48 protein-coding genes, 2 tRNA genes and 1 pseudogene are annotated in these 57,671 nt (G+C 62.3%); 24 read left to right on the top strand and 27 right to left on the bottom strand.

The features are described from left to right. Window positions 1-59 precede the first annotated feature (59 nt). The 4 genes from AYJ54_RS21455 (at window position 60) to AYJ54_RS21440 (ending at window position 5,215) form a co-directional block, all read left to right on the top strand. On the top strand, window positions 60-767 hold the full coding sequence (locus AYJ54_RS21455; RefSeq protein WP_063701914.1) for an ABC transporter ATP-binding protein: 708 nt from the start codon (window positions 60-62) through the stop codon (window positions 765-767). Between the two features lie 92 nt (window positions 768-859). Then, window positions 860-3,136 carry an ABC transporter permease gene (locus AYJ54_RS21450; protein WP_347337222.1) on the top strand — a complete coding sequence of 759 codons (2,277 nt, stop codon included), beginning with the start codon at window positions 860-862 and terminating at the stop codon, window positions 3,134-3,136. A gap of 3 nt (window positions 3,137-3,139) precedes the next feature. After that, window positions 3,140-4,378 (top strand): efflux RND transporter periplasmic adaptor subunit, encoded by a 1,239-nt coding sequence (locus tag AYJ54_RS21445; protein WP_063701910.1) that lies wholly within the window; start codon window positions 3,140-3,142, stop codon window positions 4,376-4,378. A gap of 30 nt (window positions 4,379-4,408) precedes the next feature. Next, window positions 4,409-5,215: a dienelactone hydrolase family protein gene (locus tag AYJ54_RS21440; RefSeq protein WP_063701908.1), complete on the top strand. Its 807-nt coding sequence runs from the start codon at window positions 4,409-4,411 to the stop codon at window positions 5,213-5,215. 698 nt (window positions 5,216-5,913) lie between these two features. On the opposite strand, the gene AYJ54_RS21435 is transcribed toward AYJ54_RS21440, so the two are convergent. The 6 genes and pseudogenes from AYJ54_RS21435 to AYJ54_RS49570 all read right to left on the bottom strand — a co-directional run. Beyond that, on the bottom strand, window positions 5,914-7,107 hold the full coding sequence (locus AYJ54_RS21435; protein WP_063701907.1) for an ABC transporter permease: 1,194 nt from the start codon (window positions 7,105-7,107) through the stop codon (window positions 5,914-5,916). Further along, window positions 7,108-8,046 (bottom strand): efflux RND transporter periplasmic adaptor subunit, encoded by a 939-nt coding sequence (locus AYJ54_RS21430; RefSeq protein WP_245329090.1) that lies wholly within the window; start codon window positions 8,044-8,046, stop codon window positions 7,108-7,110. A gap of 8 nt (window positions 8,047-8,054) precedes the next feature. Beyond that, window positions 8,055-8,765 (bottom strand): ABC transporter ATP-binding protein, encoded by a 711-nt coding sequence (locus AYJ54_RS21425; RefSeq protein WP_063702094.1) that lies wholly within the window; start codon window positions 8,763-8,765, stop codon window positions 8,055-8,057. A gap of 34 nt (window positions 8,766-8,799) precedes the next feature. Further along, complete coding sequence (locus AYJ54_RS21420; protein ID WP_063701903.1) at window positions 8,800-9,351, bottom strand: phosphatase PAP2 family protein; 552 nt, start codon at window positions 9,349-9,351, stop codon at window positions 8,800-8,802. A gap of 138 nt (window positions 9,352-9,489) precedes the next feature. Then, window positions 9,490-10,032: a Chromate resistance protein ChrB gene (locus AYJ54_RS21415; RefSeq protein ID WP_063701901.1), complete on the bottom strand. Its 543-nt coding sequence runs from the start codon at window positions 10,030-10,032 to the stop codon at window positions 9,490-9,492. Between the two features lie 1,073 nt (window positions 10,033-11,105). Beyond that, window positions 11,106-11,180, bottom strand: a pseudogene (locus AYJ54_RS49570) (TIGR00701 family protein); the annotation flags it as partial. A gap of 405 nt (window positions 11,181-11,585) precedes the next feature. On the opposite strand from AYJ54_RS49570, the gene AYJ54_RS21410 reads away from it, so the two are divergent. The 8 genes from AYJ54_RS21410 to AYJ54_RS21375 all read left to right on the top strand — a co-directional run bounded on the left by AYJ54_RS21410 (window position 11,586) and on the right by AYJ54_RS21375 (window position 18,532). Continuing rightward, the gene (locus AYJ54_RS21410) at window positions 11,586-12,239 is read left to right on the top strand and encodes a superoxide dismutase (RefSeq protein ID WP_063701899.1); all 654 of its coding nucleotides are present in this window, start codon (window positions 11,586-11,588) and stop codon (window positions 12,237-12,239) included. Further along, window positions 12,229-13,176 (top strand): DUF1259 domain-containing protein, encoded by a 948-nt coding sequence (locus tag AYJ54_RS21405; protein WP_063701897.1) that lies wholly within the window; start codon window positions 12,229-12,231, stop codon window positions 13,174-13,176. Before AYJ54_RS21410 ends, AYJ54_RS21405 begins: the two co-directional genes overlap by 11 nt. A gap of 269 nt (window positions 13,177-13,445) precedes the next feature. Beyond that, on the top strand, window positions 13,446-13,820 hold the full coding sequence (locus AYJ54_RS21400) for a hypothetical protein (protein WP_082905774.1): 375 nt from the start codon (window positions 13,446-13,448) through the stop codon (window positions 13,818-13,820). 67 nt (window positions 13,821-13,887) lie between these two features. After that, complete coding sequence (chrA, locus tag AYJ54_RS21395) at window positions 13,888-15,069, top strand: chromate efflux transporter (RefSeq protein WP_063701895.1); 1,182 nt, start codon at window positions 13,888-13,890, stop codon at window positions 15,067-15,069. 51 nt (window positions 15,070-15,120) lie between these two features. Beyond that, window positions 15,121-15,657: a hypothetical protein gene (locus AYJ54_RS21390; RefSeq protein WP_063701893.1), complete on the top strand. Its 537-nt coding sequence runs from the start codon at window positions 15,121-15,123 to the stop codon at window positions 15,655-15,657. A gap of 51 nt (window positions 15,658-15,708) precedes the next feature. Continuing rightward, window positions 15,709-16,386, top strand: coding sequence for a 3-keto-alpha-glucoside-1,2-lyase-like domain-containing protein (locus AYJ54_RS21385; protein WP_245329089.1), 678 nt, complete (start codon window positions 15,709-15,711; stop codon window positions 16,384-16,386). A 28-nt stretch (window positions 16,387-16,414) separates the two neighbouring features. After that, complete coding sequence (locus AYJ54_RS21380; RefSeq protein WP_063701891.1) at window positions 16,415-17,629, top strand: MFS transporter; 1,215 nt, start codon at window positions 16,415-16,417, stop codon at window positions 17,627-17,629. Window positions 17,630-17,758: 129 nt separating this feature from the next. Continuing rightward, a complete protein-coding gene (locus tag AYJ54_RS21375) occupies window positions 17,759-18,532 on the top strand; it encodes a hypothetical protein (RefSeq protein WP_245329088.1) in 774 nt (257 codons plus the stop codon). A gap of 281 nt (window positions 18,533-18,813) precedes the next feature. On the opposite strand, the gene AYJ54_RS47495 is transcribed toward AYJ54_RS21375, so the two are convergent. Further along, entirely contained in the window at window positions 18,814-19,605 is a 792-nt protein-coding gene (locus AYJ54_RS47495) for a DUF4279 domain-containing protein (RefSeq protein ID WP_082905773.1), read from the bottom strand. A gap of 183 nt (window positions 19,606-19,788) precedes the next feature. Next, window positions 19,789-20,343 carry a CPBP family intramembrane glutamic endopeptidase gene (locus AYJ54_RS21365; RefSeq protein ID WP_245329087.1) on the bottom strand — a complete coding sequence of 185 codons (555 nt, stop codon included), beginning with the start codon at window positions 20,341-20,343 and terminating at the stop codon, window positions 19,789-19,791. A 1,373-nt stretch (window positions 20,344-21,716) separates the two neighbouring features. Here AYJ54_RS21365 and AYJ54_RS21355 point away from each other — a divergent pair. Further along, window positions 21,717-23,351: a recombinase family protein gene (locus AYJ54_RS21355; protein ID WP_082905783.1), complete on the top strand. Its 1,635-nt coding sequence runs from the start codon at window positions 21,717-21,719 to the stop codon at window positions 23,349-23,351. On the opposite strand, the gene AYJ54_RS21350 is transcribed toward AYJ54_RS21355, so the two are convergent. The 8 genes from AYJ54_RS21350 to acs form a co-directional block, all read right to left on the bottom strand. Beyond that, a tRNA-Arg gene (locus AYJ54_RS21350) sits at window positions 23,322-23,388 on the bottom strand. The genes AYJ54_RS21355 and AYJ54_RS21350 overlap by 30 nt on opposite strands. A gap of 507 nt (window positions 23,389-23,895) precedes the next feature. Next, window positions 23,896-24,570 carry a hypothetical protein gene (locus tag AYJ54_RS21345; protein ID WP_136623836.1) on the bottom strand — a complete coding sequence of 225 codons (675 nt, stop codon included), beginning with the start codon at window positions 24,568-24,570 and terminating at the stop codon, window positions 23,896-23,898. 93 nt (window positions 24,571-24,663) lie between these two features. Beyond that, window positions 24,664-25,197: an invasion associated locus B family protein gene (locus AYJ54_RS21340; protein ID WP_063702085.1), complete on the bottom strand. Its 534-nt coding sequence runs from the start codon at window positions 25,195-25,197 to the stop codon at window positions 24,664-24,666. A 41-nt stretch (window positions 25,198-25,238) separates the two neighbouring features. Then, a complete protein-coding gene (locus AYJ54_RS21335; protein WP_063701884.1) occupies window positions 25,239-29,519 on the bottom strand; it encodes a beta strand repeat-containing protein in 4,281 nt (1,426 codons plus the stop codon). A gap of 317 nt (window positions 29,520-29,836) precedes the next feature. Then, entirely contained in the window at window positions 29,837-30,097 is a 261-nt protein-coding gene (locus AYJ54_RS52535; RefSeq protein ID WP_245329086.1) for a helix-turn-helix transcriptional regulator, read from the bottom strand. A 43-nt stretch (window positions 30,098-30,140) separates the two neighbouring features. Then, window positions 30,141-30,743, bottom strand: a complete 603-nt coding sequence (locus AYJ54_RS52530) for a hypothetical protein (protein WP_245329085.1) — start codon at window positions 30,741-30,743, stop codon at window positions 30,141-30,143. 1,416 nt (window positions 30,744-32,159) lie between these two features. Beyond that, window positions 32,160-32,417 (bottom strand): hypothetical protein, encoded by a 258-nt coding sequence (locus tag AYJ54_RS21325; protein WP_063701882.1) that lies wholly within the window; start codon window positions 32,415-32,417, stop codon window positions 32,160-32,162. A gap of 56 nt (window positions 32,418-32,473) precedes the next feature. Beyond that, window positions 32,474-34,501 (bottom strand): acetate--CoA ligase, encoded by a 2,028-nt coding sequence (gene acs, locus AYJ54_RS21320; protein WP_063701880.1) that lies wholly within the window; start codon window positions 34,499-34,501, stop codon window positions 32,474-32,476. Between the two features lie 840 nt (window positions 34,502-35,341). Between acs and AYJ54_RS21315 the strand changes: the two genes are divergently transcribed. The 4 genes from AYJ54_RS21315 (at window position 35,342) to AYJ54_RS21300 (ending at window position 37,612) form a co-directional block, all read left to right on the top strand. Then, window positions 35,342-35,974, top strand: a complete 633-nt coding sequence (locus AYJ54_RS21315) for a DUF1326 domain-containing protein (protein WP_063701879.1) — start codon at window positions 35,342-35,344, stop codon at window positions 35,972-35,974. 49 nt (window positions 35,975-36,023) lie between these two features. Further along, a complete protein-coding gene (locus AYJ54_RS21310; RefSeq protein WP_063701877.1) occupies window positions 36,024-36,800 on the top strand; it encodes a DUF2182 domain-containing protein in 777 nt (258 codons plus the stop codon). Window positions 36,801-36,950: 150 nt separating this feature from the next. Continuing rightward, complete coding sequence (locus AYJ54_RS21305) at window positions 36,951-37,349, top strand: nuclear transport factor 2 family protein (protein ID WP_063702083.1); 399 nt, start codon at window positions 36,951-36,953, stop codon at window positions 37,347-37,349. Between the two features lie 187 nt (window positions 37,350-37,536). Beyond that, window positions 37,537-37,612 (top strand) — tRNA-Phe (locus AYJ54_RS21300). Between the two features lie 100 nt (window positions 37,613-37,712). On the opposite strand, the gene AYJ54_RS21295 is transcribed toward AYJ54_RS21300, so the two are convergent. Then, on the bottom strand, window positions 37,713-38,714 hold the full coding sequence (locus AYJ54_RS21295; protein WP_245329084.1) for a helix-turn-helix domain-containing protein: 1,002 nt from the start codon (window positions 38,712-38,714) through the stop codon (window positions 37,713-37,715). Between the two features lie 290 nt (window positions 38,715-39,004). Here AYJ54_RS21295 and AYJ54_RS21290 point away from each other — a divergent pair, with 290 nt between their 5' ends. From AYJ54_RS21290 to AYJ54_RS21280, 3 genes are all read left to right on the top strand, one after another. Beyond that, window positions 39,005-39,979 carry a formylglycine-generating enzyme family protein gene (locus tag AYJ54_RS21290; RefSeq protein WP_063702080.1) on the top strand — a complete coding sequence of 325 codons (975 nt, stop codon included), beginning with the start codon at window positions 39,005-39,007 and terminating at the stop codon, window positions 39,977-39,979. Between the two features lie 29 nt (window positions 39,980-40,008). Further along, complete coding sequence (locus AYJ54_RS21285; protein ID WP_063701875.1) at window positions 40,009-41,727, top strand: arylsulfatase; 1,719 nt, start codon at window positions 40,009-40,011, stop codon at window positions 41,725-41,727. Window positions 41,728-41,830: 103 nt separating this feature from the next. Next, window positions 41,831-42,373: a transporter gene (locus tag AYJ54_RS21280; RefSeq protein ID WP_082905769.1), complete on the top strand. Its 543-nt coding sequence runs from the start codon at window positions 41,831-41,833 to the stop codon at window positions 42,371-42,373. 1,281 nt (window positions 42,374-43,654) lie between these two features. Here AYJ54_RS21280 and AYJ54_RS21275 read toward each other — a convergent pair. Then, window positions 43,655-44,530: a hypothetical protein gene (locus AYJ54_RS21275; protein WP_063701873.1), complete on the bottom strand. Its 876-nt coding sequence runs from the start codon at window positions 44,528-44,530 to the stop codon at window positions 43,655-43,657. A 253-nt stretch (window positions 44,531-44,783) separates the two neighbouring features. Further along, window positions 44,784-45,371: an ankyrin repeat domain-containing protein gene (locus tag AYJ54_RS21270; RefSeq protein ID WP_201724232.1), complete on the bottom strand. Its 588-nt coding sequence runs from the start codon at window positions 45,369-45,371 to the stop codon at window positions 44,784-44,786. A 488-nt stretch (window positions 45,372-45,859) separates the two neighbouring features. Between AYJ54_RS21270 and AYJ54_RS21265 the strand changes: the two genes are divergently transcribed. The 3 genes from AYJ54_RS21265 to AYJ54_RS21255 are packed head-to-tail and all read left to right on the top strand — an operon-like array spanning window position 45,860 to window position 48,534. Continuing rightward, complete coding sequence (locus AYJ54_RS21265; RefSeq protein WP_063701871.1) at window positions 45,860-46,522, top strand: FABP family protein; 663 nt, start codon at window positions 45,860-45,862, stop codon at window positions 46,520-46,522. 19 nt (window positions 46,523-46,541) lie between these two features. Beyond that, window positions 46,542-47,249 (top strand): RibD family protein, encoded by a 708-nt coding sequence (locus tag AYJ54_RS21260; protein ID WP_063701869.1) that lies wholly within the window; start codon window positions 46,542-46,544, stop codon window positions 47,247-47,249. Window positions 47,250-47,262: 13 nt separating this feature from the next. Then, complete coding sequence (locus AYJ54_RS21255; protein WP_063701867.1) at window positions 47,263-48,534, top strand: flavin monoamine oxidase family protein; 1,272 nt, start codon at window positions 47,263-47,265, stop codon at window positions 48,532-48,534. Between the two features lie 214 nt (window positions 48,535-48,748). Here the strand turns inward: AYJ54_RS21255 and AYJ54_RS21250 are convergent, their stop codons facing one another. From AYJ54_RS21250 to AYJ54_RS21240, 3 genes are all read right to left on the bottom strand, one after another. Continuing rightward, the gene (locus AYJ54_RS21250) at window positions 48,749-49,066 is read right to left on the bottom strand and encodes a hypothetical protein (RefSeq protein WP_063701865.1); all 318 of its coding nucleotides are present in this window, start codon (window positions 49,064-49,066) and stop codon (window positions 48,749-48,751) included. A 166-nt stretch (window positions 49,067-49,232) separates the two neighbouring features. Then, window positions 49,233-49,808, bottom strand: coding sequence for a cysteine hydrolase family protein (locus AYJ54_RS21245; protein WP_063701863.1), 576 nt, complete (start codon window positions 49,806-49,808; stop codon window positions 49,233-49,235). Window positions 49,809-50,255: 447 nt separating this feature from the next. Then, window positions 50,256-50,603: a DUF3088 domain-containing protein gene (locus tag AYJ54_RS21240; protein WP_063701861.1), complete on the bottom strand. Its 348-nt coding sequence runs from the start codon at window positions 50,601-50,603 to the stop codon at window positions 50,256-50,258. Window positions 50,604-50,714: 111 nt separating this feature from the next. Between AYJ54_RS21240 and AYJ54_RS21235 the strand changes: the two genes are divergently transcribed. Continuing rightward, window positions 50,715-52,559: an AMP-dependent synthetase/ligase gene (locus AYJ54_RS21235; protein WP_063701859.1), complete on the top strand. Its 1,845-nt coding sequence runs from the start codon at window positions 50,715-50,717 to the stop codon at window positions 52,557-52,559. Here AYJ54_RS21235 and AYJ54_RS21230 read toward each other — a convergent pair. The 5 genes from AYJ54_RS21230 to AYJ54_RS21210 form a co-directional block, all read right to left on the bottom strand. After that, on the bottom strand, window positions 52,552-53,130 hold the full coding sequence (locus AYJ54_RS21230) for a hypothetical protein (RefSeq protein WP_063702077.1): 579 nt from the start codon (window positions 53,128-53,130) through the stop codon (window positions 52,552-52,554). The two genes, AYJ54_RS21235 and AYJ54_RS21230, sit on opposite strands and share 8 nt — an antisense overlap. Window positions 53,131-53,342: 212 nt before the next feature. After that, window positions 53,343-54,086 (bottom strand): CoA-transferase, encoded by a 744-nt coding sequence (locus AYJ54_RS21225; RefSeq protein ID WP_063701857.1) that lies wholly within the window; start codon window positions 54,084-54,086, stop codon window positions 53,343-53,345. A 3-nt stretch (window positions 54,087-54,089) separates the two neighbouring features. Next, the gene (locus AYJ54_RS21220) at window positions 54,090-54,908 is read right to left on the bottom strand and encodes a CoA transferase subunit A (protein WP_063701855.1); all 819 of its coding nucleotides are present in this window, start codon (window positions 54,906-54,908) and stop codon (window positions 54,090-54,092) included. Window positions 54,909-54,941: 33 nt separating this feature from the next. Beyond that, a complete protein-coding gene (locus tag AYJ54_RS21215; RefSeq protein ID WP_063701854.1) occupies window positions 54,942-56,255 on the bottom strand; it encodes a tetratricopeptide repeat protein in 1,314 nt (437 codons plus the stop codon). Between the two features lie 15 nt (window positions 56,256-56,270). After that, the gene (locus tag AYJ54_RS21210) at window positions 56,271-57,281 is read right to left on the bottom strand and encodes an aldo/keto reductase (protein ID WP_063701852.1); all 1,011 of its coding nucleotides are present in this window, start codon (window positions 57,279-57,281) and stop codon (window positions 56,271-56,273) included. Between the last annotated feature and the right edge of the window lie 390 nt (window positions 57,282-57,671).

Raw genomic sequence — 57,671 nt, 5'->3', positions numbered from 1 at the left:
GGGATCATTAGCGTCAACCGTCGGGGCGTGCGCTTTGAGTGCGGCGTTGAGCAATCGCCATGACAAGCTCTGTCTTCACGGCAAACGCTTTGACGAAGACCTACATCTCCGGCGAGATGCAGGTGCATGCTCTGACCAACGTCGACCTCGAGATTGCTGAGAAGGAAGTCGTTGTCCTTCTCGGACCGTCGGGGAGCGGCAAGACGACCTTGCTCAATATCATGGGCGGGCTCGACCATCCGACGAGTGGCAGGCTGTTTTTCCGGGACCTCGAGCTCACCCGGCTCGACGACCGCGAACTCACAAGCTACCGACGCCAGCACGTGGGCTTCGTGTTCCAGTTCTACAATCTCGTACCCAGCCTCACCGCCTATGAGAACGTCGCGCTGGTCACCGAGATCGCCGACCGTCCGATGCGCCCTGACGAGGCGCTTTCCCTGGTCGGGCTCGAAGCACGGATGCACAATTTTCCCGCCCAGCTTTCCGGCGGCGAGCAGCAGCGGGTCGCTATTGCCCGCGCGATCGCTAAACGTCCCGCCGTGCTGCTCTGCGACGAGCCGACCGGCGCGCTGGATTCCAAGACAGGGATTCGCGTCATCGAAGCGCTGCTCGGCGTCAACCGCCAGCTCGGTACCACCACACTGATCATTACTCATAATGCCAGCATTCAGACCGTCGCCGATCGTGTGCTGTTCTTCACAGATGGTCGCATTTCGAGCGAACGCAGGAACGAGAAACGCGCTGCGACAGCCGAACTTGCCTGGTGAATGTCATGCGAGCCCTCGATCTCAAGCTGTTTCGCGATTTGACCAGGCTTTGGGCCCAGGCGCTTGCGATCTCACTCGTCATTGCGGGCGCTGTGGCAACACTGGTGCTCGCGGTCGGCTCGATTCGATCCCTGGTGGAAACGCGCGACGCCTATTACGAACGAAATCAATTTGCCGATGTCTTTGCGCAGGTCAAACGCGCGCCGAAGAAGCTCCTCGAACAGATCGAGGAAATTCCTGGCGTCGCCACTGCCGAAGCTCGCATCGTCAAGCTTGCTCTACTGGACATGCCGGATTCCCGCGAGCCGGTGACGGGACAATTCATTTCGCTTCCCGACGAGCCCGAACAGCATCTGAATCGCATCTATCTGCGTTCAGGCCGGACGCCCGAGCTTGGAAGGGCTGAAGAGGTCGTGGTCTATGACGGTTTTGCCGTGGCCCACGACTTGGGGCTCGGATCCCGCTTCTCTGCGATTCTCAATGGCCGCAAGCAAGAACTCATCGTCGTCGGCACGGCGCTGTCGCCGGAATTCATCTACACGATAGGTCCCGGCGAGACCATCACCGACAACCGCCGTTTCGGCATCATCTGGATGTCCGAAAAGGCTCTCGCCAACGTTTATAACCTGGACGGCGCATTCTCTTCGGTGACGGTCAAGCTCCTGCGCGATGCTTCGGAATCCGAGGTCATCAAGCGTCTGGATGGATTGCTAGACCCGTATGGCGGCCAAGCCGCTTACGGGCGGAAAGACCTCCCATCTCATGCATGGGGTGAACACGGGCTCGACATGCTCCGCAACATGAGCAGGACGTTGCCTGCAATATTTCTGGTCGTCGCAATCTTCCTCATCAATCAATGGCTCAACCGCATCGTCACGCTGGACCGCGAGCAGATCGGGCTCCTGAAGGCGCTGGGCTACCGGAATATCAGCATTGCCGCGCACTACCTGAAGTTCGTGCTCGTGCTGGTCGCTATTGGTACGGTGATCGGCGGCATCGCTGGCACCTGGCTGGGGGCCTACGTCACCGGGATGTATGGAAGGCTGCTCAACCTTCCGTTCCTGATCTTCATCAGAAGCCCGGATCTCTACGTGTTGGGCGGCGCTCTCAGCCTGGTTGCCGGGATCGCAGGTGCCGTTCGCGCTTTGCGCGCGGTCACGACCCTGCCACCGGCCGTTGCGATGCAACCGCCGGCGCCGCAACGGTTCCGACATGTGTTGCCGGCAGCATTGGCGATCGACAGGCTCGCCTCGCAGCGGACCATGATGATGTTGCGCAACGTCTCCCATCATCCGGTCCGGGCTGTCTTCACCATGCTGGGCATGGCGCTCGCAACCGCGATCATCATCGTGTCGCAGTTCCTGATCGACACCACCGAAGACCTGATCAACGTGACCTATTTCATTTCCGAGCGGCAGGCGGCGTCGGTCAGCTTTGCCGAGAAGCGCCCGCTCAACGTTGTCAATCAGATCGCCCGGCTTCCCGGCGTGCTGACAGCCGAACCTTACCGGGAGCTTCCCGTGCGCATCCGAAACGGCAGCGTCGAACGCCGGATTCTGATCAGCGGCCGGCCGCGCGATGCTGACCTTCGCCGAATCATCAATGCCGATTTGCATGCCGTTACGTTGCCGAAGAACGGGATTGCCATCTCGGCCTGGCTCGCCGGGATCCTGGGGGTGCATGTTGGCGATTTCGTCGAGGTGGATCTCCTGGAAGGACAGCGGCGCACGGAGTCTCTACCGGTTGCCGTGTTGATCGAGGATTTCTTTGGCATTCAGGGCATGATGGACCTCGAGAGCCTCGCACGGCTGATGCGCGAGGCGCCAACTGTGACCTCCGTCAGCGTGATGCTCGACGATGACAAGAGCGATCTCTTCTACAGGACGGTCAAGTCGATGCCGGCCGTCAGCGGCGTGGGCGTACAGCGGCTTTCGTTGGTGAACTATCGAACCTTGCTCGCCCCGATCGAGACGAGCATGGCTACGATCTATTCGGGGTTTGCCGCGCTGATCGCGTTCGGCGTGGTGTACAGCAGCTCGCGAATCTTGCTTTCGGAACGGGCACGTGAGCTCGCCAGCCTCCGTGTGCTTGGCTTCGGCCGTGGTGAAGTGCTGGTTATCCTCCTGATGGAACTCGGGCTGCTTACGCTGCTCGCGCAGCCATTTGGCTGGGGCGCCGGTTACCTGCTGGCGTGGTTCATGAGATTCAATCTTGCAGGCGAGGTCATGCGGGGGCGCCTGATCATCGAACATTCGAGCTACGCGTTTGCCAGCGGAATCGTGCTCGCCGCAGCGGTGATTTCAGCATTGGTCGTGCGTAATCGGGTCAATCAGCTCGACCTTGTTGCGGTTCTCAAGACACGAGACTGAACCATGAGCAACATTTGGATCAAGCGGGCGGCATGGAGCGGAGCGATCGGCGTTGGTCTCGCCGGCCTTGTCTGGTTTGCCTGGCCGCGACCCACCCTTGTGGATGTCGCGACCGTAGCCAGAGGACCGATGGAGGTCACGGTCGATGACGACGGCAAGACCAACGTGCGCCACGTCTACACTGTTTCGGCGCCCGTCGCCGGAAAGGTCTTGAGGATCTCGCATCCGACGGGCGAACAGGGGCCTTCCCTCCATGTTGGCGACGAAGTGGTCGCCAATCAGACGGTCATCGCCTTGATGCAGCCGGCCCTTCCCAGCTTCATTGATGTGCGCTCGCACGATCAGCTCGCGGCCGAGGTATTGGCTGCCGATGCCGCCATCCAGCAACAGGAAGCCGAAGTGAAGCGGCTCGAGGCCGCGCTCGACTTCTCCCGGACAGAATTCCAGCGCGCCGAGACGCTCTCCCGGACGCAGTCCATCTCTGTCCAGGCGTTCGACAAGGCCAAGTTCGACGTGGCGACCAATGACGCGAGTCTCGCGAGCGCGCGCGCTCAGGTCGAAGTCCGGCGCGCCTTACGCGCAAGTTTGGCCGCCCGCTTGATCGACCCCGCCGGCGTCCCGCCGTCGGCGGAGCCCACGTGCTGCGTTCGGGTGCTTGCGCCGGCAAGCGGGCGGGTGCTGAAGATCGTGCAGGATAGCGAGGCGACGGTCCTGCCCGGAGCGCCGCTGGTCGAGATCGGTAATCCCCTCGATCTTGAGATAGTCGCCGATCTGCTTTCCACCGATGCGGTGCAGATCAAGGTAGGCGCGCTGGTGCGGATTGATGGCTGGGGTGGTTCAACGATAAAGGGGAAGGTGGTCCGAGTTGATCCGGCAGGTTTCCTCAAGGTGTCCGCGCTCGGCATCGAGGAGCAGCGGGTCCGCGTCACCATCGACTTCGTCGATCCGCCGGAAGCTTGGTCGCGACTTGGCCATGACTATCGGGTCATTGTGCATATCGTGACCTGGAGCGGGGACGATGCATTGACCGTGCCGGTCAGTGCGTTGTTTCGAAAGGGCGATGACTGGGCAGTGTTTGTGATCGAGAACGGGCGCGCGCAGACGACTATCGTGAAGATCGGACATCGGAACAATCGCATAGCCGAGGGCGTAGCGGGGCTGCCGGCCGGAACCCAGGTGGTGGTGCATCCAAGCGACAGGGTTAGCGACAGGACCAGAGTGGCTCAACGTCCGACGCAATGAAGAAATGAGGAAGTTTGCAGAGGCGCCCAAGTGGCCGAGCTTCGCTCTGATATCGATGATTTCACACGGCGCGATCTTGCGCTTCTCGGCAAGACTAGGCCGGTGCTCACAACCGGGACCGTCGGGCCGGCCGTGATCGTCATCCATGAGGTCTATGGCTTCACCCCTACCTTGGCGCGGTTCTGCCGCTGGGTTCGAGACGCCGGGTTTTGCGTCTATGCGCCGGTGCTGTTCGGAAGCGTCGACGCGAGCAACCCCGAGCGGATCCTACCGAGCCGCCTGTTTGGCCTGTGCATCTCGCGGGAGTTCTATCTGTTTGCGGCCGGCAAAAGCAGTCCAGTCGTCGAATGGCTGAAGGAGCTTGCCCGGCTCGCGCATCGCGAATGCGGCGAACTTGGCGTTGGCGCCATTGGCATGTGTCTCACCGGCACTTTGGCCCTGGCCATGGCTGTTGAGCCGGACGTGTTTGCGCCCGTGGTCGCCCAGCCCGGCCTGCCGTCGCATAAACCCGCGGCGATCGACGTGTCGGCCGCCGACCTGACCATTATCCGCGGTCGCGTTGAAAGGGAGGGCCTCCTCGTGCGCGGCTACCGGTTCGAAGGCGACAAATTCTGCCGGGCCGAGCGGTTCGAGACGCTACAGCGGGAGCTGGGCAAGGGTTTCGTCGGCACCACCTTGCCGGACAGTGCGGCCAATCCAAAGGGACGGAAGCCGCCGCACAGCCTGTTCACGACCGAACTCATTGACGCGGCGGGGCAGCCGACGCGCGCGGCTGTCGACGAAGTGATTGGATTCTTTCGCGAAAGGCTGCCCTCTCCGGTGAAGGTGTATCCATAATCCCCGGGGGCGCATCTCTGTCGCGGGGCAAAAATGGCGAAAAATCTGTTGCCCCGAAAGGCTGCTCCTATCGGAGGGTCGACGCGAAGTCACGGCGCCACCGAAGCGGCACCGCGCCCTATTGGTTCAGCTCCGGCGCTCGGCTTAAAAAGCACCTGATCTTCAGTCACGGACGATACGAGTTGCCAGTCAGCCTTTCCGCTTGACAGAGACCCTCTTGACCTTTGCTTGAGCCTTGGAGCCGTCCGGCGGACAGCAGGCTTTGCTCACGTCCGCTACGACCAGATTGCAGAGCTCCGGATGGCTGTCACAGCACTCGTTGACCAGAAAACCTATCAGCGCCCGCATGCCCTCGACGTTTGACCGGTAGATGATAGTGCGTCCCTCGCGGGTGCTGCGGAGCAGCCCGGCCCGTGCGTTACCCCTCAGTTGGGAAAGTTGGGCTAGCTTGAACGAAGCAAAGCTGGAGTTTCGATCCGCGCGCGCATATCGCGCTGTAAAATAAGGAAAATCTGGCGCACCCGACACGATTCGAACGTGTGACCTTTGCTAGGGCAGCGGTCCTATGCTACCAATCGCGGAACAACTCTTTCCACCAATCGCAAGAATCGGGCGTTGCGAGCCCCCGCAACCAACACGATGTGAAGAACCCAGCAATCTCAATAGATTGCTAGGTTTTGTTTTCGAGAGCTGAATGCCTAACGGCCCGTAAAGACGATGGCGGGATCGAGCGTAAGGACAGGCCGCGCACTGATTGCTGCGGCGACCACGCTGACTATGACGACCATCACGCTGCTGACGAGCGGGGTGAACCACATCATTCGGAATGGATACTCGGCTTCCACCGCAAACTGACTGGCAATGGCGCACAGGCCGAGGCCTAGGCCCGTTCCAAGCAAAGCGCTCAGGGCAACTTGAACGAAAATCATCGCAAGGAGCATTCGCGATGACGCGCCCATTGCCTTGAACACTGCGTATTGCCTGAGGTTTTCCGTCGTGAACATGTAGAGCATGATGCCGGTCACTCCGAATCCGACCGACATTGCGAGTGTCAGCATCGCCGCGATATCGCCGACATCTTCGGAGTTTTCCAGAAACCAACTCACCGTGTCGGCCTTGAAGTCGTCCGAAGTTCGTGCCCGCAGTCCGGTTCTGGCCTCGATCAGGGCAGCGAGATCGCTTGCCGCAACGCCCGGCGCAGCGCTCACAAGCACGAAGGTCATCCGGCGGCGCTCCGGCAACAGAATGCGAGAAGCGTTGGAATAGGTCGTGTACAGCAACGGCCTCGGCGGGAAGCGCGGCAGCGCCTCGGACTTGCCGACAACCGTCACATGGTGATCGTTGACCAGGAGCTCGTCGCCGACAGTGAGCGACCGGGTCGGCACATCCAGACGCGGTCCGCCTCCCGGCCACTGGTCGGCCGGGCGAAGCGGGGTCTGCAACTTGCCGCTGGTTCCTCCAGGGTCGGCGATCACCGAATCCGGCGTACGCAACGCCGCGGGCACCACGCCGTCTTTCGGAGGCGGAACACCGGCGAGGGTGGCGTCATCGACCCCGATGACCTGGAAGGATTGAAACTGGCCGTTCGCGAAGCGCACCTCGGCAGTGCCCAAGGCCATCGGGACGGCCGAGCGTACACCTTCGATGCTGCGCACGCGGTCGAGCGCGGAAGCCGCCATGTTGGTTGTTTTCTCGACGGAGCGCACCGCCGGATCCATGACCCACACGTCGACCGTCGGGTTCTCGCTGATGAGGGCAAAACCCCGCGTCATGAAGCCGGTGAAGTAAGACGCAGCAAATGTAACCAAGAAGGACGTGAAGGCGATGCCGAACACCAGCCCGGCATATTTGGCGCGGTCGCCCATGAGCATCTTGACGGCAACCCGCAGCATCTACCGGCTTGCCTCCCGCGGTTTCGCCGCAGTCGTACGCCCGGGCGAAGCTTCAACCGCCGCGGCGGGGGCGTCGATATAGACGTTCATACGCTGGCCGATGTAGATCGGCAATTCGCCGCGCTCGAAGCTGTAGATCACTTGCAGCACGCGCGTATCGGTGCGCTCGGTGCTCTCCCCGGTCAGCGACACTTTCGGAACTGCATAAGGTTCGATCCGTTCAAACCTGAGCTGTACCTTCAGGTCCGGATTGCCTGGCACGTATGCAACTGCGGCTGCCGTAGGCTTCACCCGCCAGGCGTCGTTCTCGTTGACGTCTACACGCACGTGCAAGCGCGTATCGTCGCCCAAGAGCATGAGCGGCGGGTTCACTACGCCGCTCTGCGCGTATTCACCGGGATGGATCTTGATCTGTAGGATACGGCCGGCCAGAGGGGCGCGAATGATGCGCCGTTCGATCTCGACCTTCAGCTGTTCGACCTGAGCGTTTGCAGATGCGAGAATAGCGTCGTCGATGCCGACGTCGAACCGGCGGTTGGCCAGGTCCACAGCGCTGATCGAACTGCCCCTGGTGAGGCCTTCGCCAACTTCAAGCAGATTCCTGGCTTTCGCCAGCGTCGCTTCGCCTTCTCGGACTTTCGCTCGAGCGACCAGGAGTTGGCCTTGCACGTCGCGGTCGTCGATCTTGAACAGGACATCTCCGCTCTTGACGCGGTCACCCCATTTCACGGCGATTGCCGTGACGATCCCAGAGACGGGCGTCCCGATGGCGATGTTTTCGGAACTCGCTTCGACGATGCCCGCGCCGGCCACGGAGGTCGCAAACGGTGACACCGCAGGATTGACTACCGTGGACGCGCCCCGAGGCGTGCGCTCACCGAGCATGACCGCAGCAATGGCGAGGCCTAACCCGACGACCGCCAAGAGCGGAAGAAGCATTCGACGAGTCATAGCGCGGATGCCCCGTTGGTTACCTCGATGATTTTTCCGTCGTCCATATGCGCAATACGGTCGGCGAACTGAAAGATGCGCGGATCATGGGTGACGACGATAAGCGCACGGTCGTGCTTTTTGCCTGCACCGCGGAGCACATCCATGACTGCAACGCCGGTGTCGTGATCGAGATTGCTGGTCGGTTCGTCGCAGACGATCAGTTTCGGGTCATGAACCAGGGCACGGGCGATGGCGACGCGCTGCTGCTGGCCGCCGCTCAGCTCGCTTGGCAGCACATTCGGGCGCGAACCGAGACCGACCGCCTCGATCGCCTCGCGCGCCCTGCTCTCCGCCATTTTTTGCGGAGTTCCATTAATCAGCAATGGTATCGCTACGTTTTCGACAGCAGAGAGGCTGGGGAGGAGGTTGAACATCTGGAATACGAACCCGATCTGTCCGCCCCGGAGCGTAGCGCGTTCCGTCTCATTCATGCGCTGGAGGTCATGGCCCAGCACGATGCACTCACCGGAATCCTGGCTGAGAATAGCACCGATAATCGAAATCAGCGTCGTCTTGCCGCACCCGGAGGGGCCGACCACCATCAGAAGCTCACCCTCGCGCACATCGAGGTCGACACCGCGCAGCGCCGTTACCTTGGCGTCACCGCTGCCGTAGCTCTTGACCAGACTCCTACACCGGACGGCGAGACTATTGTTCGATCCCATCGTAGTAAGTCCCGAGGGCAGGCAGATCGCCATTTTACAAGATACTTGTGATCAACCGGTCGGCTCGCGTTCCCTCCCAGTAGACTGCGCGGACGAGGAAAGCCGCGACGATCCCGGTCAAGGCTCCGCCGAGAACATCACTCGCGTAGTGGGTTCCAATATAGACGCGGGAGGCCGTCACCAGCACGGCGGCGGCCAGGAACCAGAGGCCAGGGCGTCGCATCCCATGCAACAGGAAGGCGGCCGCAATTGCGAACGTGGCCGTCGCGTGATCGGAAGGAAAAGAGGGATCGTTGCTTGGGGCGACCAGGAGGTGAGTGACGCCGCTGTCGTATGGACGCATGCGATGCGCAAATAACAAGATGAGTTGGTTGAGTGCCAGGCCGAGGAGAAAGGAGAGTCCTGCCGCGACCAGGACGTGCCGGGTTTGCGGCCGGCCGGTTCTCCGCCACCATTGTCCGGCCACAGCAAGCACGAGGAGCGGGACGCCCATCGCCGAGACCCACACCATCAGAAAATCGATTGCGGTGCTCGCTCCAGCGAGGTTGTTGATTGCGTGTGTGGCTGCAGCGTCAAGTTCGTACATCGGAAAATCCGGATTCTGGCTTCAAAGTGCGACCCCCATGCAGCCTTCAATGAGTGGCGCCCAGATGCTGGCCGGAATGCCGTGGCGTGTCGCTGAGGTACGGTTGTCTCGGATGTCGTCGCGCCCACTCTGTGCCCTTCATCGGTTCTCGTCGTGGGCGTCGAAGACGCGCTGGGCGTAGCTGTCGAGCAGCGCCTCGCAGGCGCGTAAGCGCGCTGCGGCTTCCTCGGCCAAGGGCGCACCGTAGAAATCAAGCTTCTTTATCTTCTCAAGCCAGCCCTGGAGCTTCTTCAGGTCGGTGTCCTCCTCCTCGAGTTCCGCATAGGTGAATTTGTTGATTGCGATTTCCTTGGCGATCTCCTTCTCGAAATCCGCGCACCGCCCCAGGAACTCGCGATATTGCTCGTCACGGTCGACTTTGAAGCGCGCCACGACTTTCTCTTCCTGGGCATGATCGAGAGCGATCGTCTCCAGGATCACAGCCTCACCGCCCATCCCCGAGATGTCGTTCTCCAGCATCTTCAGTCGGCGAACATGGTCGTCGGTCTTCGGCAGGAGGCAGACGCCGTTCTGTAGATAGACCGCTCCCATCCCCTTCAGCCGGCGCCATAGCGCGATGCGCTTGGTGGTAGGCTCAGAGGGCACTTTGTACGTCAGGAGTAGCCACGATGGAGAAACCATTGCTCTATATTAATGCAACGATCGTTACAATTCAATTAGAACAGATCGTGTCCGACTACGTTAACGGAAGGTGCCTAGTTTGTACCCCTCATACTCGTACGGGCGGGGCGAGGGTGGGCCCGCTTCAAGCACCACCGCTAATTTACCAATGACGGCGCGAAAGAACCATTTCGCAGAGATGGGGTGTTGCGCCTCCAGGATGTGAAACCTACGGGGGGTTCGAACAAGCGACGGGTTCCGGCACGCCATTAGGATGCTTCCCAGCGAGCCAGGCTGCGCAGGGCTCCCGCGATTGTGGGTTTCGCGATGTAGCGAACCTCCGCCATCGTGCCAGGCGCTCACGCCACCATGCTGAGGACAAACAGCGGTTCGCCTTGTCGGTGATTGCGTATGATTCCCTCCCTGGGCACCACATAACGCTTTTCCACGCTGGAGCACGATCTCGTACGATTGCGTTCGCTAGATGATCGGCGCGAAGGGCGCTTGCGGATTTCTCTCCCTGGGGCTCGCTAAGTTCACGTACGTTCAAATCCAGCCCCCGCAACCAAGCCGCCGCGCGCCTCGCGACGCTTGCCTCCTCCTGGAGCGAAAGGGCTGACAGGTGTGCCCTTGGTCCGTCGTTTTGGGCAGGCCATCCGCTTTACGCCCGGCTCGGCTATCCAAATGGCGAGTGTCCCGGAAGCCGTTGCTCGTTCGTCGCGGAGCGTGGCGCACCATCCGGGCAGTGTGTCTGGTCAACTGTGGCCGCGCACAGCCTCTATGAAATGCGGCCAGCACCGGGCGCATCTGCCGCCGATAGCCCCAATCGTTCTCAAGCAGGTTGATCATCCTGGCGAGAAGCTCGCGCAAGATGCGCGGCTTTCGCCGGACGACGTATCAGTCTGATTGATCGACGATCGTCTCGCATTGCGGCGTCGATCTGGACGCTGCAGTCGACGGCAACATCAACTCCTCGGATTGCACCATCGCGACCAAAGAAAGGGATGACGAGAGTCAGTCCGGCTGACGTTCTCGCAACTTGATGCGAAGAGGAGAACTCCCATGGATCGAAGGTGGATTTTGGCCGGAGGCGGCCATGTCACGATCATGGCGGGGTTGATGATCGCCCGCATCAGGCGCCGCTCCGTCACCTTGAAGGTCTCGGACTCGGCCTCACGTAGCAGCCCGCGCGAGAGCGGGCGGTAGGTCACGGGCGTGACGCTTCCCACGTGCGCGATGTCTCACGCCCGCGATCCTCTGGCTTCCGGCCCAAAACGTTTCGCGGCCTTACAAAGCCAAGCTTCGGAACCGTTGACAAACCCGTCTGTCGCGCTCTTATTTGCGCGTACGGGGAAGCGATCTCCCCGTGAGGCGACATGCCCAAGAATCGCGTCCGGTTTTTCGAAAGGACGCTGCATGTCTGCCAATTCCGCGCTCTTCCCCCAAAAATTCGTCCGTCGATCGATGCCGCCTGTGCGCACAGGCGCTGGCTCCCTCCCTGGCTCGCCAATTCGAGCCGGCGCGCCGCCATTCGGCTCATTCGGCAATCGTCAGCGATCTAAGGGAGGACTGCCATGACCTATACCATGAAGCCGCTGTCCTGCGACCCGAACCGCATTCGCGGCATGTCGGAGCGGATGATCATCAGCCACTACGAAAACAACTATGGCGGCGCGGTGAAACGACTCAACCTGATCGACGAGAAGCTGGCTGAACTCGACTACGCAAGCGCGCCCGGCTTCTTGGTGAATGGGCTGAAGCGCGAACAGCTGATCGCAACAAATTCAATGGTCCTTCATGAAGTGTTCTTTGACGGGCTCGGCGGCGAGAGCGAGCCGGGACCGACTCTGAAGGATGCGATGGCGCGCGACTTTGGTTCGTATGATCGCTGGCGGGCCGAATTCATTGCGATGGGCAAGGCGCTTGGCGGCGGCTCCGGTTGGGTGCTGCTGACCTGGTCGCCACGGGATCGCAAGCTCACCAATCAGTGGGCCTCCGACCACTGCCACACGATGGCCGGCGGCACGCCCATTCTGGCGCTCGATATGTACGAGCATTCCTATCACATCGATTACGGGGCCAAGGCTGCCAACTATGTCGACGTCTTCATGGCGGCGATCAATTGGCCTGCGGTGCAGCGGCACTATGACCGGCTGTGGAGGTTAAGCCAATTCGGGCAGGACTACTGGGACAAGAGGTCTAATCAAGGAGGATCCGATGCGGACTAACCTTACGCTGGGTATTTCGATTCTCGCAGCGTCGTTGTCTGGCGTGGCCAGCTCGGCGATGGCGTCCGATTGGACGATTTTTAGCGAGCCGTTCATCTCAACTGCACATGCGCAAGCGATCGACTGGCAAAAGGTCGACGAGACGCTCGGCCGCAAGCCGGCCGTGTCCGGCGATGTACATCGATATGGATTCCCGCGGACCGATCTGACAGTGACGCTGGACGGCGTCACCATCAAGCCATCCTTGGCACTTGGCGGCTGGATCGCGTTCAAGCCTGCACGCGGCGGGGCCATGGCAATGGGTGATCTCGTGCTGCTGGAAACCGAGGTCACTCCGGTCGTCGCCAAGCTCACCGAGGGCGGTTTCGAGATCACCGCCATTCACAATCACTTGCTGCGTGCCAACCCTGCCACGTTCTATTTGCACGTCTTGGGCCATGGCGATCCGGTGAAGCTCGCCGGCGCAATCCATGACGGGCTCGCCGCCAGCAAGACGCCGCTCACGGTTACGGCCACGGCATCGCCGCCGCCGGCGATCGATCTCGACACCGCTCAGCTCGATCAGATCATCGGCGTCAAGGGCCAGAACAATGGCGGCGTCTACGCCTTTGCTGTGCCGCGACGCGATCCCGTGAGCGAAGGCGGGATGGAAATGGCGCCCGTCGGCCCGATGGGCGTTGCACAAGCTATCAACTTTCAGCCGACCGGCGGCGGCAAGGCCGCAATCACCGGCGATTTCGTGTTGACCGGCAACGAAGTCAATCCCGTCATCAACGCACTGCTTGCAAGCGGCATCGAGGTGACGGCGGTCCACAGTCACATGCTCGACGAGCAGCCCCGGCTGTTCTTCCTGCACTTCTGGGCCAATGACGACGCCCTGAAGCTCGCCAAGGGCTTGCGCTCGGCCATCGACAAGACGGCGAGCACGAAGAGCTAGCAGGACGCAATCGCGCGCCGGAACAGGCCCGTGCGCGAGGTCAAACTTCCGAGGAGGGGAATCGTAATGAAAAAAGTTGTTCTCGCTCTGTCAATGCTCGTCGGTCTCGTTGCTGCTGATCAGGCAGCCTTGGGACAAACGTGCAGGGTCTGCGCCGAGCAGCGTACCGCGTGCATGAAGAACTACGCCGGGCCAGCCTGCAAGACCGAGTATCAGATGTGTCTGAAGTCTTGCAAAAAGTAGGAACGATTGGATTGAGAGGCTTCCGGGTGAACCGCCTCATCGCGACACTCGCTACCGGCATCGGGGGCTTGATTGCCCTCGATGCCGGCTTTGTCGCCGCGGAAAACCTGCGGAAATTATCGGGCGCACAAATCCGGGCAAGGTTCGCGGGGATGCAGCTCACCGATGAGGTGCATTATCGCTTTGCCTACGAGCGTGACGGGACGCTGAGAAGTTTTGCGATGGGAGTGAAGAAGCGCGGCAAGTGGGTCATCGATAAGGACCAGATTTGCCTCTATCTCCAGGAGCCGGACGACGGCTGCTATGACGTAGCGCTTTCTGGCAAGACCTTCACACTGACGCCTACCGGACTGGGATCGCCTCTGGACGGCATTCTCCAACCTATCTCCGATCCACAGTGAGGACGCAGATGTCGCCGCCAATCGTTGAAAGGGTCTCCCAGGAGAAAACCGACTTCAGGAGCTTGAGATGACAGCGACGTCAATCCCCGAGCGCGGCCGCATGACAGAGCTTGCACTCTATTTCCTGCGCCTCGGTTTTCTCGGCTTCGGTGGCCCGGTCGCGCTGGTTGGTCAGATGGAGCGCGAGCTGGTCAACGATAAGAAGTGGCTCAGCAAGGAGCAGATGCGCGAGTCCATTGCCATTTGCCAGTCGCTTCCCGGTCCGCTCGCGATCCAGGTCGGCATCTACATCGCCTGGCTTCGCGGCGGCTTTTGGGGCGCCTGGCTCGGCGGATGGTGCTTCATCCTGCCCAATTTCGTAATCGTCGCCGCGCTAGGAGCGCTCTACGTTTATCTGGGCGATCTGCAGCCGGTAACCGCGATCTTCTACGGCGTCAGTCCCGCCGTGATCGCACTGATCCTGCATTCCTGTTACCGGCTGGCCAAGCTAGGCATGGAGGATTGGTTGCAATGGGCAATTGCCGCCGTTTGCCTCGTGGTCACGGTAATTTTGCAGGCCGAAGTCGCGATCTTGTTTATCGGCGCCGGCATTGTCGGGATTCTCTACTACGGCAGCTTGTTCAAGCGCACGCCTGCCACCCTGTCGGGGGTTGCCATCGTGCCTGCGGCAACGGCCCCGATCGCTTCCGTCGCAACAGGGTCGACACTTGCCAAGCTTCTGTTGTTCTTCCTGAAAGCTGGTTCGCTCACCTTCGGCAGCGGGCTCGTCATCGTCCCGTTCCTCGAGCAGGGCCTCGTGCAGCAATATGGCTGGCTCAACGAACGGGAGTTTCTCATCGCGGTTGCGGTCGGCATGATCAGCCCGGGACCCGTGGTGATCACCGCGACCTTCGTCGGCTATCTGGTCGCGGGATTCTGGGGGTCGCTTGTCTCAACCATCGGCATCTTCCTGCCGTCGTTCCTGCTGGTGCTGATCGTTGCGCCGTTTCTGGCGCGCCATCGGGGAAACGTCAACGTCCAGGGGTTCGTCAAAGGTGCATATGCGGCGGCGATCGGAACGATCTTGGGCGCGTGCATCCTGCTCGGCAGGATCGCGATCGGCGACTGGCTGACCGTAGCGATCGGTATCGTCTCGCTTGGGGTGTTGTTCCGCTGGAAGGTGAGCAACCCGGTCCTGATTGCGGGAACGGCGGTGGTTGGCCTGATCGCCTATCCGCTGCTGCAGCCGGCATGGGTGATGGTGAAATAGCAGCTTTGATAAAGGGCAGGGGGCATCTCGATGAATGTGAGGAGGTACCCCATGACCAGACGAAAAATCCTACTTGCGTCCGCCCGCGGCTTCGTGATCGTCGCTCTGGCGGGATCGTTTGCTGGCCCTCGCTTAGCTCTAGCGATTGGCCCGGATGAACAACAGGCCGAACTGGCGAACGCAATGGGTAACGCAAAGGTAAGTCTGCAGCAGGGTTTTACCGCTAGCGAACGCGAAGGTCAGCCGATTTCCGGAAAATTTGAGGTCGAAAACGGGAAACTCCAGCTTTCCGTCTATACCGCAAAGGAAGGAAAGTTCTTCGAAGTCATCGTCGATCACATGACCGGAAATATCGCCAAGGTCGAGCCTATCACCGAAGGCGAAGACCTTACCCACGCCAAGGCGCAAAAGGCTGCGATGGACAGGGCAAAGGTCAAGCTGGCGGACGCTGCAGAGAAAGCGAAGGGAATCGTTGGGGAAGCGCTGGTCGTGAGCGCCATCCCAGAGCTGAAAGGCGACAGTCCGGTGGCCGCGGTTGTCCTGCTGGCTGGAAAGCGGTTCTCGACCGTTTCGGAACCGCTCAGCTAGCCGGTTAAGGTGTCCAGTACCGATCTCGTTTGTCGACGGAAATAACGTCGAATGATCACGCGCGCGGTGACAATGGCCAAAACGCCCGGCATGGACGCCTTTTTCACCGCAGCCGCGGCTCTTTGCTTTGTGGAGGTGAGTGCCATGGCAGACAACATAGCCAATTTCGAAGCCGATGCGGTCGGCGCTCCGCCGAAAGGCTGGACAGCAACCAAGACCGGTACGGGCGATCCGAAATGGACGGTCGAGCAGGATGAAACCGCTCCGTCGCATTCCAAGATCGTCAAACAATCCGGGCGCGCATCCTATCCGATCCTGTTGAAGAACGACGCAAACATTAAGGACGGCTTCATTGAGATGAAGTTCAAGGCCGTTGCCGGTGCCGAGGACCGCGCCGCCGGTCTCGTCTGGCGGGCGAAGGACGCAAACAATTATTACATAGTCCGCGCCAATGCGCTGGAGGACAATGTCGTTCTTCACAATACCGTCAACGGCGTTCGGAGAGCTCTTGATAAAGGCGGCTATGGGGTCGACATTTCCGTGCCTTCCAACCAGTGGCTCAGCCTGCGCGTCGAATTCAAAGGCAGCCATTTCACGACGATCTATAATGGCAGGAAGCTGTTCGAGGTCGATGATCAAACGTTTGCCGAAGCTGGAATGGTGGGCTTGTGGACCAAAGCCGACAGCGTAACGCTGTTCGACGCGATCGTTTACGGCCAATCGAATTAGTTGGAGCGCCTCAGGTCGAGGCACGGTCATGAACGCATTCGTCGCCGTCGTTGTCGCCAGCTTGCTTGCGCGCACGAGCTACCAAATGGCGCGCAGTCCGGTGCTGCCGACTTTTGCCGCTAATCTCGGCGCCTCTCCTGAGTTCATCGGCGTCATCGTTGCTGCTTCCACCATCACCGGCATCTTCTTCAAGCTGCCATCCGGGGCGCTTTCCGACGTGCTCGGGCGTAAGCGGATGATGGTGATCGGTGCGCTCTTCTTTGCAGCCCCGCCATTCCTCTATCCGTCGGTCCAAGAGCCTTGGTCGCTGCTTGCGCTTCGCTTCGTGCACGGTTTCGCCACTGCGATCTTCTCTCCGGTCGCGTCGGCCTATGTGGCGAGCCTCACCGAGAGCGGCCGTGGCGCCCGGTTGGGTTGGTTTTCATCGGCGAACGACATTGGCGCGACAGCCGGGCCGCTAATCGGAGGAGTGGTACTCTATTTTACCGCTAGCTACTCGTTGACCTACCTCCTTGTCGGCGCACTCGGTGTGATCGGCCTGCTGCTCGTGCTGCGGCTTCCCGATGTTGATAGCCTACCAGTCAAGGCAAAGACTCTCGGCGCGCGAGCGGCGGAATTCCGGCAGGGCCTGGTCGAGGTGTTGAGGACACCACCCATCTTTGTCGCGGCCGGAATCGAAGCCATTATGTATCTCGGCTATGGCGCCTTTCTCGGATTCCTGCCGCTCTATGCCAAGCATGTGGGCCGCAACGACGCAGAGATCGCGTTCATTTTCGGCGTGCAACTCGCACTCGCGGTGGTGTCAAAACCCATTGCGGGAAGCCTGTCCGATCGCGTAGGGCGCATACCGGTCATCATCATCGGACTCCTGCTTTGCGCAAGCGCCCTTCCGCTGATGTTCCGGAGCGAAAACCTGATGGTTTTTCTTCTTGTGGCGCCACTGCTGGGGCTTGGCGTCGGCGCGGTCACGCCCGTAACCAATGCGCTCGCCGCCGATCTCGCCTCGGACCGTCGACTGGGCGCGGCGATGGGCGTATTCGGCACTGTCTTGGATATCGGCGAAGCGGCTGGGCCCATGCTCGCTGGATTTCTGATCGGCGGCCTCGGCTATGCGGCTACCTTCGATGTCCTTGCCGCAATCATCGTTGCGGTCACGATCGGACTTGCCGCGTTTGTCCGCGATCCAAAAACTGTCGTGGCCCAACGCCAATACGGAAATCAATCTCCGCCTAACCAGAAATAGTCATGCTTGCTCGCTTTAGTACCCGAATTGGACCATTTGCTGTTGGCCGTCCCTGAGAGGGGCGAAGCCGTAGCCGCGATCTGGATCTTTCGCCCATTGCCCTGAGGTGCCGCCCCCGAAGGAGCGAACATGCTCACCGGTGAGTCTCTTCCAGTCCGATGCGTCGTGGCATCACTGATCTTTCTCGCTATCGCGACATGCTCCGGTTCCGCTTTCGCGTACCGGCCGTTCGACGGCACGGACGCGGCCGTGGCCGAGCCAGGGGAGCTGGAAGTCGAACTGCAGCCTGCGGGCGTTCAGCAAGAGCAGGGGACGCGGACCCTGATTGCGCCATGGACGGTGCTGAATTTCGGATTGAGCGAGGAATGGGAGGCGGTTTTCGAGGGGCGAGGCGAAACGCCGCTGGTGCCTTCGGGTCCGACGGAGCTGATGATGGGAGGCGCGTTCCTCAAGCACGTCGTGGTACCGGGCAGTCTTCAGGGCAAAGACGGGCCGAGCGTCGCGACCGAGTTCGGCGTGCTGTTGCCGGACAGCACCGGCGACAGTGGCGTTGGCGCAAGCTGGGCCGGAATCGTCTCGCAGCGCTGGGATTGGGGAACGATCCACTTCAACGCCGAGACGGCACTGACGCGCGACCATCATGCCGATGTTTTTGTCGGCACCATCATCGAAGGTCCCTCGAAATGGAAGGTGCGGCCGGTCGCGGAGTTCTTTTACGAGAAGGAGTTCGGCCTGGAAGAGACGGTTTCGGGACTAGTTGGATTGATCTGGCAGGTCAGCGACAAGCTCTCTTTCGATGTTGCCTTTCGTCACGCGCTTACCAACCGGCATCCGGTTAACGAAGTCCGCGCCGGACTAACGTTCGCCGTTCCGCTGCGCTTCGAGGGTGCTCACAATCGATGATGGGTGGAACCCTGCAGCGCTGTCGAGCCGCGTGGCTATCGACAGCGGCCCAAATGAATTTCGTTGGTGAGTCTATGGTGAGTTTCGATTTTCGAACGGCGCCGGCGTCCAGAGCAAGTTATTGAATTTGCCGGCGCGCCACGGCCGATGAAGATGGGCACTACTGCTTCGCCATGACGCTATGATGCAGCAGCCCGCCGCGCGCTCCAACCGGCTAATCTGCGATGGCCTATGATCCAATCTCGAAAGGGATTCTGGTTCGAACCGTCGGTGCCGTTTGGTCAGTCAATTCCGAATAAGCGGCGTTGGGCCTGGTTCACCGCAGAAGGATCAACGGCATCTTCTCGCTTCGCGCGATAATAGGTCTTGTACCGCTCAAGGCCGTACAACAGCGTTCCATCAATTCCGAGTGCATCCTGCTTCCGGATCGGCCGCTCCCATATTCTGCCAAGGGCGGCTTCGACCTCCTCTTGCCGTGGCAAGAGCGCCAAGTCCTCAGCATATTGGATATCCTGTCGAGTTTCGGGAAACAGCAACGCAAACTCTTCTTCCGTCGCCTGGAAGATGCTGAACGTGCAGTTCAAAGCTCCATCAATAACCTGAATGTTTTTCATTCCGCCTCGCGGCCGAGCGTCCGCCAAGCACTCAATGCCGAAGTCCAGTTCGAGGTCGACCAGCCTTGCTAGAATGGCCTGCGGAATTTCGTCGCCGAAATACCCGTCCCCGAGGAATTGGAGGATTAAACAGGCCCTTCCGCCTGTCGATCTCAGTTCTTTGAGAAATGCGTTGTGTGGTTCAATGTAATCGATCAGCTCCGCAATCTTGCCGGCAAACCATTGGTCTGGGGTTTCGTGCCGGCGGCTATATCTCCATCGCGTGTCTTGATACGTGCCTGACAGCGGCGTGCCTTTTGGCGTCTTCCTTGGGTCTCCGACACGATGCGCAAATTTTGCGTCCAATCCAAGTGCGGTGCTAATTTCCACAGGATCCATGGTCGGATGGACGATGAACAACTCAACGTCGAACCGCTTGGACGTATTTGCGTCGGCGTCAGTTTCGTCATGCTCGTTCAACCTAACCCTCCTCTGTCACTGAGCCCGCGCGGCAATCAGCACGCCATCGCCACACAGGCAAGCACGGACCTTTTGAGATCGTCGAGACTAGGGAAGTCGTAAATTTCAAATCGCTTAACCGTGTCCGCCATTTGAAGGAGAAGCAGAGGGCAGCGAAGCGACTTGGGCAACTGTAATGCTGCATTAGGCGAAGTCGATGACATCTATCAGATAGTGGGCAAGAGCCACCGGCCACAGGGCGTCGGATCGCTGAAGGAACAGCATCAACAGGATGCCAATCATAGTTGCCCCAACAATAGTTCCGAGACCTGCCCACCAATGATAGCATCCGAACAACAGGGACGTGGCTACGACCGAGGCATAACCGTTGCCGAGATAGGGTTGAAATGCATCGCGCGCACAGCGTCGAAAAACGATCTCCTCGCTGCCGGCTACCAACGCCATGCCGAAGACGAGATCGACGAAATAGAGCCAGCCGCTTGGCCGAAAATACACCCCAAGGACTGTCGCTGGAAAGGCGGCGTTGACGATCGAGCTTATCCATCGGCCTAAATAGACGTCGAACGATACAATGCCGACGATCCACAAGGCGATCTTCCAAAGGGGCATTCGACGTTTGCCCCATTGGAATGCGACGGCTCGCGCGGAAGGAATCGCGGCCAGCACCGCCAATCCGCCGATCCGCCCGGCGTAGTCCCAAAAAATCCAACTTCCCGCATCGTGCTGATGCAAGCGCATGATTTGGGACGCTATCATTGGAATAAGAACGGCTACGAACGAGGCCGGGACAATCATGGTCTATCGCGATCTGCCTATCATCCAGCGGCCGCCCACCACTAACACTACAGCCCATCAATCCCGAGTGCGCGGCGGCTTCGTTTTTTTCGCTACCGGCGCTGGCCGCCTGGTGTGCCCATACCTGACGTTAGGGTCGCCGAAGGTACCCGGAATCGGTTTTTCGTTGCATTCGCCCTCCTTAAATCTGATGCAATGCAGTTGCTGGCTAAAAGCGCAGGTGCATGGTCGGGTCTTTTTGTTATCTTTCGGCATCTTGGCCTCGCGCTGCGGATGTGCGCGGACCGTGGTTGCGTAATGTGAGTTTATCTACCATCCGCGCCAATAAATGTTCAACTTTGAAGGAAATGGCACCGAGTCCACTTTGGGTCATTCACGTCATTACCATGTCGGACCGACAGCCGTCTGCCTGTCGCCGTCCTGCGTCCGAGCTGCAAACAACCGGCACGGCCGCCGCAGCTCCTGCATCCTGGCTTCGGCCGATTTGGCGAGCATGACGCACGGGCGATCGACCAAACGGTCGGCATAACGATTGCAATGAGTCTGCACGGAGGCTGCTGCCTGGGCGCTTCGCCTGGATTTTGCCTGATCGCAATTTGGCGAAGGACGGCGCAGGAACGGAAGGGCGCAGTTCGGCAACGGCTCGATGGCAGGATAAAAGGGCAAGGTGCGCCGCGGTCGGTCGAGAGATATTCCAGAAGCTTAGCGCACTTTGCTGGTTTGACCGCACCTTGCGAGAATCTGAGTTCTCCTTTGCGCTCAAGAAGTCAGCGCAATGTGTGGCTGGTACCAACCGTAGACCCGTCCTGGCTCAATCTGATCATGACGGTGTCCCGCCAGCAGCGCTNNNNACGCCAGTCAAGGCTCGCGCCTTGCGCGCCCGGCTCGGCCGGCTGGCGGCCTTGACAAGCGTCGTCTGCCCCGGCGTTTCACTGCCACGCGCTGATGGCTCAGCGCGAGCAATATGCGCTCCTCTCGTTAAAGGGGCACCGCGTGGCGGCGGACAAACTTGCGCCGTTCTCTCGATGGAGTCTGCCTGCCGCAGGGCGCCATGGCTAATCATCAAAAATCTCGATCAAGGCGAACGCGGTCGCTCGGACCGTTGCCCGACGACCTCTACGACTATGTGCAGCCAGCAGTTCGACGAAAGGGCCGCCCGGCAAGGAAGGATCGTTCCGGGTGGACCGTGACCGACGACTGGCCTGACGAGGTCCCGATCACGGAGGCTGAGATCGAGGTGTTCGAGGCCTGGTTCGGCGACCTGTTCGACGAGTTATTTTCGACCCGCCACTGACCCCTTTGCTTTGGAGATCGCCATGACGATGCCGGTTCGCGCTGCCCTCTACCTGCGGGTCTCGACCGGCCGGCAAGCGGACAGCGATCTCTCCATCCCGGACCAGCGCCGCCAGGCCAAAGCATATTGCAAGTCGCGAGGATGGGAGATCGTCGCCGACTATGTCGAACCTGGCCTGTCCGCCACCGATGACCGACGGCCGGAATTCCAGCGCATGATCGACGCGGCGACGACCAAGCCGCCGGCGTTCGACATGATCCTGGTCCACAGCTTCAGTCGTTTCTTCCGCGATCAATTCCAGCTCGAGTTCTACGTCCGCCGACTCGCCAAAGCCGGTGTCCGGCTGGTCTCGATCACCCAGGAGCTCGGCGACGATCCCATGAGCAACATGATCCGGCAGATCATGGCACTGTTCGACGAATACCAGTCAAAGGAGAACGCCAAGCACACGCTCAGGGCCATGAAGGAGAACGCGCGCCAAGGCTTCTGGAATGGCGCGTTGCCCCCGATCGGCTACCGCATCGTTGAGGCCTCTGAGCAGCGCGGCCACCGGACCAAGAAAACCTTGGAGATCGACCCGGTCCAGGCCGAGACGGTGCGCCTGATCTTCCGCCTGGCGCGCGAGGGCGGCGGAAGCTCGGGGCCGATGGGCGTCAAATCCATCGCCACGCACCTCAATGCATCAGGAATTCGCACTCGCGACGGCGGACGCTGGGGCGTCGATGCCGTCCACAAGGTGCTGACCCGAACGACCTACATCGGCCGGCACCGTTTCAATACCAAGTTCTGGAAGACCCGCGAGCGCAAAGCGGAGACTGAAATCGTGGAAATGGCGGTGCCAGCAATCGTCGACAAGGATGAATTTGAGGTCGTCCAAATGCTGCTCAAGAGCCGGAGCCCAGCGATGACCGCACCGAGGATCGTCAGCGGCCCTACGCTCCTTACCGGCATCTGCTTCTGCGCCGCGTGCGGTGGAGCGATGACGCTGCGCACCGGCAAGAGTGGCCGTTACCGCTACTACACTTGCTGCACCAAGGCCCGGCAAGGCGAGACCGGCTGTCCGGGTCGCACGGTACCCATGGAAAAGCTCGACAGCCTGGTCGCGGAGTACATCGAGCAGCGCTTGTTGGAGCCCAAGCGTCTTGAGCAACTCTTATCGCACGTACTCGATCGTCGCACCGAGCGCGCCGAACGACGAAAGTCGCACATCGCCGAATTACGCAAGCGGGCGGCCGAGGCAGACGCCAAACTCAAGCGGCTCTACGACGCCATCGAGAACGGCATCGCCGATCTTTCGGACACTATGCTGAAGGACCGGATCGCCGAGCTGAAGGCCACACGCGACCAGGCCCGCCTTGACGCAGAGCGGGCCGAGGACGCGATTGATCGCGCCGGCCCGACGATCACGCCACAGACCCTTAAGACGTTTGCCAGGACCGCCCGCAAGCGCATGCGAACCGAGAACGGCGGCTACCGCCGCGATCACCTCCGCGCGCTCGCCCAACGGGTCGAAGTCGATCAGAAAGAATTGCGCATCATGGGATCGAAAAGCGTGCTCCTGCGCACGCTCGTCGTCGCTGAAAGCGCAAAAACGGCTGGTTTTGGCGTGCCCAGTTCTGTACCGAAATGGCGCCGCCGACACGATTCGAACGTGTGACCTTTGCCTTCGGAGGGCAAGGGTCATCCCACGCGGCCAGCAGCGAAATTCGGCCAATCACAGTCCGGAAGTGAAACGCCTTTCCCAAGGGGCCACTTAAAGGTCGTCCGCGTGATAGTCGGCCAAAAGCCCGGCTCGGCCTCGCGAGCTAGGCTGCCCTCCAATAGGAAAACACGGCTCCTGCGATGGCGGTGCAGCCGACCCCCGCCACCATGCCAAACGCTCACGCCGCCATGCTAAGGACAAACAGCGGTTCGTCATGTCGGTGGTTGCGTATGATTCCCTCCCTGGGCACCACGCTTGGCGCAGCCGTCTGCCTTCGCCAAGGCTTCGGCGGACGCGGCGCCAGCCCTCTCGCAGACTGATCTTCGTCTTTCAAACAGCTTCTCCGCTGTCACAGCGGAGCTTCGTAGGTACAGGGTGGGCAAAGCGTAGCGTGCCCGCCATGTCACCGTGATTGTGGTGGGCACGGCGCTAACGCGCCGCCGGCATTCGACGCCGGCCGGGGCAAGCCGGCGACGCCTCGTTTCGTTCCACTTCAGCGTCACCCTGCGATCCGCAGCGCCGTCACCGCGACGCAGGCGTTGCCGAAGGGAATGAGCATCACCTGTGCGCCGTTCGGCAGCGCGACCGTCGCCAGATCGCCCACCGCACCGTTCTGCCCATTGAGCTTGGCGAGCTCAGCGGCAACGGTCGGGCAGCTCTCCGCGCTTGGCGTCACCCGCACCAGATTGCCTTCGCAGGATGATCCGACGGGTGCGGCAAAGACAATGCCGGCGGCGCGTTGCGCGGCGCCGTTCTGTGCGTTCTGGCCTGGCATGAGCGCAACCAGCGACTGCACGGAATGGGCATTGCCCGCCTTTTGGTCCCACTGCGACTGGGCCGTGTAGTTCGAGTTCGCCGCGAGTCCGCGGCCGAGGGTGCCGAACACGTTGGCGCAGGTCACGATGTTGCCCTGCCTTGCATGGTCGTCGAACACCGTCGCCTGCTGCTGCGCAGCCTGTTGCGGCTGGGCAGCAGCCGCGGCGCCGGACTGCACCTGTGGTTTCTGAGGCGGTTTCGCCGCCGGCTTCTTGGCCGGCGCCGGTGTGGCTGGCGGCTGCGGCTGCAGTGGCATCGGCTGCGTCGAGGTCTGGGCATATCCCACGACCCCGGCAGCACCGAGCGCTGCCACCACGATCGCCGCGAATATCAATGTGGGGGGCCGGTTCAGTCGCATCGTCCATTCATCCTGTTGTTTTGGCACCGTCGTCTCGCGGCGGATATCGGCGTGCTCGAGCCGGAACTCCCGATACGCATGCTGCGCCTTTCGTCATTTCAGTTTCGACAGCACGACGGACAGTCCGTCCAGCGGCGCCTCCAGCATGACCGACCCGACCTGCGGGAGCTGATAGGACACCCGGCATGGCGTCCCCGCGCGAATGTGCCGCTTGAGGACGTTGCCGATCGCGATCGTGGCGAAGCAGAAGCCGGCATCGCAATGATCGGTTTGAGCGATGATACGATCCGGCGCGTCACTCATGGCGAGCTCGATCTGCGCGCCGACACCGGCGGCCGCCGGAACGCGCATCATCATCAGCGGCTTGCCATCCGCGGTCGCAACCAGCGACCAGTTGAAGGCGACGGCGCCCTGCGCGTCGACGATGGTTTGCGTGATGTTGCAGACGCGACGCTTCGATTTCAGGCTCTCGTCGCAGATCAGCGTCCAGTTCCGGAACGGCTGGATCATCCGCCTGAATTCGCCGAGCGTCTCGCCTTGCGGAATCGCGACGTCCGACGGCTTGACGGCGTAGCCCGACGACGGCGCAGGCTGCGCGCCCACGCTCGCCGCCTGCCAGAGCCCCATCACCAAAGCCAGACACGCCAGCCGTCTCGTCGAACGCAAGATCAATTGAGCGTCAGACTCACGCCGGCGCTGACACCCCAGTCGCCGCCGGCAGTGGTCGCCGCCGCGTTGGTGCGCAGGCGGCCGTTCTCGCTGGTGTAGCCGAGGCCGAACGCCAGCGCGCCCTGGCTGCGCCAGAGGCCGCCGCCGGCCGACGCGCTGATCTTGCCGGGCCGGTCGTCATAGCGCAGCGATGCGGCGGCCATGCCGATCGCCGCGGCGCGCCAGGCGTCCTGCCGCACCTCGCCGATCCGGCCATTGAGCTGCTCGAACGCGCTGTTGAGCTGGTTGACGTTGACCGCGTCGGTGCCGTTGACGCCGGCCGCCACGTTGCTGATGGTCACCGGCGCGCCGTTGCCGCTGTTCAGTGTGAGCTTGTTGGTGGTGTTGCCGGACCCGTCGGTGTCGTAGTGGATCGTGCTCGAGGCAAGCGCCTGGAGCTGGCTGACATTGACCGCGTCGGTCGGCGCTGCGCCCGCGGCGACGTTGGTCACGCGGCGCTCGGCGCCGGACGAGCCGACCGACACTTCGCCGGTCGCCACGCCCGCAACCGCCTTGCCGACGACCGGCGTATAAGCCGCATCGCTCAGATTGGCCGTGGTGGTGGAGTTGGCGCCGAGCGCCAGCGAGTTGGCCTGGGTCGCCTTGGCGCCGGCGCCGATTGCGACCGAGTTGTCGCCCGAGGCGGCTGAGCCATTGCCCATCGACACCGCGTTCGCTCCGCTTGCGACCGACTGCGGTCCGATCGCGACGCTCTCCGCGCCGGTCGCAATGGAATCCGCCGCCGTCGAATTGGCATGGAAATACTTGATGCCGCCGCCGCCACCGTTGATGTTGTTGACGGTAGTATAGAGATTGTCCAGCGCGACGTTGGTGGCCCAGAGCTGCGAGCCGTTGATCGCGTCCGTCGAGGTCGAGGTGATCTGGCCCGCGGCCACGTTCGTGATGGTGCGCTCCGAACCGGCGCTGCCAACGCTGACTGTCGACGTCGGCGCCGTGCCGGCGAAGCTGTAGGTGGTACCGCCGATCGTGGTGCTGGTGGTCTTAACCACTGTCGAGGTGGTCGAATTGGCGCCGAGCGCCACATCGCCGGCCTGCGAGGTCGCCTTGGCGTTGGCACCGAGCGCGACGCTGGTCGGGTTGGAGGTCTGAGCCCCTGCGCCGAGCGACATCGACTGGATGCCGTTCGCCTGCGCATTGGTTCCAAGCGCGACCGAGTCGGCGAAGCTGACCAGCGAATTCTGGCCAATCGCAATGCCGCCCGGCGCGGTCTGCTGCACGGTCGCGCCAAAGCCCATGCCAATGCCATTGTCGCCATTGACCACGGTCTGCGGCCCCACAGCGACCGAGTTATTGCCGACCGCCAGCGAGTCCGCCAGCGTCGAGCTGGCGTGGAAGTATTTCGAGGTCGTGGTCGCGAACGATGTCAGCGCGCCGGTGAGCTGCCGCACGGTGACGGCGTCGCTGGCTTCAGTGCCGTCGGCCACGTTGGTGATCTGGCGATAGCTCGTGGCGTTGCCGACCGACACCGCGCCGAGCAGCGCAAGATCGGTGGTGTTGTAGGGAATGATGGTGCCGCCGATCTTGCCGGAGCCAGGTGCGATCGCGCGGTCGGACACCGAGCCCGAACCGATCGCGACGCTGTCGGCGATCGTCGCCTGGGTGTTGAAGCCGAGCGCCGTCGCGCCCGCGGCAGTTGCAGACGCGGCAATGCCGGCCGCCATCGAATTCGCACCGGTGGCGCCATTGTTGGCATAGTTCGCCAGCGGTGTGCCGCCGTCGTTGACGCTATAATAATGTGTGAGGCCGTTGGTGACGGTGGTCGTGAGGCTGTCGATCGCCTGCGTCGCGGCCCAGAGCTGCGAGCCGTTGATCGCATCGGTCGAGCTGTTGCCGATCCGCCCCGCGGCGACATTGGTGATGGTGCGCTCGTTGCCGACGGTGCCGACGCTGACCGTGGAGGTCGGGGTCGTGCCGGCGAAGGTGTAGGCGGTGCCGCCGATGGTGATGCCCGGCGTCTTAACCGCCGTAGTGGTCTGGCTGCCGGAGCCGAGCGCGATATCGTTGGCATTCGCGGCCGTCGCGCCATTGCCGATCGACACCGAGCCGCTGCCGGTTGCGGTCGAGACCGGTCCGATCGCAACCGCATCCGTTCCCACTGCGGAGGAGTCAGCCAGCGTCGAATTGGCGTGGAAGTACTTGATGCCGCCGCCGGTGTTGATGTTGTTGAGGGTGGTGCCGATCGCGTCGACGGCCTGGTTGGTCGCCCAGAGCTGCGAACCGTTGATGGCGTCGGTCGAGCTGTTGCTGATCCGTCCCGCGGCGACATTGGTGATGGTTCGCTCGGCGCCAACGGCGCCGACGCTGACCGTCGAGCCCGGGTTGGCGGTGCCGGCAAACGTGTAGGTGGTGCCGTTGATCACCGTGTTCGGCGTGCCGACGGCCGCGGCAGTGACGCTGCCCGAGCCGAGCGCGACGGAGCCGGCATTGCCGGCGGTCGCGCCGGCACCCAGCGCAATCGCGTTCGTGGCCGAGGCGTTGGCCCGGCTGCCGAAGGCAATGGCGCTGGCGCCATTGGCGATGTTGCGGTCGCCGATCGCGACGGCGCCCTGGCCGGTGACCGTGTTCTGATAGCCGATACCGACCGCGCCTTGCGCCGCCGTGCCGGGCGTACCCACGGACTGGCCGCCACCGCCAACCATGTTGGTGTTGCCCATCGCGACCGTGCCGTCGCCGGTTGCCGTGTTGTTCAGGCCGCTTGCAATCGCGCCATTGCCGGTGGCGGTGCTGGGATCGCCGAGCGCGACCGCGCCGTTGCCGTTGGCGACGTTGCCCGCACCGATCGAGACCGCCTGACCGCCGGTCGCCAACGCGTTGGTGCCGATGGCGACGGCGTTGCCGGAATTGGCGACGGCGTTGGTGCCGACGGCGATGGCGCTGACGCCCGATGCCTGGGCGGCTGGAGACGTGGTGTTTCCGGAGCCGATGGCGATCGAATTGGCACCGCTCGCATTGGCCGCGACGCCGGCGGCCACCGAATAGGCGCCGCCCGAGTTCGCATTGTTGCCGAGTGCGACGCCACCGGTCGCCGTGCTGCCGACGATTGCGCCCGATCCAACCGCAACCGCGCCGGCGGAACCCAGCGCTTGCGCCTGATTACCCAAGGCAACCGCGAAACTTCCCGACGCGCTGGCAAGGTTGCCAGCGGCCAACGAACTGGTGCCCGACGCCGCAGCCTGGATACCAACAGCGGCGGCGTTGGCGCCGCTCGCATTGGCAAGGTATCCCACGGCTGCTGTCCCTACACCGGAAGCGGTCGCGCCGTTGCCAATCGCGGTCGCCTGGTTTGCCGTCGCCTTGGCCGACGTCCCCAAGGCGCTGGCCCCGGTCCCCGTCGCAGACGCGTCCGGACCGACGCTGGTCGACCACGGCCCCGTGGAGTTTGAACCGGTGCCGAGCGCAACAGCCTCGAACGTGAAACCAGTGGGAGCGGTCCCACTGGCATTGGCATTCACGCCGATGGCAATCGGGGAGCCTCCGCCCGTCCCAGCGTTTGCCTTGGCGCCGGAGCCCAAGGCCATGGCTGCACCGTTTGATGATGATGCGGCGGCGCCCAATCCCATCGCTATCACGCCAGTGCCGGTGGCACTGGCGCCGTTGCCGATGGCGGTCGCGGCTGCGCCATTTGCAGTGGTGTTGACGCCGAATGCGCTCGATCCGTCGCCTGTGGCGTGCGCGTTCCCACCTACGGCGAGGGCATTGACGCCGGTCGCATTCGCAAAGACACCCATGCCTATCGCATTGAGGCCATTCACGGAGTTGGCATAGCCCACGATGATCGAACCATCGCCGGTTGCGCTGTTCGAATCGCCTATCGCCAGGGAGTTCTGGCCATTCGCATTGGTGCCAGTGCCAATGGCAGTTGCGCTGGCACCGGCCGCGTTGGCGCCACAACCCATAGCAGTGCTGCCTGCAGTTGCGGCACTGGGATTGCTGCAGTTGGCGGGATTGCTGAAAACCCCATTGCCGATGGCAACCTGCGCGAACGCTGTCTCTGGTGCCATGATCGCCATCACAGCAAGCAGCGCGCCGAGCGCGCCGCCGGCGCCGAGTGTGCCGAGCCCCAGCCGATCGCGGCTCATGCCGAGCACCCGGTGCGCCTGACGCAACACCGTCAGCAGCCGGCGCCGCAGCGAATAGCTGCCCGCGTCACCCGACGCGACCCAGCTCCGAACGACGCCCTGCGATCTCACCGCTGCGGTTGAGTTCCGTGTGACAGCCATAGCTCGCCCCCTTGCCGGATTTTGCCCAGACGCGGGGGATTGCCGCACCAACGCGCAGCCATGCATGTGGATGGATGAAGATGAAGACGCGGCGCGCGATCATCTTCCGGTCCTGGCCAATGATACGTCGAGCTGAGCGAGCGCATCTTGCCACCCCGCGCTCGCTCGGCCGCCATCACAATGTCCCCGAGTCGTCATGTTGGAAAACAATAGACACAATTTCGCTAGCGTCACTCAGCAGGACGTCCAAATAGCTGGCAGATCGTCTCACAACTTGAACGATCAGTACGACGCACAACAAGGTTCACACTTGCCGCTCAACCACCAGTTGATCTGCGCGTGCGTTCGCGCATCTCGCGTGGGCTGACGCCGAATTCGCGACGGAACGCGCGCGCGAAATCGGACGCGAGCTTGAAGCCGTGACGATAGGCGATCTCCTGCACCTGCCTGTCGGCGCTTCCGACCAGCTCCGCATGCGCGGCGCGCAGCCGCTTGCGCTGGATGTAACCGGCGACACCGCCGACGCTTTCAAATGCTCGGTAAAGATTCGAGCGCGAGATCCGCAGTTGCTGCGCCACGCGGTCCGGCGTGAGGTCGAAGTCACCAAGGTGAGTCTCTATATCACCAAGGTGAGTCTCTATATAAAGACGCGATATAAAGACGCGCGCGCTCGAACAGCATCGATTCTATGGAACCCCGTGGCTGTTGCAGCCGATCGGGTAACGGCTGGATGCATGCGGCAATCATCTCCGCGGTCGCCCGGCCCGCGCGCTGCAGTTCGTCCGACGACATGCCGACCACCCTCGTTTCGAGCGTGTCGAGATAATCGGCCAAAAGCTCGATCAGATTGCCGGACAGGATGGTGTTGCAGGCGCGGTCGAACTGCTCGGCCACGCCCGCGAACGCGCTGCGCGGCAGGTTGAGCAGCAGGCCGTCATAATCGGTGATGCGGCCGCGGAAGTCGTCATCCAGCGAGATCAGGAACATCGCGCCCGGCTCGGCGTGAATCTTTCGCTCGCCGGTCTCGAACCAGGCTTCGCCGGAGCGCACGCGGAACAACGACCAGATGTCGACTGGCGCCCCGGGCGCGCGTGCAAATGTCTGAGCCGCGAAATGCCCGGACGAGAGCACCACCTCGCCCATGTTGCAGGTCAGGTACTCAACCTCGAACCCCTGCGTGGGGCTGCGGCCCTCCGGCAGCGCGACGTCGAGCAGCGGGGCCATGCGCGCCTTCCAGACGTCGAACTGCTCCGGCGGCGCATAGGGCCGCGTCGAGAAGATCCGGGGTGGCGTCGGGGTTCTGTCCCTGATGTCCCGCGGCGCGCGTGGAAGCGGAACCTGTTCCAGGAGTTTCGCCGCGCGCGCCGATGTATTGTCGTCTTGTTGCATGCACGTTCGCTCCCGTTGTCGCGAACGACGAACGCTCAACGGAAGCGCATTCCTCGGGTTGCGTCGCCGACCTTTGAGAGGCAGGCGAGTTTAAGATCGACGAAGGAGGCTGGGATGTGGGAATCCCCCTGCTTACGCCGGCCGCTCCTGAGGCGGATGCCGGTTCCTGCGATAGTCGTGCTGGTGCATGGCATTCTTCATTGTCGCGCCTGGTTGCGGCTCGGGAGATTCGTCATCGAGCACGCTCACTCATGTAAGGAACAATCAGTGCAAGGACCAGAGGGTCGGCAACTCTTCGCAAAGAAATCCAGATATGCGCGCGCGGCTCACGTGATCGAACAATATCGTCGCGGAGTCTTCAGAAAATTTTCCGTATTCCTTTGCGAGATGCAACGCGCAGGCCGCATCGAAGACGCGTAACGTGCGGCGTTACATTTGATAGCGGTGAGTCCTCAAAGAGATGCTTCCAATGGTTCGGAAACAGCCGAACGCGTTGTCCTCGCACTGTCCCCGGAAGACATATGTGCCAACATGGCCGGTGCGCCGTCGCTCGAGATATTCGACGACAGGCCGGCCAATCGGACGGATGGACTCATAGTCCTTCTCTCGGGCCGCTGCCGCGTCGAGGCCCCTTTTGTGATCTTAACCATGACGTTCCTTCGTTCCGGGCACGATCGCTCGCGTAAGCAGCACAGTCCGGAGTGAAACGCCTTTCCCAAGGGGGCGACTTGAAAGTCGTTTGCGTGAAAGTCGGCCAAAAAGCCCGGCTCCGCCTCGCGAGTTAGGCTACCCTCCGATAGGAAAACAGGGCTCCTGTGATGGTGGTGCAGCCGACCTGCGCCACTATGTAAAGCGCTCACGCCACCATACTAATGACAAACAACGGTTCGTCGTTTCGGTGGTTGCGTATGATTCCCTCCCTGGGCACCATTCCGCGCTCAGCGCTCAATTACGGCGGCAGGAAGCGGCGTGAATTAAGAATGAAGCTTGTTCAGGCGCAAATTGGCTAAGTCGAAGCGTTGCGCGTCGTACCGCAAGCAGGTGGACGCCCGGAATTTTCGCGGTTCCTTCAGCTAAGGGCACACTCTATCTGGCGGATGGGACAATGAGCGCATCTTGTTCCACCACCGTATTCGAATCGGGTCATTTCGCATCACAACTCTGCTTTGCTGAAACGTGCCGATTATCCGCCGGACACTCAGCTCTCGCCATCCGCGACTGCTGCGCGCTCCGAGCCTCGCAGGATTAGCACTACTGCGGCTGATATCCCTCAATGCGCGTCAGCAGTTCTTCTTCCAGGCCAGCCCGGCGCTTCTCGAGCCACTTAATTTCCGCCTCCTGATCAGCTTCCGCCTTGTAAACCTTCAGGAGATCAGTGACGCGGCGGTATTGGTGGCAAAGTGCGTCGAAGGTTCCATCGGTCGCCACTAACCGGCGCACGACCTCTTCATCCTCGGAGAACCTTGTCAGCAACGGCCGGATGCACTCCACGATTTCGTTTGTTTCCATCGCTCCTCCGTGTTCTGTCTGACGCGTTTCGCGGGACAAGCCGCGAAGACCGCGGGCTAAAATTTCATCTTTCGAATCTCATCGACGATCTCGGGATTGGCCAGCGTCGAGATGTCGCCGGCATCCTCGTTGTTTGAAATCGCCCCGAGAACGCGGCGCATGATCTTCCCGGAACGGGTCTTTGGCATATCGGGGACAATCACGACACGGCGCGGACGAGCGATCGCCCCTATCTCACGGACCACGGAGTCTTCCACTCGCTTGCGGATGTCCTCGCTGGGGGCAAGCCCAGGCTTCAGCGATACGTAGAGATCAGGGACCTTGCCTTTGATTTCGTCCCTGGCAGGAACCACTGCCGCCTCGGCGATCTCCTCAACGAGCAGGCTGGCGGACTCGATCTCCTTGGTCCCAAGCCTATGCCCGGCCACGTTGATGACATCGTCGATTCGACCCAGGATGCGATAATAGCCATCGGCCGCCTGCAGAGCGCCGTCGCCGGCCATGTACGGCCAATCGCGCCAGTTGCGGCTCGATCGGTCCTTGCAATAGCGCGCGTAGTATTGCTGGACGAAGCGATCGGGGTCTTTCCAGATCGTCTGAAATGAGCCCGGCCAGGGGTTCTGGATGCAGATGTTTCCGGCGCGGCCGGAGCGCGGTGGAATTTCGGCGCCTGCCTCGTCATAGATGATCGGGTGAATGCCGGGCACGCCTGGCCCCGCGCTCCCCGGCTTCATCGGGTAGAGAGCCGGTACTGTGCTGCACAGGAAGCCGCCGTTCTCCGTTTGCCACCAGGTGTCAACAATGACCGCCTCGCCCTTGCCAACCACCTCGTAGTACCACTTCCATACCGCAGGTTCGATCGGCTCGCCCACGGTGGTCATATGCTTGAAGTGGTGATTGTACTTTAGCGGCTCGTCCGGGCCGGCGCGCCGAAGCGCCCGTATTGCTGTTGGCGAGGTATGAAAAATGTTGACGTCGAGCTCTTCGGCGATGCGCCACGGACGTCCCGCGTCGGGATAGGTAGGAAGCCCCTCGTACACTACCGACGATGCGGCAAGCGCCAGCGGCCCATAGACGATGTAGGAGTGACCCGTGATCCAGCCAATGTCGGCCATGCACCAGTAGACATCCTCCGGATGGATGTCCTGAATGTATCTCGACGTTCCCGCGACGTAGGATAGATATCCACCGGTAGAGTGCTGACATCCCTTCGGCCTCCCGGTGGTGCCGCTGGTGTACATCAGGAACAGAGGATCTTCCGCAGGCATTTCCACAGGGTCGACCCGGCGCCGTCGATAGGCCGACAACATCTCGTTCATGACGAAATCGCGGCCCCCAACCAGCGGCGTTTCGCTTGAATATCGCCCCGGGTATCTCTGCCACACGAGCACCTTCTCGACCTTGACGCCCTCTTTCTCCGCCTCGCTGACTGCGACGTCGGCTTTCTCCTTGTGATCGAGAAGCTGGCCGCCGCGGTGATAGGCGTCCATCGTGATCAGCACACGGCTTTCGGAATCGACGATGCGATCTGACGTGGCCTTGCCGCTGAAGCCGCTGAAGACTTGCGAGTGAATGACCCCGAGCCTGGCGCATGCGAGCATCGTGATCGGAAGTTCCGGCACCATGGGCATGTGCAACGTCACCCGGTCACCCTTCTTGAGACCGCAGCCATCTCGCAACAATGCGGCGACCTCGTTCACGCGCACATAGAGCTCCTGGAAGGTGACGTGCTGGATCGCTTCCTGCTCGGGTTCCGGGACGAAGTGGAGCGCCGTCTTGTTCTTGTGCTTGGCGAGATGGCGATCGACGCAGTTGTAACTGACGTTGATCCTGCCGCCGACGAACCATCGCCAGAACGGCGGATTGCTCGTATCAAGCGTGACGTCCCAGGGTCGGTACCAGTGAAGAAGTTCGGCGTACTCCTTGAAGCAGTCCGGCACGTTATCGAGACTGAACCGATCAAACACCGTTTTGTCTGTCAGGTTGGCCTGCGCGACAAATCTGTCTGGCGGGTTGACGTAGTTCTCTTCCTGCCAGTGGACTGCGATCTCGGCTTCCGACACTTCTGCTGTACTTTGCGACATACGCTGTCTCCCAAGCTATCGCGTAGCCTCGAAATCACATGGGCCGCGTGGTGCTCTCGCGCAGAGGGACGCTGGCGGCGCTCGCAGCGCGAGGCCGTCTTAAGAATTCATGTCGAAGAAATTCAACCATCCGGCACTCCCCAAGCCGTGGCGGGAGCGCGATTGATGCTCAACGCCCAGCAGGGGCGTTACGAGCCGGTAGCAAGCTTAAATCGTTTCGGTCGACTTGGCGAGGCTTCCTCCCTCCCCCTCGCACACGTGAGGTGGAGCTTACTGCAATGCAGCGCCCTCAAAGCCGCAACTAAGCGCGGAGCGGCAGTTGCGGGGAATATTGGCAAAGATCCCAACCGCGCCCTCGACAGCCTCTCACACGGACGCTCCCGGCGACTAATCTGGTTTGCGTGATGGAACCCGACAGCCAGCAACGGACGTTACTTTTCAACGCCAATTGAGATCGACGATCCTCCCTCAAGGAAACTCACGTTGCAGGATTGTATCGGTATTTCAATAACATAAGAGTTCGCAGTTTTATTCCGAATGGCGCACCATTCCGCTGATTTTGCCCAATCTTCCGGCGCGCATGGCCGAGATCATCATCGCCGTCGGTGACGCCGCACCTGCCCGGGCAGCAGCCTCACTGTACGCCCCACGCAGCGGCTGATATGCTTTTTTGATTGGGACAGTAGATTGCAGTCCGCAAGACAGACTTCGGCGCGAGCCGGCTTTCTGATCGACGATCGATCTCGCTCGCAGTTTCCTGGCTAAACGAATTCAACGCTCAAAATCATTGTTGCAATTATCAAGCGGCTGCTTCGTCCTTCTCATATTGGGAGATGTGCCATGGCTGCACCGGACTGGCGTCTCGAAGGCGAATGGATCAAGAATTGTAATTGCGCGTTTGGCTGCCCCTGCGATTTCAATGCCCGGCCGACGAACGGCTTTTGCAAAGGGCTGGTCGGCATGAGGATCACCGAAGGCCATTTCGAGGGCATCAAGCTCGACGGCCTCTGTTTCGCGGCCACTGTCGACTTCCCGGGAGCGCTGCATGAAGGCAACGGGAAGATGCAGCCCATCATCGATGAGCGTGCGACGCCGGAGCAACGCCAGGCGCTGTTCAACATCTTCTCCGGCAAGTATTCGGCCGAAGGCACGATGTTCCAGATTCTTAGCCTGATCGTGACCACCATTCACGATCCGCTCTTTGTGCCGTTCGAATTTTCCTTCGACAAGAACGGGCGCGTCGCGAAGCTCGTCGCCAAGGGCGTGCTGGAGACGGAGGTCGAGCCGATCAAGAATCCGGTGACGGGCGCTCCCCATCGAATTCAGGTCGTGATGCCCGAGGGCTTCGAACACCGAGGCGCCGAGGTCGCCTCTGCCAACATCAACTCGACCGGCGCGATCAAGTTCGAAACGAAGGGCACGCACAGCTCGCTCGCCACCGTCGTGCAGACGCCGGAGGGTGTTGCCGCCTGATGGGCTGAATTCGCCGTCGGATTTGTCCCGCTGTCAGTCAGGTGGGCTCATGACCGAGCTGAGACTGCTGGAACATGTGCTGCGCCGCGATCGCCTGGTTGTTGTGGTCGCGCTTGTCGCGGTGGTGACGTTGGCCTGGACGTACCTGGCCATCGGCGCCGGCATGGATACCGAGATGATGGCCGAGATGCCGGACATGGAGCCGATGCCATGGACGCCGGTCTATGCCGCGCTCCTGTTCGTCATGTGGTGGGTGATGATGATCGCGATGATGGTGCCGAGTGCGGCGCCCACCGTCCTGTTGTACGCAGCCGTCAAGCACAAGGAGAGGGCGCCCGCTGCTGCAGTGGAGGCCTGGGTCTTTCTCGCCGGCTATCTCGCGATATGGGCTGGGTTCAGCCTCGTTGCGGTCCTGGCACAATGGCTGCTCGAGCACGCCGGGCTCCTGTCCATGGCGATGGCGAGCACCAGCGCGATGTTGGGCGGCGTCATCCTGCTGGCCGCGGGGCTCTACCAGTTCACGCCGCTCAAGACCGCCTGCCTTCGCTACTGTCAGAGCCCGCTATTGTTCCTCAGCCAGCACTGGCGCCCCGGCACGATGGGGGCGTTCGGCATGGGACTTCGCCACGGCGGCTATTGTGTCGGCTGCTGCTGGTTTCTGATGGCGCTGCTGTTCGTCAGCGGCGTGATGAATCTCATCTGGATCGTCGGCATTGCCCTCTATGTCGCCTGCGAGAAATTGCTGCCGCTCGGCCGCAGGCTCAGCCAGGCGGCCGGCGTGGCCCTCATCCTGTCCGGCGCGGTCGCGCTTGGCCGCGGGATGTGAGATGCGAAAGGACGCGGCATCAACCAGATCGACCGCCTGCGGCGGTTTTTCAGTGACTGAGAGGGGGTGACGTTACGAATTTGAGGACGCCGGTCATTGCGGATTTTCATCGAGCAACCCACCGCATTCCATTTCTCAAGGAGCAAGTTCATGGCATCCAATCTTGAGATCGCAAAGAAGGGCTACGAGCTTTTCCAACTGGGCGACATTCCGACGCTCGTCAACGACCTTATCGATGACGGTTGCACCTGGATAACGCCCGGTCCCAGCGACAAGTTGCCGTGGGCTGGTCGTTTCAAGGGCAAGCAGGAAATTGCCGGCTTCTTCGCGAAGGTCGCCGAGAATATCGACTTCAGCGAGTTTGCGCCGCGCGAAATGATCGAGCAGGGCGATACCGTCGTTGTCCTGGGCTCGTCGTCGGGTCGAATGAAGAAGACGGGCAAGATCAGCAAGAACGAATGGGCCCATGTGCTGAAATACAGCAAGGGAAAGCTGGTGTTCTTCCAGGAATATTACGACACGGCTGCGGAAGTTGCCGCAATGTCGTAACATGCGGCGAGATCGGAGGGCGCCGCGTGCGCCCTTTCGGCTCCTGGCTTCTGCAGTGCGCTTGGCGAGACCCATCATGCCCGCCGCCGCCGCGGCCGGCGAGGGGCCGCCAGGTGCAGTACCAGCCCATCCCCGAGCCCACGATAAACGGCCCGCCCGATGGGCCTCGGCCCCTTTCTTGGAGCATGCCCAGGTAGCTCAGTTGGTAGAGCATGCGACTGAAAATCGCAGTGTCGGTGGTTCGATTCCGCCCCTGGGCACCATTACTACGCTTTTCCACGCTGGAGCATGATCTTGTACGATTGCGTTCGCTAGATGATCGGCGCGAAGAGCGCTCTCTCCTACGACTTCCTACGATTGGCTTCACTGGATGGAGTCATCCGACATCTCCAGTCTCCGCGTTTGCGAAGGATATTCGCCAAACAGTTTGTGGTAATACTCAGCGAACCGCCCCATATTCAGAAATCCGTGCTGAATGGCTAGATCGGATATCTTCGTATCGTCCGCGTGGTGAAAACGAAGAGCGGTGTGAATAGCACACAGCCGCCGATAGCGGAGAAAAGCGACAGGGCCAACTCCAATTGCTTCGTGGAAAGCTCGATGCAACGAGCGCCGCGAAACGTGCAGTTGATTGCAAAGCTCAGAAATATGAACCGGTCCCCTCTCGTGCGCGTCGAGATATTCCTCAGTTCGTCTGACAAGGCGCCAGGCGGAAGGCAGAGGCCCATCGAGCTCGGATGGCATCCCGCGCAACAGGTCGGCCGTCATCGCCTCGACCACCGCGCGTTTCCAGAATTCGGCTGCAGCTTCAGTAAGCACCAGATCGCCCTTGCCCAATGTCGCGACCAGCGTTTGCAGACGAGGGATGACTCGCTGAACGGTGTCCAGATTTCCCTTGTAGAGATTTCTGCGCCACGCGCTCGGTTCGGCCAGCTTCGAACCCGTTCCAAATATCGATTCGATCTCAGTGGGTGAGAGGGAGATCAGGAAGAGAGACGCTCCGCCAAAGTATCGGCCATCATGCTCGCCACGGGGAGGCGTCACCAGCACGTCTCCTGGAAACATTTCATACGACGGGGAACGGACAACCCTCTCCGTGGAGCTTGTCAGCATCCCGATGGTGATCCGGTCTCGGCTGTGAACTCCCCTGGATCTTATTCCGAGGGAAAAGGAGCCGGCGCTGATTGGAAGGCCGCCGATCGATGCGTGGATGAAGTGTCCTTCAATCCTTCCGCGTCCGATCTGCATGACCTCAGTCTGCGCGCCAAGGACAAGCTCGCTGAGGTCCTCAAAGCTCACAAGTCGATGGCTGTGCAGCGAGGTGTATCGACCCACGGGACTTCGCTTGTTGACCATGATGCCCATATATTACCATATCGACCTCAAATTGCAGCGTTTGCTCGCCCGCTCGTGATGCGATGGGGCGTGCAGCATTTATCTTCAATTATCAGACAATCGGCGCGGCCCCGCGTCGCAGGACAACCCTGATTTTGGCACAAACCGGACGTTACAACCGCCTCGGGTGAAGCTAGCATCACAACTTGGGCGATAGCGACGGCGTGATTCCTAAAAAGGGGATTCACGAGCGGTAGCGCGTGCACCGGAATGGGAAGCCGGGCTGACCCATCGTGAAGTGCGCCCCGGGAATGTGCGTCATGTTGCGGGCAGAGTTCGAGCGCGGCGAAGGACCAAAGGACGATGTCATCTCCGGCATGGTCAGCATTCCGGGCGGCACGTTTCGCATGGGCTCGGACAACCACTACGCCGAGGAAGCGCCGAGCCATCGAGTCTCCGTCGACGGCTTCTGGATCGACCGCGCGCCGGTGACCAACCGGCAGTTCAAGGCGTTCGTCAACGCGACTGGCCATGTCACGACAGCGCAGATTGTCCCCGACCCGAAGGACTATCCCGGCGCGTTACCTGAGATGATCTACGCGGGATCGCTGGTCTTCTCTCCACCGCCGCGGGTCGATGATTTTCGCGACTGGAGCCAGTGGTGGACCTTCATGAAGGGCGCCAACTGGCGGCGTCCCTACGGGCCGAAGAGCAACATCAAGGGACTCGACGACCATCCGGTGGTGCATGTTTCGTGCAGCGATGCGCTTGCTTACGCGAAATGGACGGGAAAGGATCTGCCGACCGAGGCCGAATGGGAGTTCGCGGCGCGCGGCGGCCTCGACGGCGCGGAGTTCGCCTGGGGCGATACGCTAACCCCGGGCGGCCAGCAGATGGCGAACATCTGGCAGGGGAATTTTCCAATCCAGAATTTGTGTGACGACGGCTATGAGCGCACCTCGCCGGTGATGGCATTTCCGCCGAACGGGTACGGTCTCTACGACATGATCGGCAATGTCTGGGAGTGGACCTCCGACTGGTGGTCCGCGAAGTACGAGCCCGATGTGCCGAAGGCGTGCTGCATCCCGCAAAATCCGCACGGCGGCCGTGAGGACGCAAGCTACGACCCGGCGCTGCCGGACGTCAGAATTCCACGCAAGGTCTTGAAGGGCGGCTCGCATCTCTGCGCGCCGAATTATTGCCGCCGCTACCGCCCGGCCGCACGCCATGCCGAGCCTGTCGACTCGTCCATGAGCCATGTCGGATTCAGGTGCGTCGTCAGATCAAAACCGTAAGCAACTTTCAAGCAAAGTGGGAGTGTTCGATGAGCAACGAGTCGAAAGCCAAGGACCAGATCAAGGCCAGCAGTCGCGACCAGCAAGCCATCGATCGCCGGAATTTGCTGCTCGGCACCTCAACGCTGGTTGCAGCGGCGACGCTGACCTCCAGTGCGCTGGCGCAGGCGCAGAAGGCCGCCCCTTCGGCGCCTGCGCCGGTACCTGCCGCGCCGTCTGGCCGCAAGCCGAACATCCTTTTCATCATGGGCGACGACATCGGCTGGTTCAACATCAGCGCCTACAACATGGGGATCATGGGCTATCGCACGCCCAACATCGATCGGATCGGCAGGGAAGGCGCTGTCTTCACGGATTGGTATGGCCAGCAGAGCTGCACCGCAGGCCGTGCCGCCTTCATCACCGGGCAATCGCCGATCCGCACTGGTTTGACGAAGGTCGGCCTGCCCGGTGCGACGCTCGGATTGGGGCCGGACGATCCGAGCATAGCGGACGTCATGAAAACCTACGGTTACGCCACCGGACAGTTCGGCAAGAACCATCTTGGTGACCGCAACGAGCATTTGCCGACGATGCATGGCTTCGACGAGTTCTTCGGCAATCTCTACCACCTCAATGCCGAGGAAGAGCCCGAGAACTCCGATTATCCGAGGGATCCACGCTTCCGCGCTAAATTCGGGCCGCGCGGCGTCTTGAAGTGCAAAGCGAGTGATCGCGACGACCCGGCTATCGATCCCGCCTACGGGCGCGTAGGCAAGCAGGTGATCGAGAACACCGGTCCTCTCGATACCAAGCGCATGGAGACAATCGATGGCGAATTTCTTGCCGCAGCCAAGGATTTTATCACGCGCCAACAGCGCGCCGGCACGCCGTGGTTTTGCTATTTCAATACCACGCGAATGCACGTCTTCACGCATCTGAAGAAGGAGTCACAAGGCAAGACAGGCCTTGGGCTCTATCCAGATGGCATGGCGGAGACCGACGGCCACGTCGGAGAACTCTTGAAGCTGGTCGACGATCTCGGCGTCGCCGACAACACGATCGTAGTCTACACGACGGACAACGGCGCCGAAGTCTTCACGTGGCCTGATGGCGGTGCGACCCCGTTCAAGGGCGAGAAGGATACCAACTGGGAGGGTGGTTTCCGTGTTCCTTGTCTGATCCGCTGGCCCAGTGTGATTCAGCCCGGGACCATCGTCAACGACATCTGCGCGCACGAGGATTTGATGCCGACCTTCGCTGCCGCGGCGGGCGAGCCCGACCTGGTGGAAAAGGTGGTGCAAGGCCACACGCTGAACGGCAAGAATTTCAAGGTTCATCTCGATGGAAACAACCTGATGCCTTTCCTCAAGGGTGAGGCCAAGCAGTCGCCGCGCGAGGATTTTCTCTACTGGAGCGACGACGGCGACCTGATGGCGATCCGCGTCCGCGACTGGAAGATTGCGTTCCTGGAGCAAAACACAGAGGTCAATCCCCAGACCCCGCTCGGTCCCTGGCAAGGCCAATTCAACAAGCTGCGGGCGCCAGCTCTTTATAACCTGCGATCCGATCCGTTCGAGAGGGCCACCACAAGCATTTACTACGCCGACTGGCAGTCGCACCGGATGTTCATGTTGGTGCCGGCGCAGGCCATCGTGGCGCGCTATCTCGAGAGCTTCAAAGACTTCCCGCCACGCGCCAAGGCGGCGAGCTTCACCGCCAGCGATGCGATGGAAAAGATCACGGTAGGTAAATCGAACCAAAACTGACCGCAATGAGGGAGGAGGTACCCGGCGTTGCGATTGCGGTGAAGTCCTTGCCCGCCGGCGAGCGGGGGCGCGAAAGCACGCGGGGTACCCTTACGCGGACGCGGTGACGGTCGCGAGCCGGATCATCCTGATCTGCGGTTACATCCCGAGCGGCACCTACGATCCAAATCGTCTTGCCAATCTCAGTTTCGGCTACGTCGCATACGATGCCGGTGCCCGCTACACCTATTTCGATCCGAAGACGGGACATGAGTTCTCGGTTGTCGGCGGCCTCACCTACAGCCTCATCAATCCCTTTCTCCAGTACCAGAACGGCATCGACTTTCACCTGGACTGGGGAGCGTCGCAATTCCTCAGCAAGAATGTCCAGATAGGGCTTGCCGGCTATTTCTATCAGCAGCTTACAGACGACACTGGCGCCGGCGCGAAGCTAGGCGGTTTTAGAGGACGCACAATCGGTATCGGTCCGCAGGTCGGTTTCATCTTTCCGGTCGCCGAGGGCTATCAGGGGTATCTCAATTTGAAGGGTTACAGGGATCTTGATGTCGAGAACCGGCCCCAAGGATGGACGGCCTGGGTGACGTTCGCGGTATCGCCCGCGCCGCCCGAACCAGCCTCAGCAAAACCGATCGTGCGGAAATACTAGGGACAGCGACGACACAATCTCGGACGACCCCCGTTTCGCGAGCCGGCTTCCCCTCAGCATCGGCTTTCGAACCTCGATCATCACGGTGTTCATCGCCGTCGTGCTTTTCGTCGGCCTGACGCTGGTTTATCTCAGTTTCGAGCGCGTCTCGCTGATTACGCGCACGGCAGCCGCTAGTTTCATCGACAAGGTCGCCCAACTCGGCGCGGATCAAGGCGGGAAAAGTAGGGCGCTGAGTATTCATTGGGATTCTCCCGTTCGGGGCACGGCGCGTAGCTCGGCATTTTCGGATTCGAATTGCGCTAAGCGGTCGGCAACAGGCGGGCCGCCACTGTGCAAAGCGCTCACGCCACCATGCTGAGGACGAACAGCGGTTCGTCGTGTCGGTGGTTGCGTATGATTCCCTCCCTGGGCACCATCCAGCCTGATGGCCTTTTCCAGAACATCGCGTGAGGCGGAGACAGCCTGAATCCGACGTCGCGCCGAATGGCAGCCAATGTCTGGTTGCAACTCGGATGTGGTTCTACTTTCATGGGAACATGATAGCTTCGCGTTCCGGGATGGAATTGATTGTCCAGCATTGGGAGGACACGGCCATGAGGTTTTCGTCACTCTTCCTTGGAAGCTCGGCGGTCGCAATCGATTGCATTGCTGTGCGGGTCAAGCGGCCCGGCGTTGTCGCAAACCGACGCCGCCACTGCTCTCCCCGGCGTCGTGGTCGACGCGCCGAAGCAGGCGGCGAGGCCAGCAAAGCCGGTACATCATGCGGTCGCCCCAGCGCCACGTCCCATCCGACAACGCCGGCCGCTCCCGCGCCATCGGCGGCGCCGACGTCGGATGCCGCGAAGCTCGCGCACATCGCGAGCATCTCGAGCAGTTGCGCCGGTGGATGCCAGTCAAGCTTCAGGACAGGCAACGCGCCCTGGCACGGATGCTCTATTTCCGGTGGCTCGTATTCGCCGATGTGCCGAAACGTCGGCAACTACAAGACCTATGACGAGTGCAAGGAGGCCGGACGGATCACCGGCTGGAGGAGCGGCGAAACCTCCTGGTATTGCAGCAGCCTGGCGCTGAAGTAGCAAAGGTCGCGTCCGGAATTGACGAGGCCCGCCTTGGGTGCAGCCCGGATGATCGAGGCGACATCTGGGTTTTTGGGTTGGTGCGCGCTATGAGCCCAAATTGCATAGCCGAAGAAACTGCTCGGAGAAGCGGATATGCACCTCCTCGCCGTCTATTTTTAGATCGTAGCTATGTAGCTCAACCTCGCACTCGTGGATCGCTTCAATAAGGGCGCCTGATGGCGAGCCCGGAAGAAGGACCCGACGGTGGCCGGAAAGCCGCGGTAATAGCTTCTGATAAAACGATTAGCTGACCTATGCCGGCGTAGATATCCGATGCTGTCGTATCGGTCTTAATTTCAAGGAGCAGCCTCTCGGTTGGAGTTTCGATTTCACCATCAACCTCATAGCCACGGGCGTGCCTGGGCTTATCGAGACGGCGACCATCGGCCGCGAGAAGCGCCTGCAGCTTTTGCCAAACCTCGCCCTGAATGCGATGCCGCTGGTTGTGATTGATGGTCGGGTGTCCGGTGATTCGACCACCTTGCTCCGGCTTGCCGAAGAGTTGGGCGAGGCGTTCATCGTCCTGCTTCGCCACCGCGGCAGCATCTGGGTTCCTAGCGAGACCGCACCCCTCCACGAACGCTGCCGTGTTCTGACAGATTTCCGCTGTCGGGAGGTCAAGCGCCGTCACGATGAACCACGAGCGTTTTGCTGGCTTGCCGTCTATCGTTACGTCAGCGGGTTTAAGGCCGGTTCGTTCTTCAAACTCGTTGCTCTCTATGCGGAGAGATTGCGCATTTTTGTGCAAGACACCTTGTCTGAGCAAATAACGTTGCCCGATTGAATTTCGTGCGATGCCCGATAGTGGATTTTCCGTTCCTTGCTCTGGCTCATTCAACTCAACAGTCCAGTTCTCACCAGTAGAGTCTAAGCCGAGTTTGAAATCGTTTCCCTTGCTGCGAAAGTACATCTTCGATTCAGGTAGCCACCAAACGCTAGCGAGCCTGTACCCGTGCTGCTCCATCGCCTTGCGCCAGATGGAAAAGGCTTCGCGGATCTGACCCAGATCAGTCAGCAGTTGAAGTGGCTCCTGCACAGTTCACCTTCTTTGATTCAGCATTTCTCGATAAAACACGGTTCGGTTTCCAACCTTACTCAACGAGCGCATCGACCGCCAACATCACCTCAGGGGGTGATGGCACCCCGCATGTCGCTTCGCTCATGCGGGCTACTTGCTTGCCTTCCAATCAAGCCGCGCGACGCGCGCCATCAAAAGCGCCGTAGCGCGCGCTGCTTGGTTGGACGGCCCAAGGAGCCCGTTACCCCATCTAGGTCCTGGCGTTGTCTGCTTATTTCGCGCCTGCCTGGATCAATAAGCCTGCGACATCGGAGTGTCCTTCCAATATCGCCTCATGTAACGCGGTCGTCTGGCCGTGGTTGCCCACGGCATTGACATCAGCTCCCTTGGCGAGCAGCGCCCGCACCACATCTGGGTAACCGTAGTGTGACGCCCCGATCAGCGCGGTCAGGCCATCACTTGACTTGGCATTGACATCGGCCCCCTTGGCGAGCAGCGCCTGTACCACGTCGAGATGGCCTTTGACGGAGCTGTAGATCAGCGCGGTGAAGCCGTTGCTTGTCTCGGCATTGACATCGGCTCCCTTGGCGAGCAGTGCCTGCACCACATTGAGGTGGCCGTTTTGAGAGGCCGCCATCAGCGCGGTCGCGTTATTGCTCACCTTGACATTGACCTCGGTTCCTTTGGCGAGGAGTGCTTGCACCGCCGCCGTATCGCCGCTAGTCGCCGCAGCAAACAGGTCCTCCGCAGGGCCAGCCACGGCTACAGTCGCCGAGCCGAGCGCAAATGCTATGCACCACGGCAATAACACCCGGGGAATGCGGACCATCAGACACTTGACGACGACGTTGGTTGACACCGCGCCCCCCACATAGTGATCCTCCATCAGACCAATGAGAAAGACATATCAGCTTTCTTTCGCAAAGACAGCGGCGTAGCCGGATAGCGAAGCGACATCCGGGTTGGGGTGGTGCCAATCCCCGCATGTCGCTTCGCTACTACTCGCCTACGTCGAAATTTTTCCCCCTCTGGTGGGTTGTCCTTAGCGTCCTCACCTGTCCCGACGGGAATGCGGTGGTCGCTGTCTCAAATACAGGCGCGCTGGTTCGCAAGCCTTACCGCCATCGTGCGCCCCGATGGCGTGTTGCACGCACCGCCGACGCCGCTCCTGACCACGAGCAAGCCGCTCAGGCCGCGTTGCGATGGTTCGGCGAGCCCGAAGAGGGGCATCACTGACCATAATGCCCCGGGCCGTTGCGCCGACGCCCACTCGCGTTTGTGAAACACGCACTTGAGCCACGCGCCAGCCCTCGTGCTATTGCTGCTCCCACACCCCGCGAGGCCCCCATGCTCCCCATTCCCGCCGATATCTTCACCGAGCCCGACGACGTCTCTCCCGACGGCCTCGCCAATCTCGGCCCGCTCCGCCGTCTCGCCGGTGTGTGGCAGGCGGACAAGGGGATCGACATCAATCCGAAGGCCGAGGGGCCGGAGCGGCGGGTGTTCATCGAGCATATCCGGATGGATCCGATCGATCCGCAGGCCAACGGGCCGCAGCTCTTCTATGGGCTGCGCTATCACATCCACATCAACACGCCCGAGGAGGACATCACCTTCCACGACCAGGTCGGCTACTGGCTCTGGGAGCCGGCGACCGGGCTGATCATGCAGACGCTGGCTATACCGCGCGGCCAGGTGCTGCTTGCATCGGGCAAGGCCAGGCCGGATGACAGGAATATCTCCGTCATGGCCAAGCGCGGCGACACGGCTTATGGGATCTGCTCGACCGACTTTTTGGAACAAGCGTTCCGCACCGACAGTTACCGCTGCGACATCACCTTCAACGATGATGGCAGCTGGACTTATCTCATCCAGACCAAGTCATTTGTAAGAGGCGCGCCGTTCAATCATCACGACACCAACACGCTCAAGCTGGTCGCGCCGCCAAAGCTCAATCCGCTCGCAGTGATCGTGAACGATCGCGCCAAGGGCGGCGGAACGGCGGCTTGAGCGCACTCCGGAGAATTGCATGAAACCGCACGTCATCTGCCTGATGGCCTCGAGCGTCGATGGCCGCACGCATCACAGCCGCTGGCGTCCGAAAGGAGCGGGTGCGGACTGGTTCGAGCGGATCCATGATGAGCTCGGCGGCGATGCCTGGCTGATCGGCCGCGTCACCGGCTCGGAGTTCGCCAAGGGCAAGCCGTATCCTGCGACGACGAACGCGACGTTCCCGCGCGAAAACTGGTTCGCGCGGCGCGATGCGAAAGCCTACGGCGTCGTGCTCGATGCCCACGGCAAGATCGGCTGGGGCCGCTCGGACATCGGCGGCGATCCGATCGTCGTGGTGCTGACCGAGAGCGTGTCGGACGCGCATCTCGCGGGCCTCCGCGGCGAGGGCGTGTCCTACATCTTCGCGGGCAAATCCGAGATCGACTTGGCGCTGACGCTCGAGATTCTCAATCGCGAGCTCGGCGTCAAACGCCTGCTGCTGGAGGGCGGCGGCGCCGCCAATGGCGCGTTCCTGCGCGCCGGCCTCGTCGACGAGCTCAACCTGATCCTGTGCCCGGCGGTGGATGGCGCCAGGGGCGCGCCGATCGTGTTCGACTCGACGGACGCCGAGAGCCAGCAGCGCGCGCCCGTCACCGCGATGACACTGGAGAGCACGCGGCCACTCGGTGGTGGCGTCCTGCTGCTGCGCTATCTGCTTCAGAACGATCCGCAAAGAGCGGGCTAAGTAAAGCTCCAGCATGTCGGACAAGTCAGAGCACATTGTCATCGTCGGCGCCGGCGCGGCCGGCCTGATGGCGGCGCGCGAGCTCGCGCGCGCGGGGAGAAGGGTGACGATCCTGGAGGCGCGCGACCGCTGCGGCGGGCGCATCCATCCGCTGCCCGCGTCGCAATTCGGATACCGTGCGGATGGCGGCGCGGAATTCGTCCATGGCGATGCGCCGGTCACGCGCGGCCTCGTCCGCGAGGCCGGGCTGTCACTGCAGGAGATCGAAGGCACGCAGTGGACTTTTGACGGCCAAACGCTCTCGCGCGAGGACCGCTATGATCGGCATGAGGCGGAGCTTCATGCGGTGCTGCGCGAGCTGAAGGACGATATGACCGTCGCGGACTTCCTGCGCCGCCATTTTGCGGGAGACGAATACGAGCGGCTGCGGCACTCCGTCGCGCGGATGATCGAGGGCTACGACGCGGCCGACCCCGAGCGCGCCTCAACGCTGGCGTTGCGCGAGGAATGGATGAATGGCGGACACGCTACGCAGGCGCGCATCGTCGGCGGCTATGGCGGCCTCGTCGACCATCTCGCGGCGGAGTGCCGCAAGCATGGCGTCGCTATCCGCTTCGACTCCGTTGTCGCGGCGGTCGAGGAGACCGGCGGCACGGTGAGCGTCCGCTGCGCCAATGGCGAGGGGCATGCCTGCGGCAGAGTGATCCTCACGGTGCCGCTTCCGCTCTTGCAGGGAATCGCGCTTCCGCAAGCTGCGCGCGACAAGGCTGCCGCCGCAGCCGAGATCGGTTTCGGCAACGTCATCAAGATCCTTCTGCGCTTCGAGCGGCCATGGTGGCGCGACAGGCAAGAGGATCTCAGCGATCTCACCTTCCTGCTGTCGGACCAGACCATCCCGGTGTGGTGGACACAACGCCCTACCGAGCATTCCGTGCTCAGCGGCTGGTTCGGCGGTCCGAGAACGGCGGAGCTGTCGAGCCTCGATCCGCAGGGGCTGATCGATGCCGGGCTCGATTCACTCGCCGCCATCTTCGCCCTGTCACGCAAGGACATCGAAAGTGGCCTTGTTGCGGGCTTTGCGAGCAACTGGGCGCATGATCCCTTCGCGCGCGGCGCCTATTCCTGGGCGACGCCGCAGACGCGCGATGCGCAAACGATCCTGTCGCGCGCGGATGGCGCGGTCCTCTTCTCCGGCGAAGCCCTCTATCGCGGCCGCGACATGGGAACGGTCGAGGCGGCGCTGGCAAGCGGGCTTGAGACGGCGCAGATGATCCTGCGCGGATAGTCCACGCGGTGACGGGTAGTCTCAGATGTGGATAGCCGCGGGTCAGCGTTCCCTTGGCGGGTAATCATTTCCGCAAATTCGTCATGCCCGGGCTTGTCCCGGGCATCCACGTCTTGGCTCTCGCGCGAGAAGAACGTGGATGGCCGGGACGAGCCCGGCCATGACGATCGGCAACAGCCAGGAAAAAAGGCCCGCATTGTCGCGGGCCTTTCGTCTACCAGCCATAGCCGCCGGTGCCGAAGCTGAACGTCACGCCGGGACCGCCGCCGTAATAGCCGTAGGGTCGGCCGCCATAATAGCCGTGCCGCGGATAATAGCCGTAGCTTCGGTAGTAGGGACGATAATGGCCGTGATGACCCCAGTGGTGATGGAGGCGGTGGCCGCGCCAGTGATGCCGGTGCTGCGCGCTGATGTCGGTCGATTGGCTGCCTTGCGCGTTCTGCGTGGCCTTTCCGTTGTTGGCCGCGTAGGCCGCGGATCCGCCGGCAAGCGCCGCAGCACCGACAGCCATCGCGACAAAGAGATACTTCATGTCATCACTCCAGTTGAGATGTCGTGTGACAACTGACGTGCGTCCGCCGCGTTCCGGCGTCGAAACGACGCAGACCTCAGTTCCGATCAACGCGTGTGAATGATCGAGTGTCGCGCGATGTATTGTCGCATGACCGCGCGTTCGCCGCACAATCGCCGCGTCGGCGTTATGCCGCGCCAAACGCCGCGATGACCTCATCCGTCGAGACGATGCGGGCAAATTCGCCGTTGAGGTTCGACAGCGTCATCGCATGGATCGCCTCGGCCGAATGCGCATCGCCATCGGGCCCGACGCGATCGAACGTCCATGTCGCATCGCGCACGAGGTGCGTGTCGAAGCCGAGATTGCCAGCCATCCGCGTCGTCGTCTCCACGCAGTGATTGGTGGTGGCGCCGCAGATGACGAGAGTGGTGAGGCTGGCGGCGCGCAGCCGGCTCTCGAGGTCAGTGCCGATGAAGGCGCTGTTGACGCGCTTGACGATCACGGGCTCGCCCGGCGCTTCGCGTGCTTCGTCCTTGACGGCGTAGCCGGAGCTCTCGGGGCGAAACGACGATGTCGGCCGCGTGCCCTCGTGGCGGATGTGGAAGATGGGTGCGCCGCTCGCCCTGAATGCTTTCAGGAGATCCGCGATCCGCGCAACCGCGTCCGGATTGTTGCGCCGCTTGCCGGCCGCCTCCCATTCGTCGAACGCACGCTGGACGTCGATGACGATGAGAGCAGTGAGGGATCGCGGGCTGGTCATGGACGGCGGCTTCCGGATTAGGTGGATGCGAGTATGCGAGGCGGGCGCGAGAGCAGGCAATGCCGATTTTCCCTCGTTTCGAGACGCTCTCGTGTCCCAGACGAAGGACTCGCAGTGACGAGTTGGTGCGGCCACAGCGCACACTGCGCCTCCTCCCCCCTTGCGGGGGAGGGCTGGGGAGGCAGAGCCCAGGAAAGGGTGTGTCCGAAATCGGCGATGCAAGGCGCCGTTGCTCAAATCGAGAGAGTGTGCCGTGTGGCACCCCCTCCCTAACCCTCCCCCGCAAGGGGGGAGGGAATACAGCGGTGCGCGGGGCGCCACTCACGGATGCGGATCGGGAATTCCTGTAGCCCGGATGGAGCGAAGCGTAATCCGGGACCGCTGCATCCTACTTGAGGCTTTCCCGGATTTCGCTGCGCTCCATCCGGGCTACAGGTGCTTTCACCCTCACGGATGCGGATCGGGGAAGCCGTGGCGCTCGGACAGTGCGGCGAGGATCGCGTCCTTGTCGGCGATGAAGGCGCGGCCCTGATGCTGCCCGGTCTGGTGCGGTGACGTCGCGCCGTCTGCGAGCACCAGGAGCGGCAGCGACTGGTTCTCCTCGCCAACGAGCGCGATCACGGCGTGCCTCGGCCGCGGCCATGCGATGCGCTCGACGTCGAGCCTGCCCGCCAGCGCCGGAAACGAGGCCAGCACGCCCTCGATCAGCGCACAATGCCAGCAATAGAAACGTCGGCCCGGAAAGGCCGGGTCCTCGAAACCGGGGCGCATCAGAAACAGACGGTCGCGCGTCATGGGCCGCTCCGAAACATGGCCGGCTTGCTGAGGATCAAGGTATCAATGGCTGGCCGGCCTAACCTCAAGGCAGTAAATCTTTCCGGGAATCGATCGTTGCGGGAGGACGCCATGTCAGGGCCGATCAGTCAACCGCAAGGAGCCCCTCGCGCGCTCGCCGAGGTAACGACGCTGCCGCAGCTGCTGCGCTGGCGTGTCGCTCTGACGCCGGCGGCGGAGGCTTATCGGCATTTCGATAACGCCGCGGGGCGCTGGGTCAGCCAGTCCTGGCAAGAGATCGATGCGGAGTTCGAGCGCTGGCGGCGGGCGCTCGCCGCAGAAGGCTTTGCGCCCGGTGAGCGTGTTGCGATCCTGATGCCGAACGGGATTGCGCATATCGCGATGGACCAGGCGGCGCTGTCGCGCGGCCTTGTGCCGGTGCCGATGCATGCTGTCGACAATCCCGACAGCATCGCCTACATCCTCGCCGATTCCGGCGCGCTTCTGCTGTTCGTGGATACGCTGGAGCGTTGGCAGGGGATCGTTGCGACCGGCCAGCCGCTCGACAATCTCAAGCGCATCGTCTGTGCCGACGCGGCGGGCCTCGTCGCAAGCGACGTGCGCATCGTCGCGCTCGACCGCTGGCTCGATGCCGCACCAGGCGCGGCCGCGCCGATGCCGGACGTTGCGGTGAGGCCGGACGATCTCGCCGCCATCGTCTACACTTCAGGCACGACAGGCCGTCCGAAAGGCGTGATGCTGTCGCATGACAACATCGTGGCCAATGTGAAGGCGATCGCCGGGCGCATCGCGGCCGAGCCGGACGATGTCTTCCTGTCCTTCCTGCCGCTCTCGCATACATTCGAGCGCACCGGCGGCTACTACTATCCGATCGCGGCCGGCGCCTGCGTCGCCTATGCGCGTTCGGTGTCGCTGCTGTCGGAGGATCTGAAGCATGTGCGCCCGACCGTGCTGAATTCCGTGCCGCGGATCTATGAGCGCTTCTACGCGCTGATCATGCAGCACCGCAACGCGGCCGGCAGCGTCGAGCGCGCGCTGCTCGCTCTCACGCTAGCCGTCGGCGGCCGGCGTTTCGATGCGCGGCAGGGGCGTGGTTCGCCGTCGCCATTCGACCGATTGGCGTGGCCGCTGTTGAAGCGGCTCGTGGCCGACAAGGTGCTGGCGCAGTTCGGCGGCCGCTTGCGGGTCGCGGTCTCCGGCGGCGCGCCGATCGCCGAGCCGGTCATCCGCCTGTTCCTGTCGCTCGGGCTCGACATCCTCCAGGGCTACGGCATGACCGAGACCTCACCCGTGGTCAGCGTCAACACGGCCGAGGACAACGACCCGCGCTCGGTCGGCCTCGTCCTCGATGGGATCGAGGTCAGGCTCGGCGAGAATGACGAGCTGCTGGTTCGTGGGCCCAGCGTGATGCTCGGCTATTGGCACAGGCCGGAGGAGACGCGCCGCGTCAAGGAGGCCGATGGCTGGCTACATACCGGCGACCAGGCGCGCATCGAGAACGGGCGCATCACCATCACCGGCCGCATCAAGGACATCCTCGTCACCTCTACCGGCGAGAAGATCGCGCCGGTGGATCTGGAGACCGCGATCCTCGCCGATCCCCTGTTCGAGCAGGCGATGGTGATCGGCGAGCAGCGGCCGTTCCTCACCGCGCTGGTCGTGCTCAGCGCCAAGGCCTGGGAGCAGGAGCGGCAGAAGCTTGCCGCTGGGGGCAAGCAGGGCGAGGGCGCTGAACGGGCCGATCTGCTTGCGCGGATCGCTGGAGCCGTGAAGGCCTATCCGTCCTACGCGACGCCGCGCGCGGTGTGGTGGACGCTCGAGCCCTGGACCATCGCAGCAGGGCTCCTCACGCCGACCCTGAAGAACAAGCGCCCCGCGCTCGAGCATCGCTTCGCCGCCGAGATCGAGCGGATCTATGCGAAGAAGCCGGCGGCAGCGCCACGAACCGCTACTTGAACGGATCCTGGATCGACGGTGCCGACTGCCTGATCCGGCGGACGCTTACCGGCTTGCCGTCGGAGACGAACAGCAGCTCGTACCTGCGGCCCTCGCTGTCGGTCGCGGAGCAGGTGACATCGGAGACCTGCTTGGCGGCGAAATTGCCGGTCTGGCGGCAGACGCCGGTGGAGGTCTGCTCGGCCGGCACCGGCAGGCCGTCGACCTTGGGCCGGTTCTTGGAGTTGATCAGCATGCGGTCGATCCGCAGCTCGTAGGAATTGTCGTCGGCCCGCTTGCCGTTCTCGCCGGAGAACGACACGACGTGGTTATCGTCAGCGGGATCGTCGATCGCGACCGCGAAATTGACCCGGCCCTTGTCGCCATGGGCGTAGGCCACCGTCTTGCAGCCGAAAGTGCGGCCCGCGATCTTCAGCGTCTTGCAGTGTCCGGACATCAGCGCCAGCAGGTCGATCAGGGCGTTTTGCTGCGCGGGCGGATTGTTGACCGGGATGGGGGCGGAAGTCTCGGCAAAACAAGGGCTTGCGAACACCACGAGGGTCGCGGCCAGAACCGGTCGGCGGAGGCGCATCGTCAGGCTCGCATGCCAGGAGACCACGGAAGCGGACGAGTTCCGTCCACCAACCAGCCAACCACGAATTGGTTGCCATCCCGTTGTTCGTGCCAAGCCAGTCTGGAATACCACCGCACCACCCCCTAGGCGATTTGCCAAATCGCCCCAACCTGCCCCGGCGGGCACTTGTCGCCAGGGCCATGTTTTTTTCGTGGCAGAGATGGGTAGGATCATGCCGCCTGCTTCATTGTCCGCGCGAAGGCCGGATAGGTCTCGGCGAGCTCATCGAGAATGCGTCCGCGCAGCAGCGCCAGCGTCGCGGTGTCCGGCCGTGGCGTCTCCCGCACGACCTCCGGCTCCTCGTAGGCGAAGCCGGTGTTTTCCCGGATATCGGCCGGCGTGAAGGGCGGATGCACCGAGCGCAAGGCGAAGCCGCCCGCCTCGCGGTCGAAGTCGAACAGCGCCATGTTGGTCAACAGCGCGTAGGGCCCGCCGCGGCGCCGGACTTCGGGCGTGATCGCCCGGGCGCTGACGAAATCGACCTTCGGCACGAACACGCGTGGCGAATGCTCCTCGCGAAACAGGATCACGCGCGGAATGAGGTGATAGAGATAGGCCGAGCCGAATGAGCCGGGCCAGCGCACGCCGGTCCTCGGATAGTCGCCGGTGCCGACCAGATTGATGTTGCCCTGGCCGTCGATCTGGCCGCCGCCGAGGAAGAAGGCATCGACGCGGCCCTGCGCAGCGCAGTCGAACAGCTCGATACCGCCATTGGTGAAGAAATTGTGCTGTTGCGATCCCAGGATCGAGATGCGCACCGGCGCCTTGCCGTCGCGCGCGTTGCGTGCGCGCAGCAACATCGCGCCGGCCGCCGGGATCGGCGACGATGCGCCGACCGCAACGTGACTGATGCCGTCGAGCAGGTCGGCGATGGTGGCGATGAGGATTTCGCGACGCTCGCGTTCGGATGACATCGCTTAGGCCACTTGCTTGCGATGCGACAGGAAGGTCGAGAGATAAGCCCTAAAACCCTCCTCGCTGCGCGCCATCGCCGCGTAGCGCGCGATCTCGGCTTCGTCGGCGGGATACTCGTCCCATAGCGCGAGCGGCCAGGCGCCGCGTGCGGCGATCGCGATGGCGTCGACATAGAGCGAAGGCAGCACGCCGGCGGCGGAGTCCTCGCTCTCCAGCAGGTTGCGGTCGACGATGCGCTCAACGGTGACCAGCGTGCGCTTTGCGGCATAGGCGAGGTTGGCGAGCTCGCGATGCCGGCCGATGCGGACATTGCCGGCGCGGTCGGCCTCGGGCGCATGAAACAGCGCGACGTCGGGCGAGATCGCGGGCACCACGACCACCTTGCGCGCCTCACCGACGGGACTGTCGATCACCTGCCAGTCCGGCCGCACGCCCAAGAGATCGCTGCCGATGATGCCTGCGATCGGCATGAACGGCACGCCCTTCTGCGCGGCGAGGAGGCCGGCGTAGATCGCGGGGCAGGTGGAGTCGCGCAAAGTGAAGGCGCCGCTCTTGACGCCCGCGGTGAAGCGCGGCGCGCCGCCGGCTTCACCCAGCGAGACCGCGCTGGTCTCGAGCGAGGCGATCGCGCCGGCACCGATCAGGAGGTCCGCCTGCAAGCCGGAGATCGGCACGCAGATCAGCCTGAGATCGCGGATGCCGGCTTCGAGCAGCGCTGCGGTCGCCGCCATCGCCACGCCGGAGCTGTCGACGGGGATCGCCAGCGACTGTCCCGGTGCGACGCGTGCGGCCAGCGCCTCCAGCGCAACGATCTCGGTCATGGACGTCCTCCGGCCTGTTTTCGCTATCCTGCCTCAAGCCATCGCCGCCTGCCAGCGCGTATCGCGAAGGGAGGGGCGGCGGTGCAGGCGGGCATCGAGCAGGGCGCGGGCGCGAGGGAGGTCACCGCTGCGCATCAGCGCCACGATGAAGGTGTCCTCGATCAGCTCGCGCTGGGCGTGGCTGCCGCCGATGCGCACGACTTCGGTGATGACAGGCGCGAGCATTTGCACGCAAGTCCCATAATCCTCGCTGGCGAAGGCGGTCATCGCGCGGCAGATCGCGGGCACCACGGGGCCGGCGGGCAGCTTGCCGTCGGCGAGCCGCTGCTCGATCACGGCGAGGCGCGAGGCAAGCGTTTCGCGGTTTTGCGTTGCCGCGGCGAACAGCGCCATGTGGACGTCGGCGAACGGGATGCTCGACTTCGGGAACAGGCGCTGCGCGGCCGCATCGGCCTCGGCCCAGAGCGCCTGCGGCACGGCGTGACCGTAAGCCGCAAGCCGCCACAACAGCGAGGCGCCGTCGGTGATCACATTCAGCGGCGGCGCCCGCGTCACCTCTGGCTGCAGCACGTCGGCATAGATCGCGAGCGCCCGCGCCGCATCGCCGTGCTCCAGCGCGCCGAGCGCCTGGTGCCAGCGGATATGGCCGTGCAAGATGCCGGCGCGGTCATAGGTGGGGATCCATTCGTCGACGAGACGATCGGCCTCGTCGATCGAGCCGTCCTCGAACATCGCATGCAGCACGGCGTGCGCGGCATGGGCGTTTTGCCGCCGCAGCGAGAAGCCGCGCTCGATGACGGGGCGGCCGCGGGCGACGTCGCCGTTCTCGGTCATCGCCCAGCCGTACAGCGTCAGGAACCACCAGTCCTCGCCGTAATGCTGTGCGACGCGCTCGCACAGCTCCTGCCGCGCGCGGTCGTGATCGGCCATGCCGGAGAAGGCGAATAGCCCGAACGCGCCGAGCGGCAGCGACAGCACCACCGCATCGCGCGGCCATGTGTCGATATGCTTCAGCGTCGCGGCCAGCGCCTCGGGCAGCCGTCCCTCGACCGCGAGCGCCAGCGTCTCGACATGCGAACGTTCGCGCTCGGTGCCGCGCCTGGCGACGATCTCGCGCGCCACGGCTGCTTTCCGCCGCGCGAGATCGCCCTGCTGATAGAAGGCGTGCAGCCGCGCCCGCGCGATGTGCGGCAGCGCGAAATCGGGATCAGCCTCTATCGCGCGCTCCAGCGCCTCCGCCGTGCCAGTCCAGCCCGCGAGCATGAGGTCGACGCCGTCGCGATAGGCGGATGCTGCCGCATCGGATGCGGTGGAGAGCGGCAGTCCGTAACGATCCTGATGCGCCATCGTCGTCTCCCGGTCTCAAGTGGTGCGTGCGCGCCGTCCCTCGATCGGATAGGCCGGATCGTTGTAGCCCGGCGTCGACGGATGGCCTGGTGTTACCAGAGCGTCGATCAGCGCCTCGTCCTCAGCCGTGAAGCGGTAGTCGAGCGCACGGATATAGTCGTCCCACTGCTCCTCGGTGCGGGGGCCGGCGATGACCGAGGTGACGAAAGCCGAGTTCAGCACCCAGGCAACAGCGAACTGGCCGGCGGTGATGCCTTTCTTCTCGGCGTGGCTCTTGATCTCCTGCGCGAGCAGAAGCGATTCCTGCCGCCATTCGGTCTGCATCATGCGGGTGTCGTTGCGGCCAGCACGCGTCTCCTTGTCGGGCGCTGCGTCGGGCCGGTATTTGCCGGTGAGCACACCGCGCGCCAGCGGGCTGTAGGGCACGATGCCGAGGCCATAGTAGCCGCAGGCCGGGAAGTGCTCGACCTCCGGCATGCGGTTCATCGCGTTGTAGTAGGGCTGGCTGACCGCGGGCCGGTCGATGCCGAGCCGGTCGCAGATGTTGCAGATCTCGGCGACACGCCAGGCGCGGTAGTTCGAGACGCCGAAATAGCGCACCTTGCCGGCGCGGATCAGGTCGCCCATCGCGCGCACTGTCTCCTCCAGCGGCGTCGCATGGTCTTCCTTGTGCAGGTAGTAGATGTCGATGTGATCGGTGCCGAGGCGCTTGAGGCTTTCGTCCGCCGCCTGCAACACCCAGCGCCGCGACAGCCCGCCGCGATTGGGATCGTCGCCCATGGGGTTGGCGAGCTTTGTCGCCAGCACCCAGGCATGACGGTTGTTGGCGATCGCCCGGCCGACGACCTCTTCGGACGCGCCCTTCGAATAAGCATCGGCGGTATCGATGAAGTTGATGCCGGCTTCGTGCGCCTTGGCGATGATGCGCTTCGAGGCCGCCTCATCCGTCGGCCCGCCGAACATCATGCTGCCGAGACAGATCGGCGACACCTTAAGACCACTGCGGCCGAGCTGGCGGTATTGCATGGCTATTTTCCTCAACGCTTGTGTTGGCGGCAGCATAGCGGCCCGACTCCGTCATTGCGAGCGCAGCGAAGCAATTCAGATATCCGCCGGTACGTACAGTTCGTCGTCCCGGACAAGCGTAGCGAAGCGGAGCGCAGATCCGGGACCCATATGTGGACGGCCCCCGTGGCACAAGAGCTTTGTGAGGTTTGATCGGATCGCTTGCGTCCATGTGTCCGGCCTGTTGGTGCGGCGTGTTGGGCCGCTGGCCAAGATGGTTTCCGCGACGCGAGTTCCAATCAACCACGCGACCTCGTTCGGCCGATGGGTCCCACGGATTTGCTCGCATCTTTGAACGATCGATCGCACCATCTCCTTTGCTCTTGCAGCTCCGGTTCGGCCGGTGGGCTA

Origin of the sequence: Bradyrhizobium centrolobii (assembly GCF_001641635.1) — a bacterium.
In the GTDB taxonomy this organism is placed as follows: Bacteria; Pseudomonadota; Alphaproteobacteria; order Rhizobiales; family Xanthobacteraceae; genus Bradyrhizobium; species Bradyrhizobium centrolobii.
The sequence above is the reverse complement of the archived record's forward strand: the minus strand, read 5'-3'. Positions and strand labels throughout refer to the sequence as shown.

Bases quoted from the DNA above. Each gene is read 5' to 3' on its own strand.
- AYJ54_RS21245 (WP_063701863.1), bottom strand. From the start codon at position 49,808: ATGACCAGCCCGCGATCCCTCACTGCTCTCATCGTCATCGACGTCCAG.
- AYJ54_RS21345 (WP_136623836.1), bottom strand. From the start codon at position 24,570: ATGCGACTGAACCGGCCCCCCACATTGATATTCGCGGCGATCGTGGTG.
- AYJ54_RS21365 (WP_245329087.1), bottom strand. From the start codon at position 20,343: ATGCGCTTGCATCAGCACGATGCGGGAAGTTGGATTTTTTGGGACTAC.
- AYJ54_RS21405 (WP_063701897.1), top strand. From the start codon at position 12,229: ATGCGGACTAACCTTACGCTGGGTATTTCGATTCTCGCAGCGTCGTTG.
- AYJ54_RS21215 (WP_063701854.1), bottom strand. From the start codon at position 56,255: ATGGCGCATCAGGATCGTTACGGACTGCCGCTCTCCACCGCATCCGAT.
- acs (WP_063701880.1), bottom strand. From the start codon at position 34,501: ATGTCGCAAAGTACAGCAGAAGTGTCGGAAGCCGAGATCGCAGTCCAC.
- AYJ54_RS21240 (WP_063701861.1), bottom strand. From the start codon at position 50,603: ATGACGCGCGACCGTCTGTTTCTGATGCGCCCCGGTTTCGAGGACCCG.
- AYJ54_RS21260 (WP_063701869.1), top strand. From the start codon at position 46,542: ATGAAACCGCACGTCATCTGCCTGATGGCCTCGAGCGTCGATGGCCGC.
- AYJ54_RS21375 (WP_245329088.1), top strand. From the start codon at position 17,759: ATGCTCACCGGTGAGTCTCTTCCAGTCCGATGCGTCGTGGCATCACTG.
- AYJ54_RS21390 (WP_063701893.1), top strand. From the start codon at position 15,121: ATGACCAGACGAAAAATCCTACTTGCGTCCGCCCGCGGCTTCGTGATC.
- AYJ54_RS21385 (WP_245329089.1), top strand. From the start codon at position 15,709: ATGATCACGCGCGCGGTGACAATGGCCAAAACGCCCGGCATGGACGCC.
- AYJ54_RS21235 (WP_063701859.1), top strand. From the start codon at position 50,715: ATGTCAGGGCCGATCAGTCAACCGCAAGGAGCCCCTCGCGCGCTCGCC.
- AYJ54_RS21220 (WP_063701855.1), bottom strand. From the start codon at position 54,908: ATGACCGAGATCGTTGCGCTGGAGGCGCTGGCCGCACGCGTCGCACCG.
- AYJ54_RS21425 (WP_063702094.1), bottom strand. From the start codon at position 8,765: ATGGGATCGAACAATAGTCTCGCCGTCCGGTGTAGGAGTCTGGTCAAG.
- AYJ54_RS21210 (WP_063701852.1), bottom strand. From the start codon at position 57,281: ATGCAATACCGCCAGCTCGGCCGCAGTGGTCTTAAGGTGTCGCCGATC.
- AYJ54_RS21255 (WP_063701867.1), top strand. From the start codon at position 47,263: ATGTCGGACAAGTCAGAGCACATTGTCATCGTCGGCGCCGGCGCGGCC.
- AYJ54_RS21415 (WP_063701901.1), bottom strand. From the start codon at position 10,032: ATGGTTTCTCCATCGTGGCTACTCCTGACGTACAAAGTGCCCTCTGAG.
- AYJ54_RS21285 (WP_063701875.1), top strand. From the start codon at position 40,009: ATGAGCAACGAGTCGAAAGCCAAGGACCAGATCAAGGCCAGCAGTCGC.
- AYJ54_RS21380 (WP_063701891.1), top strand. From the start codon at position 16,415: ATGAACGCATTCGTCGCCGTCGTTGTCGCCAGCTTGCTTGCGCGCACG.
- AYJ54_RS21315 (WP_063701879.1), top strand. From the start codon at position 35,342: ATGGCTGCACCGGACTGGCGTCTCGAAGGCGAATGGATCAAGAATTGT.
- AYJ54_RS52530 (WP_245329085.1), bottom strand. From the start codon at position 30,743: ATGGCCCCGCTGCTCGACGTCGCGCTGCCGGAGGGCCGCAGCCCCACG.
- AYJ54_RS21295 (WP_245329084.1), bottom strand. From the start codon at position 38,714: ATGGGCATCATGGTCAACAAGCGAAGTCCCGTGGGTCGATACACCTCG.
- chrA (WP_063701895.1), top strand. From the start codon at position 13,888: ATGACAGCGACGTCAATCCCCGAGCGCGGCCGCATGACAGAGCTTGCA.
- AYJ54_RS21265 (WP_063701871.1), top strand. From the start codon at position 45,860: ATGCTCCCCATTCCCGCCGATATCTTCACCGAGCCCGACGACGTCTCT.
- AYJ54_RS21420 (WP_063701903.1), bottom strand. From the start codon at position 9,351: ATGTACGAACTTGACGCTGCAGCCACACACGCAATCAACAACCTCGCT.
- AYJ54_RS21230 (WP_063702077.1), bottom strand. From the start codon at position 53,130: ATGCGCCTCCGCCGACCGGTTCTGGCCGCGACCCTCGTGGTGTTCGCA.
- AYJ54_RS21335 (WP_063701884.1), bottom strand. From the start codon at position 29,519: ATGGCTGTCACACGGAACTCAACCGCAGCGGTGAGATCGCAGGGCGTC.
- AYJ54_RS21355 (WP_082905783.1), top strand. From the start codon at position 21,717: ATGACGATGCCGGTTCGCGCTGCCCTCTACCTGCGGGTCTCGACCGGC.
- AYJ54_RS21325 (WP_063701882.1), bottom strand. From the start codon at position 32,417: ATGGAAACAAACGAAATCGTGGAGTGCATCCGGCCGTTGCTGACAAGG.
- AYJ54_RS21290 (WP_063702080.1), top strand. From the start codon at position 39,005: ATGTTGCGGGCAGAGTTCGAGCGCGGCGAAGGACCAAAGGACGATGTC.
- AYJ54_RS21340 (WP_063702085.1), bottom strand. From the start codon at position 25,197: ATGGGGCTCTGGCAGGCGGCGAGCGTGGGCGCGCAGCCTGCGCCGTCG.
- AYJ54_RS21225 (WP_063701857.1), bottom strand. From the start codon at position 54,086: ATGTCATCCGAACGCGAGCGTCGCGAAATCCTCATCGCCACCATCGCC.
- AYJ54_RS21305 (WP_063702083.1), top strand. From the start codon at position 36,951: ATGGCATCCAATCTTGAGATCGCAAAGAAGGGCTACGAGCTTTTCCAA.
- AYJ54_RS21430 (WP_245329090.1), bottom strand. From the start codon at position 8,046: ATGCTTCTTCCGCTCTTGGCGGTCGTCGGGTTAGGCCTCGCCATTGCT.
- AYJ54_RS21410 (WP_063701899.1), top strand. From the start codon at position 11,586: ATGACCTATACCATGAAGCCGCTGTCCTGCGACCCGAACCGCATTCGC.
- AYJ54_RS21250 (WP_063701865.1), bottom strand. From the start codon at position 49,066: ATGAAGTATCTCTTTGTCGCGATGGCTGTCGGTGCTGCGGCGCTTGCC.
- AYJ54_RS21445 (WP_063701910.1), top strand. From the start codon at position 3,140: ATGAGCAACATTTGGATCAAGCGGGCGGCATGGAGCGGAGCGATCGGC.
- AYJ54_RS21310 (WP_063701877.1), top strand. From the start codon at position 36,024: ATGACCGAGCTGAGACTGCTGGAACATGTGCTGCGCCGCGATCGCCTG.
- AYJ54_RS21455 (WP_063701914.1), top strand. From the start codon at position 60: ATGACAAGCTCTGTCTTCACGGCAAACGCTTTGACGAAGACCTACATC.
- AYJ54_RS21435 (WP_063701907.1), bottom strand. From the start codon at position 7,107: ATGCTGCGGGTTGCCGTCAAGATGCTCATGGGCGACCGCGCCAAATAT.